Below are 57,671 nucleotides of genomic sequence, written 5' to 3'. Positions count from 1 at the left end.
CCCCCGGAGATCTCGTAGTTGATCCCGTAGTGGTTGAACACCCGGCGGAAGGACGGGTTGTCCAGCGGCTGCGAGGTCCAGGGCGGAACGACGCCCGCGAGGTCCACGCCGCGCAGGCCGTTGAGCGCGGCGGTGAGGGAGGCGGGCGTGACCTCGCCGGTGGTGCTGCGCAGCGCGGATCCGACGAGCCGCGCGGCGATCCAGGCGACGACGGCCTGCTCGGTGAGCTTGGTCTTCGAGTCGACGGCCCGCGCGTCCGCCTGCACCTGCCCGATCCCGCCGGCGGCGGTGTCATGGGAGTTGAGCTGGCTGTCGACGACGATGAGGCCGTCGGCGAGGCTGCCCAGCGAACTGAGGAGATCCTCGTTGAAGATCGCCGAGATTCCACCGATCGTGAGGGTGCGGCCACTCTGCCTCAGGGCGGTGAGCGCCTGCGCCGCTCCGCTCGGGACCAGGCTGACCGCCACGCACGTGGCGCCGGCGCCGGTCAGCTTGGCGACCGCGGGCGACAGGTCCGCGGCGTTGGCCGCGACCGGGGCTCGCGCGACCTCCTTGCCGCCCCGGGACTCGAACCCCCGCTTGATGTAGTCGATGAGGAAGTCCGAGCCGTCGAGGTAGACGATGCCGAGCTTGGTGCAGCCCGTCTTGGCCAGGCCCACCCCCAGGGAGACGTAGAGCGCGAACGAGGAGCTGACCGGGAAGGAGTTGGGGCTCGTGTCGTCACTGACCCCGACCACCGGAATGCCGGCCTTGGTCAGCGCCGTCTGGTCCTGGGCGGTGACGAAGCCCTGGATCACCCCGGCGACCTTCTCGTTGATCGCCTGCCGGGCGCAGATCTGATAGCCGCCGGACGTTCCCTTCGCGTCACAGGTCTCGATCCGCACGTTGGGAAAACCGCGGAGCACCCCGCGCGCCACCGGCACGACCTCCGGCACCTTGAAAGGAATGGTGCTGGTCAGGTCGCCGATCACCATGATCTTGGCGCTGACGTTCGACGTAATAGCCGCCGGCGCGCTCGGCGAGCCACCCCTGCCGTCACTCGACGACGATCCTCCGCATGCCGCCAGTACTAGCGCGAGACATAATCCGACGACAATCGTCGCCGTGCGTAAATTCCTGCTCCCGACCATGTGCTCCCCACGGGTCCCGAACCTTACCAGAAGAGGTGTGAGCTGTTTCATACCGGGGCTACCGATTGCTTTCTACCAGCTCGCATCCCGGTCCGCAAGTATTGGCGAAGCGTCTCGTAATCATTCCTGAATGCAGGCAGCAGAAGGCGTAACAGGGTCGGCGTCCCGATCCGCNCCGGATATTCCACGGATCGATTTCTCGGCGGCATTCGGCGCCGTCGGGTGAAGGCCGGCACGGGGGCGCGGGGGCACGGATGGCGGCCGGCGGTGAAGGCGGGGCAGGGCGGGGGCAGGCAGGGCGGGGGCAGGCAGGGCGGGGGCAGGCAGGGTGGGGGCAGGCAGGGTGGGGGCAGGCGGGGCAGGGGCTGGGGCGACTGAAAGCGGCTGAAGCGGCTGGAGACGGCTGGGGGCGGTCGGGGCGGCTGAAGCGGCTGGGGGTGGTCAGTCGCCGTGAGCGAGGGCGACGAGGTCGTCGTCCCAGGCGTGGTCCACGGCGGCCAGGTCGACGTCCTCGGCCGGGCGGGCGTACCCGGAGCGCTTGTGGAAGTGCGCGAGCAGACGCGGGTCGACCTCGTGCTCGCCGAGCACCTCCTCGGGCCGCGGGCCGATGCGGGCGGCCGCGCGGGCCAGCGCCGCCCGGTCGAGACCGAAGACGTCGACGGCGTTCTCGCCGAGGATCGCCCGGGCCTCCCCCTCGGGCACGCCGGCGAAGGCGGCGCGGATCCAGTCGCGGGTGTTGGGCCAGGTCCCCTCCGGATGCGGGAAGTCCACGCCGAACAGCAGCCGCCCCACGCCGATCTCGTGCCGCATCTCGATCTCGGCGCGGTGGGGCGAGGAGGGAATCGCCACGCAGTGCAGCCGGAAGTACTCGCTCGGCGTCCGCTTCAGGGCGCCGCCCAGGCGGGCGGCGCGTTCGTCGAGGCGCCGCAGGGTCGCCGGCAGCCAGTCGGCCCGCACCTCGGTCAGGGCCAGGCGCAGGTCCGGGAAGCGGTCGAACACCCCACCCAGCATGAGCTGCCACATGGCCCGCCGCGGCCCCAGGTCGAGCTGCAGGGGCGAGTCGGCGCGGGCGTCCATCTGCTCCCGCAGCCGCTGCTGCAGGTTCAGGTCGATCTCGCCGGTCCCGCCCATCGCCTCGTGCACCTGCCGCAGGAACGCCTGGAACTGGCCCTGGACCCCGCCCCAGCCGGCGTGCACGGTCACCACCAGCCCGAGGCGGGCGCAGGCCGCCCAGAACGGGTCGTAGTACGGGTCGTGCAGCGGCGGCAGCGCGGGGTCGGCGACCATGCCGGGCAACAGGACACCGACGAATCCGTGCTCGGCCACCCAGGCCAGCTCGGCGACGGTCGCCGCCAGGTCCAGGCACGGCCCCGCCTCCGCGATGCCGTAGAACCGGCCGGGCGCGGTGGTCATCGCGTCCGCCAGCCAGCGGTGGTAGGCCCGGGTGCCGGCCGCGCGCAGCCGCGGCGGGTAGGGGTTGTTCACGACGCCGAAGAACGGCAGCGTGCACATCTGGTGGCCCGACAGCAGCAGCTCGCCGGCGATGCCCTCGGCGTCGAGCTCACGTACCCGCCGGTCCAGGTCGAACGCGCCGAGCTCGCCGCCGGTGCGGATCGCCTGCCGGCCGTCGATCACCTCGAGGGTCTCGTCGGACGAGCCGCCGGCGGTGATCACGACGGCCAGCCACTCGTCGTTCTCCGCCGTCAGGCGGTCGAGATCGCCGAGGAACTCCGGCTCGATGTAGTCGCGGTAGGCCTGCGGGGGAGCTCCGGTGTGACCGTCGGCGGAGACGAGGACCAATCGCTGTCCCATGTGACTCACCTCATAGATCGAGTCCGCTCACCCTGCCCTCACCCCGCCGCGCTGTCAACAGTGTTCACCTCACCAAAGTGCCAGGCCCGCCGCCGGACGAGGGCTCAGTCGGTCGCCAGCTCGGCGCTCGACAGGTAGGTCCGCTCGATCTCGCCGATGCGGCCGCGCAGCTCACGGGCCTCGCCCTCCAGCACCACCCGCCCATGGCTGAGCACGTACGCGCGGTCCGCGACCTCGAGGGCGTCCCGGACATGCTGCTCGACCAGGAGCACCGCGCCGCCCCGGTCCGCCGCCGCGCGCACGGCCAGCAGCAGGCGCTCGAGGACCAGCGGCGCGAGCCCGAGCGAAAGCTCGTCGGCGAGCAGCACCCGGGGGTCGGCCGCGAGCGCGCGCGCCAGGGTGAGCATCTGCTGCTCGCCGCCGGAGAGCAGGGCCGCCCGGCGGGGCAGCAGCGGCGCCAGCTCCGGGAACAGCTCCAGGCACCGATCGCGCTCGCCCCCGCCCAGGCGCAGGTTGTCGGCCGCGGACAGCTCCATGAACACCGACCGTTCCTCGGTGATGTAGCGCAACCCGCCGCGGGCGCGCCGGTGCAGCGGCGCGGTCGTGCGGCGCCCGTCGAGCAGCACCTCCCCGCGCAGCGGCCGCAGCTCCCCCGCCAGCGCCCGGACCGTGGTCGTCTTGCCCGCGCCGTTGACCCCGAGCAGCGCCACGACCTCCCCGGGCCGCAGGACCAGATTCAGGTCGTGCACCACCGGGGTGGACCCGTAGCCGACCGACAGGTCGCGGGTTTCCAACCGCGGCGGCGAGGGGCGTTCGGACGATAAGCCGACGTTGCCGTTGGGCTGGGGAGCCGGGATACCCGAAGTGGTCGTCATGCGAGGACGGTACCGCCCGGATGGCTGATGTCCATGGCCCTTCCGGAGGTCGCACCGCGCTTTCCTGAGGCACTCGTCGGTGCCCGTCCGACCCGCCTACCCGAGCAGGTGAACGTCGTTGACTTGGCGGTCGCCGCGGACGTACGCTGCGCCCGCACCGGTCGCCCGGCGACGGCTGCGGCCGGCATTCCCAGTGCCCCACCAAACGCGTGGAGGATGACTGCTGTCATGGACGTGGACGGAAAGATCGAGGTAGCCTCCTACATTCCCGCAGACTCATTCTTCGGCTCGCCCTACATCGACTCGGACGTCTGGCGCGAGAGCCCCTTACCCCATCGCCACGTGCACGGTGGTTTTCAGGACACCGACACCCGCTTCACCTTCTACTTCCCCACCGAGGACTCCTACGACGGNCGCCTGTTCCACCCGCTCGAGGGGGCCCACGCGGGCCACGAGGACGCCTTCGGCGGCCCGATGGGCGACGTGATCGGCGGGCTGGTCCTCATCTCCCGGCTCGGCGGCTACATGGTCGAGTCGAACTCCGGCCACATCGGCGACGACATCGACCCCCGCGGCGGCGACGACCCCACCCTCTACGGCCACCGCGCCAGCGTCGAGACCGCCCGGTTCTCCAAGCACGTCGCCGCCCAGATCTACGGCGCCCCGCCCCACCACGCCTACGTCTGGGGCGGCAGCGGCGGCGGGCGGCGCTCGCCGCTGTGCCTGGAGTACGGCACCGGCGTCTACGACGGCGCGCTGCCGTTCATGGGCGGCGGCGAGATCGCCGCGCACGGCGTCACCACGCTCATGAAGGGCGCGCAGGTGATGGCCTTCGCGTCCATGTTCAACGTGCAGCGCCTGCTGCGCCGCCAGGCCGCCGGGGTCGTCGACGCGATGCGGCCGGGCGGCAGCGGCGACCCCTACGCCGGGCTGACCACGCACCAGCGCGAGGAGCTCGCCAACCTCTACCAGCTCGGCTACCCCCGCGGCGACGAGTTCATGATCTTCTCGCCGATGGGGCAGATCTGGCTGTGGTCGTCCATCGCCGACCGGCTCGCCAGCGAGGACGCCGACTACTTCACGTCCTTCTGGACGAAGCCCGGCTACGTCGGCCACGACGCGCCGGACGCCGTCGCCGACGACCTCCTCGACGTGACCACGACGGTGAGCCGGGTCGTCACCGGAGGCGAGCTGCTGACCGACCCCGCCTACGCCGGACCGGAATACGGCGGTCTGCGGGTGATGGCGTCGCTGATGAGCGCGGGGCCCGATCTGCCCATGGCGATCGAGGTCGAGGGTCTCGGCGACGGCTACCGCCTCGGCGCGGGCCTGCAACTGCTCAGCGGAAAGGCCAAGGGGCGCCAGCTCTACTGCATGGGCCACGCCGGCGACCTGCTCAGCGCCGACGGCGTCGCCGAGGCCAACCTGCTACGCTTCCGCGACGTCGAGGTCGGCGACGAGATCCACGTGGACAACCGCCGGTTCCTGGCGTTCTGCTACTACTACCGCCACCACCTGATGGACGAGCCGGCGTTCGACTTCCTGCGCCCCGACGGCCGCCCGATCTACCCGCAGAACCGGGTGCCCACGATGTCGCCGCTGATGGGCGTGGCCTACTCGGGCCAGTACGAGGGGAAGCTGCTGTGGGTGCACCACACCCACGACGCCTCGCTGTGGCCGCCGCAGGGGCTGGTCTACGAGGCGGCGGTGCGCGCCGTGCGGGGCCCCGAGGCGGCCGGCGAGCGGTTCCGCCTGCGCTGGACCGAGAACGCCGAGCACATCCCGCCGGCGTACCTGCCCTCGGCGCCCGACCGGGCCACCTCGACCTGGCTCATCGACTACCTGCCCGTCATCGAGCAGAGCCTGCTCGACCTGGTCGCCTGGGTGGAGCAGGGGGTCGAGCCGGCCGGATCGCACTACGAGTTCCGCGACGGGCGGGTCGTGCTGCCGGCGAGGGCGGCCGAGCGCGGCGGCATCCAGCCGGTGGTCTCGGCGACGGTGGACGGCGGCGAGCGGGCCGAGGTGCCGGCCGGCACGGCGGTGACCCTGCGGGTGGACGCCGAGGTGCCGCCGGGGGCCGGCACGATCGTCGCGGTCGAGTGGGACCTCGACGGCTCGGGTTCGTTCGCCGACCCGGCCGACGTCGTCGNCACCCCCACGGCCGTGAGTCTGACCAGGACGCACACCTACCCGACGCCGGGCACCCGGTTCGCGACCGCCCGGGTGTGGTCGCACCGCGACGGCGACCGCGACGCCGTGCACCGCCGCATTCCGAACGTCGCCTCCGTGCGGATCGTCGTGACCTGACCCGCATCACCCCAGCCCGCCGCGGGGCCGGCTGCGCACCGGCGCGCAGCCGGCCCCGTGACGCGCCCGTGAGGGCTGCCTCAGCGGCCGCCGAAGTCCGCCCGGACGGCGGTGGTGATCTCGGAGTAGCGCCCCAGGCTCACCGCGTCGGCGCCGCCGTCGACCGGCAGGATCACCCCGTTGACGAACCGGGACAGGTCGCTGGCCAGGAACACCACGGCTGCGGCGATGTCCTCGGGCTGCCCGACCCGGCCGGCCGGCTNCTCGTCGCGCAGCGCCTCGGCGAGGTGTTCCATGAAGGCTGGCCGGCGGTCCCGGGCGATGCCCATGCCCATCACGGGCGTCATCGTGATGCCGGGGCAGATCGCGTTGGAGCGGATGCCGTGCCGGCCGAGCTCGGCTGCGGCATGGCGCACCACGCCGATGACGGCATGCTTGCCGATCGTGTAGCTCGGCTGGCCCAGGCCCCCACGCAGCCCCGAACCGCTGCTCGTGGTGATGATCGAGCCGCCACGGCCCTGCTCGATGAACACGCGGGCGGCGTGGCGGTGCCCGGAGACGGCCGAGCCGACGATGAGGCGCAGCGACCGGTCGAGCCCGTCCGGCTCGAGGTCGACGAACCCGGCCTGATCGCCGGCGCCGCTGGCGTTGTTGAACATGATGTCCAGGCCGCCGAAGTGCCGCACCGCGGTGTCGACCAGGTTGGCGACCTGATCGTCGTCGGAGACGTCCGCGTGGACGTAGAGCGCGGCGTCGCCGAGCCGCTCGGCGGCGGCCCGGCCGCGCTCGTCCTGGATGTCGCCGATGACCACGTGCGCGCCCTCGGCGACGAACGCCTCGACGCTGGCCAGGCCGATGCCACTGCTACCGCCGGTCACGATCGCCGTCTTGCCCACCAGGTTGTCCGGCATCGCCGTCTCCTTCCGGTCCGTACTGGCCAGGGGCGTCGCAATCCTTCTCGCGCGCCGCGACCGGCCGTTACCGCGGAATGTTCGTGGTCGGTTCAGCGCAGCAGGACCTGGCNACCGTCGAGCATGAGCGTCGCCCCGGTCAGGTACTGCATGTCGTCGCTGACCAGGCCGACGATCGCTCGGCCGATGTCGGCGTAGGGGTCGCCGAGCCGACGCAGCGGAGTCTGGCGGCGCTGCAGCTCCCAGCGCTCGGGGCTCTGCTTCATGTACTCCTCAGCCGCCGGCGACCAGGCGGCCGGGCAGACCTGGTTCACCCGGATCCCGTAGCGGCCCCACTCGATGGCGGTGACCTTCGTCAGGCCGCCGATGGCCTCCTTCGCCATCGNGTATCCGAGCAGGCCGGGCGCGCCGCGCACCCCGATCCCGGACCCGAAGTTGACGACGGCGCCGTGGCCGGAGTCCCGCAACGCCGCGAAGCAGGCCTGCATCATGTGCACGCTGCCCAGCGGGCCGGTCTCGAAGGATTCGAGGAGCTGGGCATCGGTGGCGTCGACCGTGGGGATGCGGACGGTGTTGTTCCCGCCCTGGGCGTTGTTGATGAGGATGTCGACCCCGCCGAACGCGGCCAGCGTCGCCGCGACCGCGGCCTGCGCGTCGGCCCGGTCGGCCACGTCGCAGCGCACCGCCAGCACCCGGGCACCCTTGCCCGACAGCTCCTCGGCCGCCGCGACCACCTTCGACTCGGTGCGGCCGAGCAGGGCCACCGCGGCGCCCTCGTCGGCCAGCGCCTCGGCGATCCCCCGGCCCAAGCCCTGGCCCGCACCGGTGACGACGGCGACCCGCCCGGCAAGCCGGCCGGCCTGGCCCAGACCAGGGGCCGCCGTGGACCACTCGGATGCCGTGGATGGAACGGATGCCGTGGATGGAACGGATGCAGCGATGGGCTCGGCCATCCCCGTCAGGCCCCCGCCGCCGCGCAGCGGGCTAACGGTGCGGAATCGACGTTCCCGGACAGCTCGCTCGCGCCCATCAGACAGCTCCGTCCTCTGTTGCCCTCGGGCCAGCCCAGCCCAGCCCCGCGCCGACGCCCACGGCCCCGCCCGGTACCCGCGGCCCGCGTGCGGGTACCGGGCAGCGTTTCAGAGTGGCCTCGACCACGTCAACCGGTCGCTACCGGACTCGGTGAACAGTGTTGACACGCCTTCGGTCGGCGCCTAATTTCCGGTGCATCGAGCTACCTCACTCGCGCCCGGGAACGGGCCCACGCGAGAAAGGACCGATCATGCCGGATATCGTCATCGAAACGTCGAGCGGCCGGATTCGCGGCACGACGACACCAGCGGGCGTGCACGTTTTCAAGGGAATTCCGTACGGCGGATCCGTCGCCGGCGCGAACCGGTTCCAACCGGCCCGCCCGCCCGAGCCGTGGACGGGCGTTCGCGACGCTTTATCCTACGGTCCGACCGCGCCGCAGGCACGCCCGGCCGAGGCGGGCGGCGGCGGCGCGGCCGATCCCGCCGCGACCGCACGGATGGCGCCGTTCCTGACGTTCCTGCACGGCCTGGCCGGGGACGAACCGGCCCAGGACGAGGACTGCCTGGTGCTCAACGTCTGGACCGGCGGCGTCGACCAGCAGCGCGCCCGCGCCGTGCTCGTGTGGCTGCACGGCGGCGCCTTCAGCACGGGCTCGGGCTCCTGGCCGCTCTACNACGGCACCGCCCTGGCCGCCCGGGGCGACGCCGTGGTCGTCACGATCAACCACCGGCTGGGGCCGCTCGGCTTCCTGCACCTCGGCGAGCTGGCCGGGGACCGCTACCGCGACGCGGGCAACNCCGGCATGCTCGACATCGTGCTCGCCCTGCGGTGGGTGCGCGAGAACATCGCCGGCTTCGGTGGCGACCCGAACCGGGTACTGGTGTTCGGCGACTCGGGCGGCGCGTCGAAGACCTCCATCCTGCTGGGCATGCCGGCGGCGAAGGGTCTGTTCCACCGGGCGGCGGTGATGAGCGGCCCGCTGATCCGCTCCTGCCCGGCGGACGTGGCGACCGCGAACGCCGAGGAGCTGCTCGGCCGGCTCGGGATCGCCCCCGCCGACGTGGCGAAGCTGCACGACGTGCCGGCCGAGCTGCTGATCAAGGAGGCGGAGTCGATCGGGGTACCGATCGACTCCGGGCTCGCCGGGGCCGCCGGCAGCGAGCAGTTCATGCCCTTCCAGGCGGTTGTCGACGGCCACGTCCTGCCCGCCCACCCGATGGATCCGCAGGCCTCGCCGCTGGGCGCCGACGTCCCCGTCCTCGTCGGGTCGACCCGGGACGACATGAAGATGATCATGTTGGGGATGCCGTGGTTCGGCTCCCTCGACGACGCCGGCCTGGCCACGCTGGCCGGCGGCATGTTCGGCGCCGCGGGGCCGGAGTTCGTGCGCGCCTACCGGGCGGAGCGGCCGGACGCGACGCCGAGCGAGCTGGCGTGTGCCTTCGTGACCGACCGGGTGATGTGGTGGGGCGGGATCGACTGGGCCCAACGGAAGATCGCCGCGGCCGGCGCCCCCGTTTACGTCTACCGTTTCGATTTCGCCACACCCGCCCTCGGCGGGATTCTCGGGGCCACCCACGGCGGTGAAATCCCGTTCGTGTTCGACAACTACCCGCTCACCCCGATGGCCGGTGAGCGGCCCGAGAACGCGAATGTGGCCCGCGCGATCAGCGAGGCGTTCGTGCGTTTCGCCCAGGAGGGCGTTCCGGACCACCCCGGGCTGCCCACCTGGTCGCCATACACGCTCGACGGGCGCGCCACCATGATCTTCGACGCCGTGTCCCGGGTGGACGACGATCCCCGCCGGGCGATCCGCGAGCTCCACGCCCGGGTGTCCGCGGGCTAGCTCGCCCGAGCGNCGGCGCATCCGCCCGGATACGGTCCGGAAATGGACGACGCGGTCGAGGTGGATGACACGGTGGGGTCGGACCAGACGGGCAGGGCGGACTACGCGGCGGGGGCGCACGGCGCGGCGGGGGCGGGCGACCCTGGGCCGATCGTCGCGACCTCGGCGGGACGCCTGCGCGGCCGGCGTGTCGACGCGGGTGTGCTGGCCTTTCTCGGCATCCCGTACGGCGCGCCGACCGGCGGCGAGCGCCGGTTCCGGCCGCCGGCGCCCATGCGGCCGTGGACCGGCGTCCGCGACGCGCTGGCCGTCGGCCCCTCCAGCCCCCAGCCCACGGTGCCCGCGGCGGCGGCCGGGGCGTTGGCGGTCTTCGGCGGCATCCCCGAGCCCTCGATGTCCGAGGACTGCCTGGTGCTGAACGTGTGGACCCCGGCGGCCGACGGCGCCCGCCGGCCGGTGATCGTCTACTTCCACGGCGGGGGGCACGCGACCGGTTCGGCGTCCTGGCCCGTCTATGACGGCGCGGCCCTCGCCCGCCGGGACGCCGTCGTGGTCACGGTCAACCACCGGCTCGGCATCCTGGGCTACCTGTACCTGGCCGACCTGCTGGGCGAACAGTTCGCGGCATCGGGTGCCGCCGGAGCACTCGACCTGGTGCAGGCGCTGGAGTGGGTCCGGAACAACATCGCGGCTTTCGGTGGGGATCCCGGCAACGTCACGATCTCCGGCGAGTCCGGGGGCGGCTCCAAGGTCGCGACCCTGCTGGCGATGCCGTCCGCCCACGGCCTGTTCCACCGTGCCGTGATCATGAGTGGGTGGTTCGGCCTGCGGGGCACCGACCCCGCCCACGCCCGGTCCGTCACCGCGCGGGCGCTCGACCTGCTGGGCCTGCGTCCCGACCAGGCCGCGCAGGTGCTGACGCTGCCGGCGCAGCGGCTGGTGGACGCCGCCGCCNCGATGGGCGGCATCGACAACGGCCTCTACCCCGTCCCCGACGGGAAGATCATCACTGCTCAGCCGCTCGCGGCGGTCCGTGCGGGCCTGGCCCCCGACGTCCCGCTGCTCATCGGGACGACCCGCGACGAGTACAGCATGTTCCTGCCGTTGGCCACGATGGGCCGCCCCGGTCCCCGGGCGGAGGCGGAGCTCGCCCACCTGGTCAACGCCTTCGGATCCGACATCGTCAGGGTGGTCGAGGCCTACCAGTCCGCCCGGCCGGAGCTGAGCGCGGACCGAGTGCGGGTGGCGGTGGCGACGGACGGTCACGTGCGGCTGCCCGCCATCCGGCTGGCGCAGGCCCGTCTGGCCGCGGGTCGGGCGGCGGTGTACATGTACCGGTTCGACTGGGAGACCCCGCTCGACCCGTCGCTGCGGGCGTCGCACGGTCTCGACGTCCCGTTCTTCTTCGACACGGTGGACACCGCCACGGCCGCCGCCCTCGGCGCGGACGCCGAGGACTCCGACGGCCGCCGCGCGCTCGCGGCGCGGATGGGCGACGCCTGGGTCGCCTTCGCCCGCGACGGCCGGCCCGCCGCCGGGCCGGACCTCCCCTGGCCGCCGTACTCCCTGCCCGAACGCGCCACCATGTTGTTCGACGTCCCCACGCGCATCGAGGACGACCCCGCCGGCGCCGAACGCGCCGCGTGGGACCGCCTCGGCTGAGAGCGAGACCCCATCCTCGGATGGCCGAACCGCCCATCCCCACTGGCGCTGGGGGATGGGCGGTTCGGCGGTCGGCGGTGCTCAGGTGCGGCGGGCGCCCATCAACGCGACGGGTTCACCGGGAACACCTCGCACTGGGGAGCGCAGGCACAACGGGATCGCCTCGCGTGCTCCTTCGGTGCGGCGGGCATGGCACCTCGGGACGATCAGGATGGCAGAGAAACCTTCATGATCGCCTGGGGGTCGTACCCGTCTTGTTTCGGGGTCCAATCCGCAACCCACCACGACCCAGTCTCACCAGAAACCCCCGGCACGGCCCATGAGCCGCTACCCAGCAAGCTTGCCGGGACCCTGAACAAACCCTGGACGGGGTCATCCGCGCCGACGGCTCAGGGCCTACGGGATGGATCCAGACGAGCCAGGCTGCGTCCGCGTTCCAGCCCTCACAATTTCTCATCAATTCGTTGCCTTCGTTGGCATACAGGCTGTTATGCTCAGCGACTCCGGACGGTACTCATCCGACTACACCCCTCCATGGTCGGGCAACCCCCGTAGGGTCGCCCGAACTTTACCGGCGGTTCATCCGGACATGTCCATGTGCGGTCTGCCTGACAGTAGATGTTGTTCGTGTCCTGCTGCCTGTCCGATGGGTCGGAGGGTCATGCTCGCTGAAAAGGATTTCGCAGCCTTCGTCGCCCGCCATGCGGGAGTCGACGCCGAACAGGCTGATTCCGGCGCNCGCCTCGGCGCGGACCTGGGACTCGACTCGTTCGCGCTGCTCGAGCTGCACGCCGCGATATCCGGGCTGGGCGTCGACCTGTCGGAACGGGCCTGGTTGCGCATCGGTACGGTCGGCGAGCTCTATGACCAGTGCCTAGCCGGATCGCACCGGCCCGAGCCGGTGACACCCGAGACGCAACCCCCGTTCCCCGATATGTTGGCGCCGTCGACCGCATCGCGGATACGCTTCCCGAACGGGCCGTTCACCGTGCAGTCACCGGACACGGGTTCCGGAGCCCCAAATGGTGGAGAGGTCACGGACCCGGCCGGTTTGCGCATTGATCAGCGCGTTCCGCCGCCGACCGCCGCGATGCAGGGCGGCCGGGGCCTCGCGGACCCGACGCCGCCTCGGCCGCCGCAGCGTAGCGGACGGTACTTCAGGCTCGCGCCGCTTCTCCCAGCGTCAACCCCGTTCCTCTACGAACTCGCGATCTCGCCGGAGACCGGGTTCCGGTGGCGGTATCGAGGTTCGGTCCCCAGCTACGCACAGTTCGAGCAGGAACTTTGGCAAGGAATGCTCTCCCAGTTCCTGGTGGAGTCAGTTGAGACTGGCGAACCTGTCGGCAATGTAATTTGCTACAACCCGGACTTTGCACTTGGACACGCCTACGTGGGCGCCGCGGTCAGCGGCCGCTACACAGGATCAGGAATAGCGATCGAGCCGGTCCGTTTGTTCATCCGATACGTCTTCGATGTCTGGCCTTTTCGTAAACTTTACTTTGAGCTCCCGGAATTTAACCTGCCACAGTTCGCAAGCGCTCTGGGAAACGGGCTGCGGACGGAGGGCAGATTGGTCGATCATGAGTACTACCAAGGCCGTTACTGGGATCGGCTGATCCTCGCCGTGTACCGGGACCGGGCCGGCTCACGGTAGGCCGGCCGGCAAAGAACCCTCGCAAACGACCCCCGGCCGGATCTCCGGCTGGCCCGGCGGATCGGGACGATAGTTGACATATCTAATCGAGGCGATCGAACGAGCCGCCAACCAGTCCGGCTCGGTGACGTTTCTCGACGGCACGGATGTGCAGCGGGTCGAATGGTCGAAGTTGTACGACGACGCCCTACGACTGTCCGCAGCGCTGCAGGAGATCGGCGCCGGCTCAGGCCATCCCCTGGGCATTCTGGCGCCGACGTCGCGGCCCGCGGTCGTGGCTGCCCTCGCAGGCTGGCTTGCCGGCACCAGTGTCACCTTTCTGCCGTCGCCGGCCCGTGCCACGACCCCGGCCGGCTACCTTGCGGCTACCCGCGCCCGGCTGGACTACCTCGGCGAGCCAGTTGTCCTCGTCGGCGACCCGTGGACCGGCGCAATCGATGGGCTGACCCGCCCCGGACGCGTTGTTACCGACCTGCCCGGGGTGCTGTCCACAGCGCTGGCCGGACCCGAACCCATCACCATGGTCCCCGCCGGCTCCGACGACGACCCGGCTATCCTCCAACTGACGAGCGGGACGACCGGCGCCGCGAAGATTGTGCAGATCAGCTATGCAAATCTTGCCGCCAACATCGACGCGATCAAGCGGGCCACCGGGCACGAGTCCATCCATGGCCGAATGCTGTCCTGGCTGCCGCTATCCCACGACATGGGGCTGGTTGGGAGCCTTCTGATGCCTCTGACCTGCGGACGATGTGACGTCATTCTGTCCAGCCCGNCCGACTTCCTGGCCAGACCCGCCGAGTGGATGCGACGGGTGGACCGCCATCGGGCCACCGCGACCGTCGGTCCAAACGCCGCATACGCTCTCGCAGCCCGCTTGCTCGCCACCGGCCCCACACTCGACCTGTCGTCACTGCGCTGCGCGCTGTCCGGTGGGGAACTCATAGACCCCGACGTTGTGGACGCCTTCACCGCGGCAGGGAGCAGACACGGACTCGACCCCGCGACGTTCGTACCCGCCTATGGGATGGCCGAGGCGACGGTCGCCGTGGCAATCTCTCCTGTTGGCCACGGACTGCGCTGCGACGTGGTGGGCGCGGAGGATCTCGAACGGCACGGAATAGCGGTACCGATGCCTGATGGCGCCGCACCGGGAGCCCCCGCCAGGCCGGGGATCAGCGTCAGCAACGAGGGCAGGACGCCGCCGCCGGCCGGCCGCGTCCGACGCATACCTCTGCTCGGCAGTCCGGTCCAAGGGCTCGAAGCAAGGATTGTCGATCAAACGACCGGTCGCCCGATACCCGAACGCCAGGTCGGCGAAATTCAAGTCCGTGGGACTTCGGTGACGGCCGGCTACCGTGGTGACGCCGAGACGACCTCGGCGCGATTCCTCCCCGAGGGTTGGCTCCGCACCGGAGATCTGGGTTACCAGGCCGGCGGCGAACTCGCGGTCACGGGCCGCATGAAGGACGTTGTCATCCTCGCTGGACGCAACATCTACCCGGACGAAGTCGAGCGAGCGGCAGCCCGGGTGCCGGGAGTGCGGCCGGGCAACGCGGTCGCCTTCGGCTTCGCGCGCCGGGGGCCGTTGGGAGACGGCGAAGGTCTCGCCATTGCAGTCGAAAGCCGAACGGACGATCCCGAACGCGTTCGCACCTTGGTTCTCGATGAGGTCCAGGCCGCGCTGGGAATTATGCCACACGCGGTGGTCGTCCTCTCGCCAGGATCCATCCCGAAAACCCCGTCTGGCAAACTGCAACGGGCCGAGGCCGCGCGGAGGTTCACGCCTCGATGATCCCTCCCGTACCCGCCCACGATGGGGACCGTCCAGGCGACCTCCCCGACCTGACCAGGACTCCCCGGTCCGGGGTCGATCTCGTCGGCACCCTACTTTCGGCCTGGACTGAAACAAATCCGCTACGCCGGGAAGCGGCGCTGACGGCCAGCTGCACCCCGGACGTACGCTATACCAACCCGATCGGACAGGCGCAGGGCAGACCTGCGGTCGCCGAGCTCCTCGGCCGGATCGCCCGCAGTTACCCGACCCTGCGGCCAGTTCGGATCAGTGCGATCGATCTCCATCACGGTTACGGACGTTTCGAGTGGGCCATGTGTCTTCCCAACGGCCATCGCGTGCTTGAGGGACTCGACGTGATCACCCTCTCGGCAGATGAAAGCCGCATTGCCGAGGTCGTGGCGTTCTTCGGCCCGACCGACCGCACCACCACCTATACCTACGGNGCGTCAGCTCACGGCGAACCATGACGCGCCGACGCGCATCACATTGCGCTTCCTTTCACTTCACACTTCACGTATTCACAAACATTCCGAAGGAGAAAGATGCGTAGCTTCCCGAGCCCCTCGCGCCGCGCGGTGGGGACAGTCGGCGCGCTCGGTGTGAGGATCGGCACCGCGCTGGGCGCCGCGCCCGTCCAGGCCGCCCAGCCCGCCCCTCCTCCCGTCGGCTTCGATCTGCGGGCTGCCGGTACCCACTCCTACCGGGCGGGAGGTCCGGTCGCGGGCACAACCGCATCGGGCACAACCGCATCGGGCACAACCGCATCAGGCGCAACCGCATCAGGCGCATCCACCCAGGCGATCGAATGGACCTGCACCATCTACCCCAGCGATCCGACCTATGCCGGTGGNACGATCTACGGATACGGCGAACAGAAGTGCTCCGGCCCGATCGCGGCCCAGGGCATCACCGTCTATGTCAAGCACTGGAACGATTCCAGCAATGTCTGGGAACGAGTGGGCCTGGTCGGCACCGCACGTGGCGGTGTCGGAGTGATCAGCGCCGAGGCGAGCCGGCTGTGCATCGGGTCAAGCAGCCCCCAGCAGTGGCGCACCGAGGTCGCAGGCTTCGGTTCCGGTGATTCTGGAAGCTCCTCGGCCACGGACTACTCGAACACCGTCAGCATCTACTGCCGTTGACCGACAAAGCGCAAACAGGCGCCGGCCGGGCTCCGGCGTTCCCCGACCCCCAGGTCATTCCCGGTGGCATCCACGTCTATGAGCGGCTGATCNAGACGCTGGATCTTGTGGTCGTGCTGCATGGGGTGCAGGCGCAGGCAGCCGGGTTCATGGCCGGGTTCTTCGCGGTGGGTCCGGCAATCACCCGGTTCCTGAGCGCCGACGAGGAGCCCGCAGCGCGAGCGGGGCGGGAAGACGCCACGCCGGGTGCTCCGGTCTGGTCCACCCGCGGACCGGCGGCCGTTCTGGTGCAATGCGCGCTTCGGCCAACAGAGCCGGATCTCACTCTCGATCTGTCGCCCTTCAGTGGCATCTACACCACAGACCGGCGAAGATCGCACGGTTGGGTCTGGGCCGCGCCAATTCCGCGCTCCGGCGATGTACTCTGCACCGTTCGCGCCGCCGGGCAGACCGGCCGGACCGTCCTCGACGGTTCGGCGCTGCGCACTGCGGCTCGGGCGGCACGCCGGATTCGGGGAACCGGCGAAGCCGATGGAGAGGGTCGGCGATGAGCGAGTCACCGGGCAAGCTGCCAGCGGTGCCGGTCCCGATCGGCGTCGACTGCTACGCGGTTCTTCTGGAGACCGCACGGCTCGCGGTCGTGGTCGACGGGGTACTCGCCGACCACGACGGCGTCGAAATTCACCTGACCGCGGTGGGAGCGGACCTGCTGTTCGCCACGACCTCGGAGCACACGCGGCCAGAGGGCGACGCGTTGCTGAAGCTGTCCCGATGGATGCGGCAGGAGACAAGCAGCGGGCCCCCCGAGCCGGAGGTGACCCTCGACATCACCAGCCCGGCCATGCCCGGACCACCCTCGGCGACAGTCACCCGGTCCGGGTCCTGGCTCGGGCGCGCATATGCGGTACTGCGGGTGGAACCGATACCCGCCCGTGGGGACCTCCACTGCGCCGCGCCGCGGATGCGGCGCAGTCCTTCACCCGGCGTGGCCGGGACCCCGCCGGCGGCAGCTGACTGCCACCCGGCTTCCGTCCGGCGGGATCACAGGTCGCCCGCGCCGACCGCCCATCCCCACGCGCCGGGGATGGGCGGTCGGCGGTCTGCGGCGGTCAGGTGCAGTCGGCAACCGTCACGCGGGAACGACCGTCACTCGGGCACGGTGGATGACGCCGCCGCCGCCACGAGCGGCTTCGCGTCGGCCGGCAGGATGAAGCCGGCGTTCACGGCGCTGGTCGTAGCCTTCGTCCAGGCGGCGACGAAGGCGCCGTGCGACGGGTACAGGGCGTGCAGCTGCGCCGGGGTGAACGGGACGGTGGTGCCGAACAGGGCGCAGAACGGGGAGGAACCGGTGTCCTGACCGAGCCCGGAGAGCTTCGCCACCGGAGCGTCGACCGCGGGGGTGCGGATGCCGCCCTTCACGTTACCGTTGGCGTCGANAACGTAGGCGTTGTTCGCGATCTGCAGCCGCGGTGCCTTCGACGGCGCCTGCCCGGTGGTGACCCAGCGGTTGAGCTGCGAGAACGCGGCCTGCAGGACGTACTGCTGCTCGCCGGCGTTGATCGGCTTGGCGCAGGAGAAGCCGGCGGCCCCGGTCGGCGGGTTGCGCAGCGCGTTGAACGCGGCGACGCTGCCCTGTCCGTCGCCGACGTCCGTGGCCCCGATGCCGATGGTGTACGCGTCGGCGTGGGCGGTCCCCGCGACCTCCNACAGGCGGAACCGGTTGGTGTCGTCCTGGCGGGCGTCGACGTAGCCGAGCAGGCCGGTCGGCAGGTCCGTCTCGGTCTGGAAGGTCAGGACCGGGACGGCGAGGTCAGGTCGGATCCGGACGACCGCCGGCGCGGCGATGTCGGGGCGCTCCGGGGCCTGGGACAGCGCACTCGCGGTGCCGGCGCGGCTGTGCAGCAGATACCCGTCATAAACGTTTACGAGCGGGTGGATGGCGTTGACGTAGGTCGTCAGCCGGAAGGCCGACTGCGACTCGCCGTCGCCGAGCACCTTCTTCGGCGCCAGCCCGCCGAGGACCGTGCCGGCCGACTTCCGCACCGCCTGGCCGACCTGGGAGAAGATGTCGTACGAATAGCTGTCACCGGGGTGGGACAGCGCCTGGTAGCGGTCCGGGTCGGCGTTCTTCGTCGCGTTGAGCCCGACCGCCTGCGCGGACACCCCGACCCAGGCGTAGCCGTCCCGGATGAGCTGGTTGTGGGCGGCGGTCCAGTCCGGGGCTCCGTCGTAGCCGGCGGAGACGTTGAGCCATTCGACGACGACGGTGCCGTTGAACTTCTTCGCGTCGACCGGGCGGTTGACCACGATCCGGGTCGTGTAGGGCGCCGTGGCGGCCGGGGTCACGGTCCACTTGCCGTCCGATCCCAGCGTGCCCGACGCCTGGTAGGCCGTCGCGGAGCCGGCGAGGAAGTACTCGGACTGCCGGTACCCGACCTTCCCTAAGTCGAAGGCGGTGGCGCCCAGCACGGGAACGCCCTTACCGCCGGTGACGGGCCCGGTCACTGTGGGACTGGCGGCCGAGGGGGTGGCGGCCTCGGCGGCCGAGCTGGTCGCGATCTGGGCCACCCCGGCGGCGGTCACGGTCAGCAGCGCGGCCACCGTTGTCGTCGCGATCCGTCGGCGGCGGGTCCGCCACCTGGCCATCACTGTCATGGTCACGTCCTTTACGGCGAGGGACGCCGCGACCCGACCTGCCTCCACCGAGCCGCGACACGTCAGCATCGGTGGCTTCGCGAGCGATCGCCACGCGCGGCCCCGGTCGGGGAAACGACCTGGGCTGCCGCCGGAACGCCCCCGGAAAGGCTGGGTATTTCGCCGGAACCCGTTTCGGGGCTTTCCTGGAATCACTCATTCACGATGCTGTGTGCCCGACATTACGGGACTTCGACCGTGGACGGCACCCCACCATGGGGTAACGCTCTTCTTGACAGGCACGCTCCTTTTGGTCGGAGTCGGGATGGCGTGCGTTGTCACCCTCCCAACCCCGACGATTATCCGCCGGATGTCGGAAATCCGTATCCACATTACCGACGATCGCGCGGAACCCGGCGCACCCCGGACCGAACGCTTCGCCGCCGGCGCGGCCCCACCTCACCCTCAGCCGCCGCCCCACCGTCAGCCGCCGCCCCACCCGCAATCGCCGTCCCGGCCCGCGATCTGCACCGGCCCCTCGCCGCCCGGCGCCACTGTTCACTGGCAGTCGCAGCGGCCGTACCCGGCGACGAGTGCGCTGGGGATCTTCTCGTCGCCCGCCCCACTCTCCGCAGGCAGTCGCAGCCTTGGGGACATGGACGGGCCGGCGGCATGCGGCGGGCCGCTTCCCCACATCGCTCACGGATACGAACATACGTTCGACTTTCAAGCGTCCGGGATCTACCGTTGACTCATGAACACGCACGGCCCCAGCCCCGGCCGCGAAGCTCCCAGCCCGGTTCCCGACCCCTACGCCGACTCCCACCCCGACCCCGACCCCATCGCCGACCCCGACCCCATCGCCGACGCAGACTCCACCCCCGGTCCCGATTCCGACCTCGCCGCCACCCCCGACCCCGGCCCCGACGCCGTCCCGGCTTCCGCCTTCGGCACTGACCGGACGGGTTGTCCACGGCTGCTTGCCGCGCTGTCCGGGCTCGACGAGCTGGCCGGGCAGGCGGTGGACATGCCCGGCTGGTCCCTGTCTGATGGCGACCTGGACAGCGCGGTGCTGGACTGCTCGGCTTTGTTGGCCCGGCTCGCCGCGCTGCGTCTGGGGTTGATCCGTGAGCTGCACGGCCGCGGCAGCGCTCAACGCGAGGGTGCCACCAGCACCGCTGCGCTCCTGCGCGCCCGGCTGCGGATCCGCCCCGCCGAGGCCCAGCGGCTACTCGGTCTCGCCCTGGCAGTCGACGGCGACCTCACCGCTACCGGCCCTGCCCTGACCGCCGGCACCATCAGCGTCGACCAGGCCTTCGCGATCCACGCGGCGCTGCGCGCCCTACCCCGCGGAGTGGACGTCGGCACACGACGTGAAGCCGAAGCGCTCCTGCTCCGGTGCGCGGACACCTTCAACCCCGCCGATCTCGCCCTCCTCGGCCGCCACATCCGCGAACGGCTTACCGACGTCGACACCAGCCCTGGCGGCGACAGCCCCGACCCCGCCGACAACAACAGCGGTAGTAGTGGCGACGGCGACGGCGACGGCGGAAATGATCATAATCCCGACGGCGGNAACGTCGGCGGTGGTGCCGATGGAGACGATCCGGCGTCGCGCCGCCACCTGTCGATCACCGACCTGTCCGACGGGATGACCCGGATCAGCGGTGAACTTGATGCCGAGGGCGCCGCTCTCCTGCGCACCGCCCTCGACAGNCTGGCCGCCCCCAGCCCCGCCGTCGATGNCACGCCCGACCCTCGCAGCCCCGCCCGCCGCCGAGCCGACGCGCTCGTCGAGCTTCTGCACCGCGCCCTCGACGCCTCATCGGTACCCGTCTCCGGCGGTGTGCGCCCCCACCTGACCGTCACCGTCCCCTGGGCGACACTGGTCGGCCGCGGCGGGCCGGCCGCGTCCACGAGCTGGGGCCAGCCGCTACCCCGCTCCGTGCTACGCCGCCTGGCCTGCGACGCCGAGGTCAGCCGCATCGTCCTCAACCCGGACAGCGTCCCCCTCGACGTCGGCCGCACACAACGCACCGTCCCGGCCGACCTGCGCCGCGCCCTGGTCGCCCGCGACCGCTGCTGCGCGTTCCCCGGTTGCACCAGGCCGCCGAGCTGGTGCCAGGCGCACCACATTCGGCATTGGACCGACAACGGCGCCACCTGCCTGGACAACCTCGTGCTCGTCTGCGGCTGGCACCACCGCTTCCTCCACCACCACGGCTGGACCGTCCGACTCGGCGCCGACCGCCGACCCGAGTTCCTCGCACCTCTCTGGGTCGACCCGACCCAAAGACCCCGCCGAAACCCCTACACCCAGCCCCTCGAAACCCTCCTCGGCCCCCCGGCAGACCAGTGAGCGGCCCCGGAGTCGAACGTTGGAACCTCGTGGGAGGCGGTGCTCGNCGAGCACTTCGACGCGGCCCGAGCACTGCCTTCCACGAGGCTCGGCGAAGATCAGCCTGTGGGACCGTTCGGGAACTTGAGCAGGGAGCCGGCATCGACCCGGATCTGCTGGCCGGTGATGTACCGGGACTCGTCCGAGGCGAGGAACAGCACCAGGTTGGAGATGTCAACCGGCTCGACGTAGGGGATCGGCATCGCCTGGAACGCGACGAACGCGGGCTCGANGTCCTCCCGGGTCGGGTTCTCCAGGNCCGGCCGGAACTGCGCGTACAGCCCATCGTTGTGGAGCAGGTGGGTGTTGACGTTGGTCGGGTGGATGGCGTTGACCCGGATGAACTTCGAGGCCAGGTGGAGCGCCATCTCCTCGACGTAGCCGATGAGGATCTTCTTCGACCAGCCGTAGCCGGCGCTGCCTGGGCCCATCGCGGGGTTGTCGGTGGTGTTGGGCAACATGGCCGCGGTCGAGCCGGTGACGATGATGGAGCTGCGGTCCGGCAGGTGCGGGACGCTGACCGCGACGGCGTTCAGCACGCCGATGAGGTCGACGTCGACGGCGTCGATGAAGTCGGTGGCCTGGGGGTCGCCCATCGCCATCGGCAGGATGCCGGCGTTCGCGACGACGATGTCGAGGCGGCCGAGCTCGGCGACGCCCTTGTTGACCGCCTCGCGGAGCTGGTCGCGCTCACGGACGTCGGCCTTGGTGGCGATGATGCGCCGACCGAGCTTCTCGACCAGGGTGACGGTTTCGGCGAGGTCCTCCGGGGTGGACAGCGGGTAGGGGTTCGACTCGATCTGCTCGACGATGTCGATGGCGATGATGTCGGCGCCCTCCTGCGCCAGGCGAACCGCGTGGCTGCGGCCCTGCCCGCGCGCCGCACCCGTGATGAAGGCGACCTTGCCCTCGAGGCGACCTGGCATTGTCCTGCTCCTCTGTTCGTGCGTGCGATCAGGTGGTGGACTGTCCGGATAACGGNGGTCCGGGCATGAGCGGTCCGGGCATGAGCGGTCCGGGCAATCGCCGGACCGGCGAACAGCGGCCCGGGTGTGGGCGGCCCAGACGAACTGCGGCCCGTACAGCCGGCGGCCCGGAGGATCAGCAGCCCGGATGTGGGCAGCTCAGCCGGCGTAGCCGACGGACTTGCTCTCCAGGTGCTGCTCGAAGCCCTCGATGCCGCCCTGGCGGCCGTTGCCCGACAGCTTGTAGCCGCCGTAGGGGCCGTTCGAGCCGTAGAAGTTGCCCCCGTTGACGTTGATGCTTCCCGTGCGGATCCGGCGGGCGACGGCCAGGCCGCGGTCAAGCGAGGCGGAGAACACTCCGCCGGACAGGCCGTACGGGCTGTCGTTGGCGATCCGCACGGCGTCCACCTCGTCGTCGAAGGGGATCACGGCGGCCACCGGGCCGAAGATCTCCTCGCGAGCCACCCGCATGCCGTTGTCCACGTCCGCGAGCAGCGTCGGCTCGACGTAGTAGCCGGTCGGCAGGTGCGCCGGACGGCCGCCGCCGGCGACGACCCGCGCGCCCTCGGCCTTGCCGATCTNGATGTAGTCCAGCACCCGGTCGCGCTGGCNGGCGTTGATCTGCGGGCCGGAGAGGTTCGCCGGGTCGTTGGGGTCGCCGTAGGGAAGCTGGCGGAACACCTCGGTGAGGATCTCGAGGCCCTGGTCGTAGACGGAGCGGGGCAGCAGGATCCGCGTCGTCATCGCGCAGCCCTGCCCGGCGTGCAGGCACGCCCCGAGCCCGGCCCCGGGCAGCACCGAGGGGAGGTCGGCGTCGTCGAGCACGATCATCGCGGACTTGCCGCCGAGCTCCAACAGCGTCCGCTTCATCGTCCCGGCGGACAGTTCGACGATGCGCCGGCCGACCCCGGTCGACCCGGTGAACGACACCATGTCCACCCGGGGATCGGTCACCAGCAGCTCGGCCACCGCGTTGTCCGAGGTCGGGACCACGTTCACGACGCCCGCCGGGATGTCCGTCCGNTCCGCGACGAGGCGGCCGATCCGGGTGGCGTTCCAGGGCGTGTCCGGCGCGGGCTTGAGCACCACCGTGTTGCCGGTCGCCAGGATCGGGCCGAGCTTGTTGATCGTCACCTCGAACGGGTAGTTCCACGGCACGATCGCCGCGACCACCCCCACCGGCTCCTTCCAGACCGCGCGGTGGCTGGGTCCGAACAGGTTCGTGTCGGGCAGCGTGCGCTCCCACGGGAAGGTGTCGATCAGCTCCAGCGGCCCGCGCAGGCCGTCCGCCAGCGGCCAGTCGAGCTGCGCGAAGTGCGTCACCGCGACCGGGGCGCCCGCCTCGGCGATGAGCTCCGCGCGCAGCGCCTCCTTCTCGTCCTCCAGCGCGGCCTGCAACTGGGCCAGGCACCGCTTGCGCAGCTCCCGGTCCGTCGACCACGACGACTCGTCGAACGCGCGGCGCGCNGCCGCGATGGCCCGGTCCATGTCCGCCGCCGTGGCGTCGGTCGTCTGACCGAGGACCTCCTCGGTGGCCGGGTTGATGTTGTCGTAGCGGCCGCCCGCCACCGACTCGCCGAGTTTCCCGTCGATCAGAAAGCGAAGCTCGCCCTGCACGGACACCNCCTCAGACACCGTCGTCATCGCCGATCAGACTCCCTCGCCATCGAAGACCCGTCCTGACGGGGCGGGTGCGTCGAGGAAAGTTACAGCGCATCTGACACTATGTCTACGTGTAGGCCCGGATTCGCACACGAGGACGATCGGCCTCTTTGTACGAAAGTCCGTCGCGCGCCGGAGCGATCGATCGCCCCCGGCGGATATTTCGGGCATGCCGAACCGCAATCCCGCTTTGGTCACCGCGGGATCGGCGGGACGGCTATTTGAACAGTCGCCACTTCCGGCCAAGGCGGGACGTCGTCTGCTGGCCGGGTCCACCGGCCGGGCCCGGGAGTTGGAAGGCAGGCACGCAGGAACTGCCGAACCCCGGCGGTGAAGGATTTCGGTGCTCGCAGCCTCGTCCGACCGAGACTGCGCCCTGGAGTATCCGTCTGGTGACATCACCCCTCTCCGAGCCGCCGAGACATTCCCTGGATGGAGAACCTCCGAGTCAGGTCAGGCGTCGTCTTCCGGGCCGGGATCGCCGACCTTCGCGGGCGCGGCGACAGAAGCCCACAGGGTCACGACCGCGTCGGTCATCTCGTCGGGGTTGGGGGACGGGATCAGATACAGCGAGCTCGTGGCTCGCAGCAGAAGCTCCGCCAGGACCTCCCGTCTCACCGTGCCTTCCTGGACGATGCCAAGATCGTCGAACACGGGCTCGAGGAGTTCCGTCACCTGGGCCACGAAGGTCGGGAAGATGCCGCGGATGAACTCCAGCGCGAAGGCGGGCTCCGCTTCGATGACTCGGGAAACCTCGGGATGGTCGTCTCCGTAGTGCATGATGGCGTCGGCGATCGCGCGGAGGCGACCGGAGGCGACCGGCTGCCCGGCGACCGCTTCGTCGAGCGCGGCGCCGNCCCCCCGCCGGACGTGGTCGCTGATGGCGGTGAGCAGCTCACCCTTGGTCTTGAAGTACCGGTAGAGCGTGCCACGGGAGACCTCCGCAGCCGCGGAAACATCGCGCAGGGACATCTTGGCCGGGCCGCGAGCCGCTATGCACCCCAACGCTGCATCGAGGATCTTCGCGGGCGTCTCGAACCTGTTCCCCACTGCGTGCCTCCAGTCCGACTGCGTTCGTCCAGTCTGACGGCGTGCCTCCAGTCCGACGGCGTGCCTCCAGCCTGACGGCGTGCCTCCAGTCCGACTGCGTTCGTCCAGTCTGACGGCGTGCCTCCAGTCCGACGGCGTGTCTCCAGCCTGACGGCGTGCCTCCAGTCCGACTGCGTTCGTCCAGTCCGACAGCGCGCCTCCAGCGTGACGGCGGGACGACCCGCTCCCGGCCTCGTCCACACGAGCGTGCCCCTGGTGGCCCCTAATGGCCGATGGTGGGAGGACTCCCAGGATCAAGATGTTGTGCGCCGGGGCCGTCGAGGAGCCGCCGATGCCTACAGGGTTCCCGAAGTCACTCAATGCGATCGATCGGATACTCAATCCTTTCAAGGAAGATCGAATAGAACTTTATTGACTCTATTGACTCAATAAGGCTAGCCTACCAGCGTGTCGCAGACCACAGTCTCGCATCGTCGAGCACAGCCACCACCGAGTCGTCGGGCCGCCGTGCGGATGCGGGCGCGGCATGCCGGGCAGTGGTCGGCGTGCCCCAGTCCAGGAGAAAGGGTGGAGCCCCCCGTCGTCTGACCAGATCAGGGCCGCGCGTCGCCCCGATCCAGGCCTCCCCGGCGGCCAGGCCGCGGTCGCGCTGGGTAACCAGTGACACACAGGCACGGTGGCGTTGCATCACGACGGAGAACGCCCACCCTGACGATCGTCCGCCTTGCCCCAGAGGGCACCGTCCGGTCGCGTCGAGAACAGGCGCCCGCAGCCGATACCCGACGGCTCCCGAGCCGGCCCGCCGGCCGCGCCGCCAGCCGGTCCGCTCCCGACGATGATCTGGTCNCGGCCGTCAGCGCGAACCGTTCTGTAGACATGGTCGCCGCACATCGCCTTTGTCGCGCGCGACGAGGTGCCCGACCAGAAGTGTTTCACCGACCTCGCCATCCCCCCAAGAAACCCGGCAGCCGTTTCCCGAGCCGGGTCGAGAGCCGGCGCGGCGGGACGCAACGTTCTCGTGTACGCACTCTAGGGATAAGTCGGTGCCACTGAACATCGGACGGCGCTCGGTGACTGCGGCGGCAGCTATCCGGAACGCCGGCGACTTTCCCGTCATTCCCACTGCGCTCATCACGCTTGACTGCGTCCCACCGCAGGCTGGCGGAACAGGCCGACAGGCTTGCCGTTGCTACCGATCACCGACACGCTGAAACAGCGCCGGAAATGCGGTAGATCGGCCCGGCCGTCATATCATAATCACGAAACGAGAGGCCGACCCGTGACCACCGTAGACGAAGCAGGATTTAGCGACACCGACCTGGACCATCACAGCGCAAGATTCCGGGAACACAACTACGAGATTATGACGGATCTCCAGAACCGTTGCCCCGTGGCCAAGTCATCGGCCTGGGGCGGCTACTGGCTCGTCACCTCGTATGCGGCCGTGTTCGACGCCTGTCGAGACTCGGATCTCTTCAGCAACCATATGAGCAAAGCTATTCCGGCCCTGCCGATCGAGACGTCTTTCATTCCGATCGACATCGACCCGCCAATGCTGCAGAAGTACCGGAAGTTACTGCTTCCCTACCTCTCGCCCAAGGAGGCGGAACAACGGGAGCCGGCCCTGCGGCGCACGGCCACCGAGTTGATCGACGCCTTCATCGAGAGCGGCGAAGCCGACCTCGCCNAGCAGCTCTTCACCCCGCTTCCGGCCCGGTGGACGCTGCAGCTCCTCGACTTCGACGAGAGCCGCTGGCCGGACTGGATCGACTGGCTGCACTCTCTCATCCATGACCGTGCCTATGCCCCGGAGCGGTCCGCCCAGTCCGCGGCCAACATCTACGGCACGATCGCCCAGGAGATCGCCCAGCGCCGGCTCCACCGGGGCAAGGGCGTGCTCAGCGATCTCATGGAGGCGGAGATCGACGGAGCGAAGCTTTCCGACGAGGAGCTTGCCGGCATCGTCGTGNTGCTCCTGCTCGGCGGCATGGACACCACGGCAGGCCTCACCGGCAATGCCTTCCTGCGCATCGACGCCGATCCTGCACTGCGCCGCCGGCTCCTCGAGGACCCGGCCGTCCTGGAGAGCGCGACGGAGGAGTTCCTGCGCCATGACACCCCGGTGCAGGGCCTCACCCGAGTCGTCACCCGGGACGCGGAGTTCCACGGCCGCCAGCTCAAGAAGGGCGACCGGGTCATGTTGATGTTCGCGGCGGCCAACCGCGATCCCAGCGCCTTCGAATGCCCGCACGAAATCGATCTTGATCGCGGCACGAATCGGCACATGGCCTTCGCGCTGGGTGTCCACCGCTGCCTGGGATCGAACTTCGCGCGGGCCATGTTCCGCGTGATGATTACCGAACTGTTGCGTCGGCTGCCGGACGTGCATGTCGCGGCTCCCATCGAGCGCCTTGCGGACGCGGGCGACGTCTACGCGGTAAAGCACCTTCCGGTTCGCTTCACTCCCGGGCCGCGCGAAGGCGTGGGTATGCCTGCCTACCGTGACTGAGCCAGCGGCCGCGGTCCCGTGGCGCCTTACGCGACGCCTGGAACGCCGCAGGATCTCGAACCCGTTCCGGATCTGGTAGGCGGTCGCACCGGGATGAGCTGCGCGGTCGGATACAGCTTCCCAGCACCACGTCCGGCTTTCTCATCACGCACTGCGTGATGACCATCGAGCTGAGAGGGACTCAGATGAAGGTGTCGGTCAGCAACGAGTTCTGCCATGGCCACGCGCAATGTCATGCGAAGGCCCCGGAGGTCTATGCGCTCGACGACGAGGGTTTCATCGGCGCGGTGGCACAGCTGGACGTGCCACCTGGCCTGGAGGAGGCTGCCCGGCTCGGTGCCGCGGCCTGCCCGGAGCGAGTGCTCTCGCCGGTCGAGTAGGTGTAGTCCGCGCGAGCGGGGACCTGTAAGCCGAAGGGGGTCCGGTCGGGCCCAGTCCAGTCCGGTCGGGCCCCGTCCGGTCGGGCCCGGTCCGGTCGGGCCCGGTCCGGTCGGGCCCGGTCCGGTCGGCTCAGGTCGGAAGGTCGTCGAGATCGGCGCAGAGGGCCCGGATGATCAGTGCGGCCGTCAGCCGGGTCCGGCCCGCCGGGGTGTCGATGGAGAAACCCAGGACGCGCTCGGCCTTGGTCAGGCGCGCGATCAGGGTGCTGTGGTGCACGTACAGCACGGCCGCGGCCTGCCGCAGCGAGGCGGTGGCGCCGACGGCGACGAGCATGGCCAGCGTCTGCGGGCCCTGCGGCTCGGCGCCGAGCCGCCGCAGCGCCGCCACGTCCGGCGAGGCGGCGAGCCGTTCCCCGGGCACCTGCTCGGCGATGGCCCGCCAGACGCCGAGGCTCTCCTCGGTGACCAGCGCCGACCCCCCGGCGAGCGTGGTCAGCCCGGCCGGCAGCCCCGAGCCGGTGAACCGCAACGCCGTGCGGGCGCCGCGCCACGCCCGCTGCGCCGCCGAAGCCGGCACCGGCGCGGACCGGCCCACCTGCACGCCGGTCGGGATCGTCGGCTCGTCGGCGGGTGCCTCCCGACCGACCACCGCGCGCACGTCGCCGATCCGCACGGCGCGCACCCATGGATGCAGCCCGGCCAGGAACTCGGCGCCGGCCGCGGGATCGGGCGAGCGGACGGCGTAGACCGTGACCGGGCAGGTCGGCTCGATGCCGAGCAGCCGCAGGGCACGCGCCCGGCCGGCATCATCAGCGCCCGCGCCGAGCACCAGTTCCAGCAGCGCCGGATCTCCGGTCCCGGGATGGTCGAGCCGCGGCCGAGGGGACAGCGCCCGAACCGCGTGCGCCAGCCGGTCCAGGAGCATCCGATCCTGCGCGAGCGGCTGTCCCGGCCGCGCGAGCCACACCCACCGGTCATCGCCAACCGGCGCCCGGGCCACACCGTCGGGCGGGTCGCCGGCGGACGGGACTCCCCCACCAGCCCGCACCGCCAACGGCGGCACCGAACCACCGGCGAGGCCGACCTCGCACCCGGCGAACTGGGCGGTGGCCGACAGCACGGCCTCCAGGCTGGCCCGGTGCTCGACGAAGCCGTCGAAGAAGGCGATGATCCGCACCGCGCCCAGCGCGCCCTCATCCAGGTCCGCCAGCCGCAGGATCAGCCCCTCCATGCCAGGAGACTACGACCGTGGGCAGGCGCGCGGGCGCCGGCAAGGCGCGCGGGCGAGCGATCGCCGCTGGACACGAAACAAGCCCGCGCTCAACGATGACCCGAGGCCCCAGCCCCCGGGTGCCAGCTCACGGACGGGAGGATCGCCGGTGCGCTACGCCATCGACCCGGAAATCGCGCCGTGGATTGCGCTTCTGGTCGACGTGCCGATCGCCGACGTCGCACAGGCCCGCGCGCTGATACGGGAGCTCACCGCGGCAGCGCCGCAGCCCGATTCCGGCGGTATGGTCTCGATCAGCGAGCGGACGATCCCGGGACCGGCGGGGGCGCCGGACGTCCGGGTGCGGATCTACCGTCCCGTCGCGGCGCCGGCCGACTGTCCGGCGGTGCTCTTCCTGCACGGCGGCGGTTTCATTCTCGGCGATCTCGACATGGCGCACTCCGAGGCACTCCGGTTCGCGGAGCTGGGTTGTGTGGTGGTCAGCGTCGACTACCGGCTCGCGCCCGAGCATCCCTACCCGGCCGCGGTCGACGACTGTTACGCCGCGCTCACCTGGCTGGCCCGCGAGGCCCGGCCGAGCCTGGGCGTGGATCCGGCGCGCATCGCCGTCGCCGGCGGCAGCGCGGGTGCGTGCCTCGCCGCCGCGCTGACCCTGCTCAGCCGCGATCGCGGGGGCCCCGCCCTCTGCTTCCAGTTTCTCACCGCTCCCAAACTCGACGACCGTCTCGACACCGTGTCGATGCGCACGCTCACGGACACCCCGATGTGGGACAGCGGAAAGGTCGCGCTCACCTGGCGCTACTACCTCGCCGACCGCGCCGGCGCCCCCGACGCGGTCGTGCCGCCCTACGCGGCGCCGGCGCGCGCGGCGGACCTGTCGGGCCTGCCGCCCGCGTTCGTCTCGGTCTGCGAGTTCGACCCGCTGCGCGACGAGGGCCTCGCCTACGCGCAACGGCTCGTCCAGGCCGGGGTGCCCACCGAGCTGCACCTCTACCCGGGCACCTTCCACGGCTCGCGGCTCATCCACAACGCCAAGATCACCCGGCAGATGATCGCCGACGAGGATCGCGCGATCGTCCACCGCCTCGGCCTCGAGCCTCGTCTCCTCCCGAGCCGAGAATCCTAGGACCGCTCCCGAGCTGGGAATCCTGGGACCGTAGTGCTGGGACCGCGAGTGCTGGGACCGCGAGTGCTAGGACCGCGAGTGCTAGGACCGCGGGCGGGCGGAAACCTGCCGGCGCGGGTCCCCCGGCTGCTCGAAGCCGCTCAGGACGTGGGCGAATCCGCCGTCGACACGGGAGTCGCGGCGCGCGCTGGTGGTGACCCGCACCGCGGTCGTATGCAGGACGCGCAGGTCGAGATGGCGGTGCAGGTTCGCGGCCAGGGCGTTGTCCTCGCCGACNGAAAGCGGGGGGATGCCGCCGACCCGGTTGTAGGCATCCAGGCGGATGCCCAGGTTGGCGCCGTGCGCATGCCGGTGCCGACTCGAGTCTNCAGGTTCCATCCCACGGTAATGCCGCAGGAAACGTCGCTGAGCGGGGGCGGGAAAGCCGTCCCAGTCGTCGATGTCGACCACGCCGAACACCGCATCCGCGCCGTCGCGCGCGAACTCCACCTGAGTCGTGATCCAGTCGGGGGAGACCTGGCTGTCCGCGTCGGTGGTCGCGAGCCACACCGCGCGTGGATGGATTGCCGGCATGCCCGCCGCCACCCGGGAGATCAGGTGCGCGAACCCGCGCGACCGGGCCCTGCCCACGTTCCGCTCGCGCACGGCGAGGGTCGGCACGGCGCGCGTCCGGCAGTGCCGGGCGGACTCGTCGCCGCAGTCGTCGAGCACGACCAGCACCGCGACGTCGACGCCACGCAGACCCGGATGGTGGACCGCCTCGCCCAACGCGTCCAGGCAGGCCCCGATCAGATCCTGCTCGTCATGGGCCGGGACCACGACGCCAACCCTGCTGATTCGGTTCACAGCAGGCTGACCCGCTTCACCGCAGGCCCGTCCGCGCGGCGACCGAGCGGGCGTCGCGCGCCCAGACGTCCGCCACCAGATCGTCTTCGAGATGGTGCACGAGGCGCGTCAGTCCCGCACCGGCGGCGGCCTCCCCGAGCAGCGCATGCACCTCGTCGCCCCCGCACAGGTAGTCCTCGACGGGATGCCGCCAGTGGACGGCGACGAGCGTGCCCGCCGAGGCGGTGGCACGGGCGGCAACGAGGCGGGCGTCGGCCCGGTCGAAGTAGTAACCCACCTCGGAGAGCACCACGAGCTCGAAGGTCCGCGTGGGCCAGTCCCCCGGCAGCCGCGCCACCTCGACGCGCACGTTCGGCAGGTCGGCGGTCTGGCGGGTGGCGGCCGACACCGCGGCGGGCGCCACATCGGTCGCCAGCAGCCGCCCGCAGCGGCCGGCGAGATCGCGGGTCAGCAGGCCGATCGAGCAGCCCGGCTCATAGCCGGTCGCATAGCGGTCGTCGGGGAGCAGGGCGACGGTGAGCGCCCGCTTCCGCCGCTCGTACCAGCGGTCGGCGAAGCCCCACGGGTCGCCGTCGCCCGCGTACATCTCGTCGAAGTACTGCGGCGGCAGCGTCATCGAACCCTCCGTGAACCCTCGCGGCCCGGCTTCCCGCTGTGTACCCGGGTTCCGGTCGGCAACGACAGCAAGGACGACAGCAGGGACGGCAGCGGGGACGGCAGCGGGGACGGCAGCGGGGACGCCGCTCGCGAGTCACAGCGACCAGCCGGGCTCGGCCGCGGCAACGACGGCGGCGCCGAGATCGGCCAGGTCCCGTTCGGCGTGCTCCTGAAGGAGGTAGACCTCCAGGTCGGCGACGCGAGCGGCATGCCGGCGGTCGCGGGCGCGCGGCCCCGGCCCGAGCGCCCGATCGACCCGGCGGATCACCTCGGCCGCCGCCCCCGCCACCGTCGCCCGTGCCCGCCGGGCGAGACGCGCGTGATCCGCGTCGGGACGGCCGTCGACCGCGACCGCCGCCGCCCGCAGCACATCGCGGGCGCCACCGAGCGCGACGTCGACGGCGCCGAGATGGGCCGCCGCGTGCGGGTCGTCCCCGCGGCCGCCGACCCGCTCCCGCAACGGCGCGGCCACGGCGGCAGCACCCCCGTACCAGCAGGCCGCGACGCCGATCCCGCCGATCCAGAACCCGGGACGGCGCAGGTATTCGTCCGGCCCGCCGACGGCGCGGGCGGGAACCCGGTCGAAGCGGACCCGCCGGGTGTCGGCCGCCTTCATGCCGGGGGCGGCCCAGTCGTCGGCGGCGACGGTGATCCCCGGGGCGTTCAGCGCGACCGCGAGGAGCTGGCGAGACTGTCCGTGGCGGGCAGTGACCAGGGCGTGGGTCAGCAGGGTCGCGCCCGAACACCAGACCTTGGCCCCGTCGAGCAGCCAGCCCGTCCCCTGCTCCTCGAGCGGGACGGCGGTCAGTACACCGGTGGGATCCTCCGCCGCCCAGACCCCCCAGCGGGACCCCGGCGGCAGCGGTTCTCCCGCGAGCTCGGCGACGATGGCCACCGCGTCGGCGTGCGCCTCGGCGAGCCGCGCGAGCACCAGATCGTCCGCCGCGAGCGCCGCCAGCGCCGTCCAGCGTTCGAGCGTCCGGCCGCCCCCCGGCAGCGGCAGGTCCCCCGCGGCCACGCACGCCTCGGCCAACGCGTCAGCCCGTACCCGACTAGGTGCTCGCATGGTCCCCTCGCAACCGGCATCCGGTTCACGGCGGGCGGCCACCCGAGGGTCCGCCGGGCCGCTCGTCGGAGTATGGGGTACCCCCTCCGCGGCAGTACGATCGCCCGACTATGCCCGAAGGTCACACTGTGCACAGGTTGGCCGCGGTTCACCAGCGGATGTTCGCCGGCCGGCCGGTGGCCGTGGCAAGCCCCCAGGGCCGTTTCGCCGAGGGAGCGCGCCGGCTGGACGGCCGGCTGCTCACCGACGCCGAGGCACACGGCAAGCATCTGCTCCTGCGGTTCGACCACGACCAGATCCTGCATGTGCACCTCGGCATCTACGGCACCTACGCCTTCGGCCCCCTGCCCGCTCCCGTGCCGACCGGTGCCGTCCGGCTGCGGCTCACCGCGGACGCCGGATACGCCGACCTGCGCGGTCCCAACGCCTGCGAGCTGCTGGAACCCGGCGGGGTGAAGACGCTGCGCGACCGGCTCGGCCCCGATCCGCTGCGCGGCGACGCCGACCCGGACCTGGCCTGGCGACGGATCGAACGCAGCCGCACCCCGATCGCCATCCTCCTGCTCGACCAGACGGTCGTGGCCGGCCCGGGCAACATCTACCGGGCCGAGGTGCTGTTCCGGGCCGGCCTCGACCCACTGCTGCCCGGACGGGACCTGGCCCGGCGGCAGTGGACGGCCATCTGGGCCGACCTGGTCACGCTGATGGCCGACGGGGTGCGGACGGGCCGGATCGACACCGTGCGCCCCGAGCACACCCCCGAGGCGATGGGCCGCCCCCCTCGGGTCGACGACCACGGCGGCGAGGTCTACGTCTACCGCCGCGCCGGCCAGCCCTGCCTGATCTGCGCCACCACGGTGCTGACCACCCGCCTGGCCGGCCGCAACCTGTTCTGGTGCCCCGGCTGCCAGCCACCTCACATAGGCTGAACTGTACCGATGCGACGAGGGCGAGACCGGTCATGGGATTCACCGAAGAGTGGGAACGCTGGCATGCCCGGCGAGTGGAGGCACTCACCGCCCCGTTTGGCCCGCTTTCCAGCCTGTGTCGCGGTCGGGCGTACCGTTCGGCCACCTCGTCCGATGTCGCCGGTCTTTCGTGGGTCAACCCGCTCGATGCGTGGGCCAACCCGCTCGGCGCGCTGACCGGGACCGGCAGCCGGTCGGCGCCGGGCGCGCTGCGTCGGGTGGTTCTCGACACCCCGCTGCGCGGCCTGGGTTCCTATGCCGGTCTCACCGACCAGCAGAAGACGCTGCTCGGCCAGGAGGGCACGTACGGCCTGGGCCTCAGCCAGGTCGAGGAGGGCGCGATCCGGGTCTCGCACGGTGCGATGGAGGTCTTCGAGCCGCATCCGGACTGGGTGGTTCCCGCCGTCTTCCAGCCCTGGCCCGATGGTTCCAGCGTCCCGGTCGAGGTGCCCAGCACCAAGTCCGGCACGATGACGCTCACCCTGGTCGGCCGGGTCGAGTTCAGCCTGCCGGACGGCGGCACGACGGGGCTCGCGGTGAGTCCGCTGCTGCAGGGCGAGCTACACGCCGTGTTCGTCGACCTGTCGCGACGGAACCGTTTCCCGTTCCGCTTTCTGCGGATTCCCGCGCCCGACGACGACAACACGACGGTGCTCGACTTCAACCGCGCCGTGCTGCCGCTGGCCGCGTTCAACGACCGCATCCCGGCTCCCGCCCCGCCGCCGGGAAACGTCCTGGAAGTCCACGTGACCGCCGGCGAAAGCCATCCGCAGCCCGACGTCTCCGACATTCTCGAATATCTCGACAGCTAGGCCCGGGGACGGCCTCGGCTTCGGCTTCGGCCTCGGCTTCGGGGCGCTACCGCCAGGCCGACCGGCTCGCGGCGGTGTCGATCACCTCGGCGGGAAGCTGGTCCCGGGCAACGTCAGCGACCGTCACCGACTCCAGCAGTCTGGTGAGGCCGGCGCGCATGGCGATCCAGACCTTCTGCAGGGGCACCGCCGTCCCCTCGTAGGCGAGATCCTGCGGAAGCTCGCCGCGCACGGTGGTCACCGGCCCGTCCGCCGCCTGGATGACATCGGCCAGGGTGATCTCATCCCCGGGCCGGCACAGCCAGAACCCGCCCCCGACCCCGCGCTGGCTCGCCACGAGGCCGGCTCGGCGCAGGTCGCCGAGCACGCTGTCGAGGAACTGGCGGGGGATCTGCTGTTGCTCGGCGATCTCCGGCGCCGAGCGACGTTGTGGGTGGGCGGCCGCGAGCTCGATGACCGCTCGCAGCGCGTAGTCGGTTCGCGCCGAAATCTTCATGCCGCCTGCATCGGGTCGGGATCATGCGACGCACCTGCGGCCCGTCGTCGACATTCTAGGAGTTCGACGCCACTTCGGCGATAATCGCTAAAACCGATCGGCATAGTAGGATTTACGCTGGGCAGACGGGAGACATGCGATGAGTCCTGGTCCAGCAGCACCGACCGCGGCGGCGCCGGCCGCCGGGGCGCCGCTTGCGGGTCTCGAGAACCTGCTGGCCGAGATTGCCACCGGGGCGGCCGAGCGGGAGACCCATGACCGGCCGCCCTTCGCGGAGATGGACCTGCTGCGCCGGTGGGGAGTTGGCACGCTGCGGGTGCCGGTCGCCGCCGGTGGGCGGGGGCTCGGNCTGGCCGCCTTCTTCGATGTCGTGCGCCGGCTCGGCACGGCCGACCCCAACCTGGCCCAGGCACTGCGTAACCACTTCGGCTTTGTGGAGTCACTCCTGCGCCAGCCGCCCGGTAAGACGCGCGACAGCTGGCTCGACCGGGTCGTCGCCGGTGAGCTGTTCGGGTCGGCGGCAAGCGAGTTGTCCACCCCTCGGGCGGGCGTCATCGGCACCTCGACGAAGCTGGTCCGGGACGGGGACGGCTACCTGCTCGCGGGAAGCAAGTACTACAGCACCGGCAACATCTACGCGGACCGGATCGTGGTGATCGCCGTAGCCGAGGACGACGCGCTGGTCAGCGCGATCGTTCCCGCCCACCGCGAGGGTGTCGTGCACCTCGACGACTGGGATGGCATGGGCCAGCGTTTCACCGGTTCGGGCACCACGGNGTTCCACGATGTCCGCGTCCACGCGACCGAGCTCCTCTCGTTCGGCGACGCGACCGACCCGGGACGGGCGTTGAGCCCGACCTTCTCCCAGCTCTACCTGACGACCATCATCGCCGGCATCGTCGAGAACGTGCGGCTCGACGTCCTCGAGCTCGTCTCGCGGCGCTCCCGCAACTTCCGCCACGGCCTGGTCGAGGAACCCCGGCACGAGCCGACGGTGCAGGAGACAGTCGGGGAGATCGCGGCGAACAGCTTCGCCGCGACATCGATCGTGGCCACCGCCGCCGTCGCACTCGCGGCCGCGCACGAGGCGCTCGGCCACGGCGACGGTCACGCCGACGACGCCCGGACACGGGCGATGTTCGCCGCGGCGAAGGCGAAGACGATCGTCGACCGGATCGGCACCGACACCGCGTCGCTGCTGTTCGACGCCGGCAGCGCCACCAGCGTGCGCCGCGGACCGCAGCTCGACCGGCACTGGCGCAACATCCGCACCCTCGCCTCGCACAATCCTCGTTCCTACAAACTGCGCCTGATCGGCGACCATGAACTGAACGGAACACTGCCGCCCCCGGGCGCCTTCTTCTAGACCGGGCCTTCCGCCAGGCCGGCCTTCCACTAAGCCGGGCCTTCCACTAAGCCGGGCCCGGCGCGCCGACACCGAGGATGTCGCGCAGGGTCCGGCCGGGATACTCGTGGCGGAAGATCCCGCGCCGACGCAGGATCGGCACAACGTGGTCGACGAACAGTTCCAGGCCCTCGGGCGCGGTGTCGACGAAGATGTTGAAGCCGTCGGCGCCCCGTTCGACGAACCACGTCTGAAGGTGGTCGGCGATCTGCTCCGGGCTGCCCACGATCGACAGGTGGCCGCCGGGGTTGTCCGCGATCAGTTCCCGCACCGTCAGGTTCCGCACGCGGGCGTGCGCGAGGACCTGGTCGCGAAACGGCCTGGCCCGCGACGGCGGGGTGAACGACTCGACCTGCTCGTACGGCAGCGGGGCATCCGGCTTCAGCAGGTCCGGCGGGACGAACAACNGCTCGGCGAGCTTTTCCACCAGGTGCTCCATGCCGTACAACTCGTTGAGCCCGTCCCGGCGGGCACGGGCCTCCTGTTCGGTGGAGCCCACAGTGACCTCGAGCCCGGGCAGCACCAGCACGTCCTCGGGACGCCGGCCGTGGCCGGCGGCGAGCGCCTTCACGTCGGCGTAGAAGCTGCGCGCGCCGACGAGCGTGCGCTGGACCGTGAACAGCCCGTCCGCCCAGCGCGCGGCGTACTGCCGGTGCCGCGGGGACGCGCCGGCCTGGAACAGCACGGGCCTGCCCTGGGGCGTGCGGGGCGAGCCGAGGGTGGCCCGCACGGGGAAGTACCGGCCGCGGACGTCGACCTCGTGGACCTTCGCCTCGTCGAGGAACCGTCCGGTCGCCAGGTCGGCGACCACCGCGTCCGGCTCGAGGCTCTCCCACAGGCGCAGGACCGCCTCGACGAACTCGCCCGCCCACCGGTAGCGCTCCTCCTCGGCGGGCTCCGCGCCCACCCCGAAGGCCGTGGCGGTCTCGGGCGCCCAGCTCGTGACGATGTTCCAGCCCGCCCGGCCGGCGGTGATGTGGTCGAGGGAGGCGAACTGGCGGGCGACCTCGAACGGCGTGCCGAAGATCGCCGAACGGGTACCGATCAGCCCGATGCGCTCGGTGCGCTGGCTGATCGCGGCGAGCAGCGAGACCGGTTCGAGCGCGTGCCAGTTGCGCCGGCCGTGCTCGCTGTGGATGGCGCCGTGGTTGTCGCCGCGGAACAGCGCGTCGAACGTGCCGCGCTCGGCGATCCGCGCCAGCTCGACGAAGTGGTCGATGTCGGTGAACGAGTCGGGGCTGTTGTTGTACCGCCAGCCGGCGACATGCGCGCCGTCCGCGAGCAGCACGAGATTGAGGTGAAGCTGGCGCGGTGCGTCGGTCATCGCGCCACCTCCTTTCCGAGAGCGCGGGCCCCGGCGTCGACCGCCGCGACGCCGACCGGGAACGACACGATGCCGTCGCGACGCAGTTGCTCCTCCAGGGCGGCGCACCAGACGATGTAGTCCTCGTGCAGGCGGGCGCGCTGCTGGCGGGTGGGGGGCGGCGGGAGCACGAGCGGCTTGCCTGGATCAGCGGGCTGCTGGGCCGAGTCGGTGGCGGTCGGCAGGCCCGCCTCGCGCCACGCCCGGGTGCCGCCGTCGAGCGCCGCGGCGCTCCCTCGGCCCGCGGCGCGCAGATCGGCGGTCGCCCAGCGGGCCAGCGTGCCGTCGCCGGAGGTGACCACGAGGAATGGTTCGCCCGCGGGGAGGCCAGGCCACGCCGCCAGCGCCGAGCGCGTCGTCACCCACGATCCCGGGATGTAGGGCCGCGCGAGCAGCCACCCGGCCGCCGACGGCGGCTCGACGTCGACGACGACCGCGGCGCCGCCGTCGAGCAGCTCCCGCAACGCCGGGGCGCTCACCGTCGGGACCTCGGGCAGGGGGACGGTCTCGGGACCGCACACGAGTACGTCGGATCCGACGACATCCTGGCGCAGAAGGTCGAAGTACCGGACATCGGGACGCGGCAGGTCGGGACGCCGGACGTCGGGACGCGGCAGGTCCGGGGACCGGCGATCGAGGTCGAGGAGATGCACCGCAACGTCGGGCAGGCCCATCCTGGCCAGCCACACGCCGGTCGTGAATCCCCGCGTGCCGTAGCCGTCATCGACGAGGACCACTCGGGCACCGCGGCTGGCCACGTACTCGTCCGTCGCCTGGATGAGCTGGCCGCCCGGCGCCCACCGGCTTCCCCGCAGGTGACCGGCGACGAACTCGGCCTGCGTACGGACGTCAAGCAGATACAGCGTCCGATCGGCCGCCGCCGCGACGAACCCGCTCAGCTCGGCGGCGGAGATCTCCAACACCCCGGTGCGGGCGGCGAGCGCCCGCGCCGACTCCCCCGCCCGGGCCTCCTGCGCCGGCTCGGGCACGGGCAGCGGGGCGGTCGAACCGGCCACCGACGGGTAGCCGGCGAGGCTCCACGCGGCCAGGCCGCCGTCCAGGACGGCGACCGGGTTGGGGAACCCGGCGTCGATCAGGGTCTGCGCGCCGATGATCCCACGGGTCCGGCCGGCGCAGGTCACCACGACCCGGGTGTGTGGCGACCGGACCGCCGCGTACGCCCGGCGTACCAGCTCGACCCCCGGCGTGTTGCGGGCGGTCGGGATGGCCGTGTACTCGAACTCCTCGGCCGTGCGGGTGTCGAGAAGGACCACGTCCTCCCCCGCGCTGTCCTCCCCCGCGTCGAGGCCGGCGCGCAGTTCGGTCGCGGAGACCCTCGGCGTGCCGAGCCGGCGCAACGCGACCTCGCCCAGGGCCCGGCTGACCGTGTTGTATCCGGTGAACAGCTCGCCGCCCGCCGCCCGCCAGCCGGCGAGGCCGCCGTCGAGCACGCTGACATCGGTGTATCCCAGCGCGGCCATCCGGGGTACGGCCCGCATGACCGTCTCCTCGCGCGTTCCGACGACCACCACGGGCACCGTCGGCCGGGGCGCCAGCAGGGGCAGCCGAGGTTCGAGGTGGTCGAGGGGAACGTGCGTGGCGACCGAGAGATGACCCGCGGCGAACTCGTCGCGGGTACCCACGTCCACCACCACGAGGTCCTGGCGGGCCCGCAGCCGGGCATGGAGCTCGCGCGGGGCGACGACCCCGGCCGACGAGCCCGTCACCGGGCCACGGCGGCGGGGCGGTGGGGTCGCCAACCCAGCGCGGGCGCCACCTGCGTCGCGATCAGCCGCAGCGCCTCCAGGGCGGCGTCCAGCGACGGCCGNCCGGGTTCGAACTGCACCAGCAGATCCGTCNCCACGCCCAGCACCGGCTCGGCCGCCAGCCCTTCGATCACCTCGTCCGGATGCCCGCAGAAGATGTGCAGGGTCGACAGGACGTTGTCGATCGTGTCCTCGCCGACGTCCGGGAACGCGCCGGAGGCCTTGATGTTGGCGAAGGCCGGGAACAGCCCGTCCGACAGGTGCGCCAGCGCGGTGGCCCGGTCCGCGGCGGGGAAGACCGCCCGGCACACGGCCACCCGCCGCCCGACACCCGCAGACCCGACACCCGCGGACCCGACACCCGCGGACCCGACACCCGCGGGCAGGGCGGCGCGGTACCGGTCCGCCCAGCCCCGGTGCACCGTGCCGGGACGGTCCGGGAAACCGATGGCGGTCTGGTCGAGCAGGAGGTTCAGGCCCTCCCGGCCCACCTGCTCGGCGGTCTCGCCACTGTGCGCCCCCTGCCAGATCCGGGCCTCGGCCACCTCGGGCGCGCACGGCGTCAGCACCGCGCCGTCCTCGGTCAACGGCCGGCCGCTCAACGCCCGGCGCAGGAGCTCGCGATGCTGCGCGTGGATCTCCCGCTTGCGGCCGAAGTCGCGCCCGAGGGCCCGGTAGGCACGCTGGTCCGAGCCGCTGCCCAGGCCGAGCTCGACCCGCCCGCCGGACAGGATGTCCACGACGGCGACGTCCTCGGCCAGTCGCACCGGGTCCTCCAGCGGCAGCACGTTGACCGCCGTCCCGAGCCGGATGTGCCGGGTCGAGGCCGCCACGTTCGCGAGGAACGTCCACGGCGAGGGCAGCCCGCCGAGGGGATGGGTCGACGTCGGCAGGTGGTGCTGCGCGACCCAGCCCGAGTCGAAACCCAGCTCGTCGGCGGCGACGAACAGTTCGTGGGCATCCGCGTAGGCCTGGCGCGCGTCGGAGCGGATCGCCGCCCGGGTGAAGAAGCCCAGCCTGAAGGCGCTCGTGTCGGTCATCGGCCCTTCTCGTTCGTCATCCGGGACACGGGAATGCACCCGGGGATGGGTTCCAGGCGGTCGGCCGGGGGTGGTCGCGGCGGGCGCCGCGCGGTCAGGGACGGGCCGCCGCGACGGCCGCGTCGACCTTCGCCGTGACGTCCAGTTCCTTGAGCTTCTGCGCGACCGTGTCGTTGAAGCCGGTGTAGTAGTGGTCGCGGATGTTGACCGCCCGCTTGATCAGGCCGCCGGAGTAGGCGACGTCGGCGGTGTTGTGCTGGATGCGGTCGAGCAGCGCGGCGTCGAGGACGTGCGGAACCTGCCGGTTGGCGATGGCGGTGGACCTGGCCTTGGCCGGGGTGAGCTTCGCCGCGTCGACCCAGACCTGCGCCGACTGGTCCGGCTGGGTGATGTTCCACAGCTCGTAGGCCACGGAGCGGCCCACGAAGTCCCGGATCGCCGCGTTCTTCCGCTGGTCCTTCAGCGCGCCCCGCGACGCGACGAGCACGCCCAGCCCGAGGGCGCCGGTCTGCTTGGTGGTGGTCAGGACCTGNGCGCCCGCGTCCAGCGCGGCGCCGGCGCGGGCCGGCGACCCGGCCCACGCGTCGACGTCACCCTGGGCCAGCGCGGTGGCGCCCACCGTCGAGTCGAGCTGGACGGGCTTGACGTCCGCGGGCGTGAGCCCGGCCTGCTTCAGGGTCAGCAGGTACTGCAGCTCGGAGGTCGCGCCCGGGGAGTAGGCGAACTTCTTCCCGCGGAGGTCGGCGAGGCGCTCGATTCCCGAGTTCTTGCCGCGCAGGGTCACGATCGGCGGGTAGTTGGTGTCGTCGGCGGGCTGGGTCGCCAGGACCCCCTGGATCGGGGGGTCGTTCGCCGGCCACGCGGGCTGGGCGTTGGCCTGGGCCAGGATGAGGGCGAAGTCGCTGAGCTGACCGATGTCGACCTTCCCGGTCGTCAGCGCGGTCGTGACCGTCGCGGCGTTGAACTGCGCGAACTGGACCTTGTACGGGGCGCCCTGGAGCACGCCGGACTTCGCGAAAGCCGCCTTCACGTACGGCGACTGGGTCGCGAAGGTCAGGGTCACGCCGCTGAGGTCGTTCTGCGCTGCCGCTTTGCTGCCGCTGCTGCTACCGCTGCCGCTGCTGCCGCCGTCCGATCCGCAGGCGGCGGCGGCCACGGCCAGCGCGAGCAGCGGGGCGGCCAGGCGGAGCCGACCGAATCTTCCGATCTTCATGGATGCGTTCCCGAGGTGTTGGTGGGGTGGCCGAGCCGGTGGGCTTCAGGCCGGGGATGACGGGCGTGCGACGCCCAGCTCGGCAAGTAGCTGTGAGCGCAGGTCACCGAAGCGCGACCCGGTGCCCTCGCGCGGTCGAGGCAGGTCGACGCGCAGGTCCAGACCGACCTTGCCGTCGGTGAGGACGACGACGCGGTCGGCCAGCCGCAACGCCTCGTCNACGTCGTGGGTGACCAGCAGGACGGCCGGCCGGTGCCGGTGCCACAGCTCGTGCACCAGGGCCTGCGTGCGCAGGCGGGTCAGCGCGTCGAGCGCGGCGAACGGCTCGTCGAGCAGGAGCAGGTCCGGACGGTGCACCAGGGCGCGCGCCAGGGCGACCCGCTGCGCCTCGCCCCCCGACAGCGTGTGCGGCCAGGCCCTGGCATGGTCGGCGAGGTTCACCTCGGCGAGGGCCTCCTGCGCCCTGGCGAGGGTCGATTCCCGGCGGGGAAGCCCGAGCAGCACGTTGCGCCAGACCCGCTCCGACGGGATCAGCCNGGGCTCCTGGAAGACCACCGAGCGGTTGCGGGGCGCCAGGACCGTTCCCTCGTCGACGGTGTCGAGCTCGGCGAGGATCCGCAGCAGGGTCGTCTTACCACTGCCGGAGCGGCCGAGCAGCGCGACGAACTCGCCCCTGGCGATCGTGAGGGCGAAGTCGTCCAGGATCCGCCGGGCCGCGAACGCCTTGCCGACGTCGCGCATGACGACGGCCGGCTGCGCCGGTGCGGGGGTCGTGCCGGCGGGGGNCGTCATGGTCAGGACTTCACGATCGTCGGTCGCCAGGGCAGGAGCAGCCGCTCGAGGAGCCGGACGACGAGGTCGACGAGCAGACCGAGNAGCGCGTACACGACGACCCCGACGATCACGATGTCCGTCCGGATCTGGTTGGACGCGTTCATCACCAGTGCGCCCAGCCCGGAGGAGGCGTTGATCTGCTCCGCCGCCACCAGCGCGAGCAGCGAGATCCCCATGGCGTACCTGATGCCGACCAGCACCGACGGGAGCGCGTTCGGTAGGACGAGGCGGGTGATCATCCTCGTTCTGCTCAGCCCGAAGACCCGGCCGACCTCGATCAGCCGGCGGTCCACCCCGCGCACTCCGGCGAAGGTGTTGAGGTAGACGGGGAAGACGCAGGCAACCGCGATCAGCACGATCTTCGGGGTGTCGCCGATGNCGAACCAGACGACGAACAGCGGAATCAGCGCGATGAACGGGACCGTCCGCAGCATCTGCAGCGTCGAGTCCACGAGCTCCTCGCCCAGCTTCCACAGCCCGGCGACGAGGCCCGCCGCGACCCCGATGCCGGCGCCGATGACCAGCCCGGCCAGGGCCCGCCCGGTCGACACCCGCAGGGCCGTCTGCAGCTCACCGTCGGCGATGAGGTCGCGGGCGGCCTCGAACACGCTCTTCGGGCTCGCCAGCGTCGTCGGCGGGACGAGCCCGGCGGAGGTGCTCCACTGCCAGGCGATCAGGAGGGCGGCCGGCACCAGGCCGCGCAACAGCCAACGAACCCGGCGCAGTCCGGCGCGCCGTCCGGGGGCGTTGCGCCGACGACTCAGATCGGTGAGCTCGAACGGCGTGGCGAGAGCCGCCCGGTCCGCGACCGCCGGGTCACCACTCACCGCCAGGTTCTCGTTCGCCGCCGGGTCACGCCCGAGCTCGCCCGGCGCGCACCGGGAGTCCTGAACCGTCACGATGCGCGGGTCCCCACGGCCTCGGCTGAGACTCGACACGTGCCAGTGCGCTGCATGACGAACTCCTGGTTCGGGACGGGCGGGCGTAGCCCGGTGGGACCGGGTGGCNGCATATATGGGCAAAGCCGATCGGTTTAGTAGTATTTACCGCTCGAGTGATGCGGATCGCACGATCGCCCGGGCCGCACTCGCTCGCGCCACCGGCGGCGGGCCCCGGTGGACGCCTGCGTGGCAAGGGAACGTCCAGGGAACGCCGTGTCCGTAGAGTCCTTCACGACGCACTACCTCGGCATCCCTCGCCGAGCTTCCTCTGTGAACGGAGTGAGTAATGTCCCTGACGATCGGTGACACCGCACCCGACTTCGTGGCGGCGACCACGGAGGGCCCGATCAAGTTCCACGAGTGGATCGGCGACTCGTGGGCGGTGCTGTTCTCGCACCCGAAGAACTTCACCCCGATCTGCACCACCGAGCTTGGCTATGTCGCGTCGATCAAGCCCGAGTTCGACCGCCGCAACGTCAAGATCATCGGCCTCTCGGTGGACCCGATCGAGCTGCACGACGCCTGGGCCAAGGACATCGAGGAGACCCAGGGCACCGCGCCCAACTACCCGCTGATCGGCGACNCCGACTTCGCGATCTCCAAGGCGTACGGCATGCTCGGCGCCGACGTCAGCGGTGACCCGTCGGACCGCACGGCCGCGGACAACCAGACCGTGCGCAACGTCTTCGTCATCGGCCCGGACAAGAAGATCAAGCTGATCCTGGTCTACCCGATGACGACCGGGCGCAACTTCGACGAGGTCCTGCGGGTCATCGACTCCCTGCAGCTCACCGCGAAGCACAAGGTCGCCACCCCGGTGAACTGGAAGCAGGGCGACGACGTCGTCATCGCCGNCTCGGTCTCCAACGACCAGGCCAAGGAGATCTTCGGCACCTGGAACGAGCCGAAGCCCTACATCCGCATCGTCCCGCAGCCGACCGCCTGAGTCACAGCAGCGGCCTGGAGCTGACGACCCGACTGTCCGAGGAGCTCGGCGACGCCGGGCCTGGTCGAGGCCGGGCCCGAGTTCTACCCGGTGGCCGGGGCGTTCGCGACGCGCGCCGCGCTGGACCGGTTCGACGGCGGGCGGGTCGTCGTCGGGGTCACCTCGACCCCGTTCAGGTGCCCGCCCGCCACGATCCCTCCGCGCTGTACGCGGCGGACAGGTCCGAGTTCGGTTCGACCCGGATCCGCCGCTGGTTCGGCCGCGGGTGGACAGGCCACTGAGCCGGTCACCGCGGACCAGGTTCGCCGGCCGTCTCCGGGGCGGTCCTCAGACGGCGGCGGCCTGGCGGCGTGAGCGGGCGGCCCAGAACGGCTGCCCGGCCTTCTCGTACAGCGCGGCGGCCGTCTCGAACCCCGCGCGGGCCTCGACCGGGTCGCCCGCGGCCGCCGCGGCACTACCGGCCGCCGACTCGGCCATGGCCGTCCAGGCCATGCTGTCGTGGAACGACGCCGCCCGCCGGGCCGCCTCGGCGAAGGCCCGCGCTCCCGCGGCGTCGCCGGCCCGCGCCAGCGTCTCCGCGCCGACCGGGTTGAGCAACAGGCCGCAGCTGGCGCAGTCGCCGTAGCGGGCCGCGGTGCGCGACGCCGCCCGCACCGACTCGACGGCGCCGTCAAGATCGTCCCGCTCGAGCGCCGCCAGCGCCGCCGTGGCGTGCAACCGCCCCCAGGCGTGCCGGGCCAGCGGGGTGACCGCCGCGATGGCGGACGCCCGCTTGAGGTAGGGCACGACCTCGTCGAGGGCACCCGTACAGATCGCGAGTTCGGCCCGGCGCAGCCAGGGCAGCGCGACGGACCGGCTGCCCATCGGCGCGTACAGCTCGCAGCTTCGGTCCAGGCAGGCGGCCGCGGCGTCCCAGTGGCCGCGCAACAGCAGCGACTCGCCGAGCAGACACCAGGCGAACGCCTGCACCGCCACCGCGTCCGCCCGCTCGGCCAGCGCCAGCGTCTCGCGCGCGTACTGCTCGACATCGTCGGCGAGGGCGTCCTCGTAGAGCTGGTACTGCCCGATGCAGTGGTTGATCTCGAAGAACCGGCTGACCCGGCCGCCCAGGTCCACGGCCGCGAGCCGCGGCATCTGGACCTGCAGCGCCGTGCGCCAGGTGCCCTGGATGTGCGCCAGGATCGCCTGTTCCTCGAGCGCCTCGGCGACGGCGTCGGCGTCGCCGTGCGCCACGGCCACCTGGTGCGCCCGGTCGGCCAGCCGGCGGGCGGCGGCGAAGTCGCCGCGTTCCCGCATCACACCCGCCCGCACGCCGGCCAGCCGGCCCTGGTCGACGGCGTCCGGCCCGAGCCGGTCGGCCGCGTCCAGGTGCGTCTCGGCCGCGTCGAGCTGCTGCTGCATCACCAGCGCGGCCGCACCCTTGCGGTGCAGGCGGATGGCCGTCGCCGCGTCGGGTCCGGCCCGCAGCGCCCGCTCGTACGCCGTGATCGTCGCCGCGGCGTCGCCCGACTGGGCACGCAGGTCCCCGACCCGCTCCCAGACCTCGATCGCCTGCTCCGGCTCGGCCGCGAGGTTGCTGCGGATCTCCTCGTACAACCGCTGCGTCGACGGGCTCGGTTCGATCCCCAGCTCGGCGTCGAGCACGTCGCACAGCCGCTGGTACTGCCGCCGGGCCTCGCCACGGCGCCCGGCGGCGGAATACAGCCGCATCAGCCAGGCGTGGTTGTCCTCACTCAACGGATCCGCGGCGACGAGGCGCTGCACGGTCCGGGCGGCGTCGTTGAGGTCCCCGCGCGTCTCGAGCAGCTCGGNGAACTCCGCCATCAGCGCCAGCCAGTCGTCGCGCAGGGCATCGCGCGGCGCGACCGCCCAGTCCTCGTAGACGTCCTCCGGCAGCAGCCCGTCCCGGTAGAGCTCGATCGCGCCGGCGTGAGCGTCGACGGCCCGGGTGCGCCGCGCGGTCGCGGCGGCCGACCGGTACTCGTCCACATCGACCGACAGGCGGTCCGACGGCAGGCACAAAAGGTCACCGACCGACGCGATGAGGTCCGCACCCTGTTCGCCGTCGAGCGCGCGGCGGGCCGCATGCAGAGCCTTGCGCAGGTTGCGGCCGGCTGCGGCCGGGTCCAGCTCCGGCCACAGGACGTCCATCACCTGATCCCGGCGCAGGCGATGCCCGGGTGCCAGCGCGAGCAGCTTGACGAGCGCCGCCGGCCTGCGCTGCGACCAGGCCCCATCCGGGACCGCCCGATCACCCACCGTGACTCGAAAATGGCCGAACAGCTCGATCCGCAGAGTCTCCACCCGTCCCCCTCAGATCGCCCTACGGACGAACCCCGCCATCCACCCCGATGGTGCCACGCGGCTGTCGACCCAGGGCCGGAGCGGCGGTGCCCGCGACCCATCCACCGGGGCCCGCTCCGCGCCGCAGTTCACAGTTCACAGTTCATGCGATAACAGGATTATCACCGCGCATCGACAAAATACAGTCAAAGGTTCATCTTGCCTATCAGCGCCGACGGTCGAGCTTGACGGCGCGCAGCGGCCCGGAAATCGTGGTCGAGAGGACGGCGTCGACGAGGTGCTCGCTCAGCGCGGGGCCGACGCGCTGTCCACGACGTCGGTCACGTTGGTCACGTTGGTCACGTCGCCGATTCTCTCTTGCCACGACCCGTTCGCTCAGTGCCCTTCGGACCCCGGGAGCGCAGTAGTGACAGTCTCGATCGAACGCAACGTCGACCCGTTCGACACCATCGACTCGGGGTCAGATCCAGCTTTCGAGGAGAGCATTCTTCTCGAACGGATCGCCGGGAATTATTATCCCGCCGTTCTCGACTGGTTCTTCGATCTGCTGCCGCGGGAGGCGAAAACGGTCCTCGAGGTCGGCTGCGGTACCGGGCAGGTTCTCGACCGGCTTGTCGGCCACCTGGGCGCTGACCGCGTCGAGCGGGCCGTCGGCATCGACCGCAGTGCCTATCTCGCCAAGCGGGCGGCCGAACGTTTCGACCAATTCGAGATATTCGCCGCCGACGGAACGCAGGTACCGCTGCCCGACGAGCAGTTCGATCTCGCGACGACCGCGACCGTGCTGGTGCATGCCGCCGACCCCGCCGGCATCCTCCGGGAGATGCACCGGCTCACCCGTCGCGGCGGGACGGCGGCGGTGCTCGACCAGGATTTCGGCAGCGCCGTGATCCACCCGGGCGACCGGGACCTCAGCCGCCGGATCCTCGACGCGGCGACCGACTTCTGGCAGGACGGCTGGATCGGCCGAAAGCTGCCCTCGCTGCTGCGGGACGCCGGTTTCACCGTCACCGGCTTCCACTCGACGGTCCGTATTGATCGGACCTTCGACCGGGCATTTTTCACCCGGATCCGGGACTGGGTCGTCACCGCCGGTTTCGCCGCTGCGGAGGCCGACCGGTGGCTCGCCGAACTGGCCGCGGGGGCCGAGCGCGACGAGTTCGTCTTCACCCGCAACTTCTATGCCTGCACCGCGCGCCGGGATGACTGAGGGCTCGCTCCTCGTCTACAGCCCCCTCAACGAGCCGCGCCGGCCGGCGCTTACCCGTCTCGCCGAACTCCACCCGCGCGTCGTCCTGCTCGCCGAGGACGACACCGATGTCCCATCCTGGGCCGACGAACTCCTGGCCGACGTGGTGCGGATCGACCGGCTCGACGCGCCGGCCGCGATCCGCACCACGCGGGACCTGCTCGCCCGCCGCGGGGGTGCCGCGGACGGCATCGTCTCGCTGTCGGAGACGGGTCTGGCGTTCTGCTCGGCCGTGGCCGCGGAGCTGGGCCTGCCGTTCACGCCGTTGGACGTGTTGGAGAGGGCCCGGGACAAGTCCCGGATGCGGGCGGCCTTCGCCGAGCACGGTCTGCCGACGGTACGGTTCGGGACCGCCGAGCGGCTCGACGAGGCGCTGGCGATCGCCGCGGACATCGGCTATCCGGTGGTGCTCAAGCCGCTGCTCGCCGGCGGCAGCCTGTTCGTCTGGACGGTGCACGACCCGGCCGAGCTGGCCGCCGCGTTCGACGACGTGCTCCGCGGCGGCGCCCGGGTCGTCGCCGGCGACCCGCTGGTGCACGCCACCTTCCGCGGCGGCGCGGCGCCTCGCCTGCTCGTCGAGCAGCTCATCCGCGGGCGGCGGCGGTTCGCCAGCTCCCTCGACCTGCCGGTCGGCGAGGTGAGCGTCGAGGGCAGCGTCGTCGGTGGTGAGGTGCGGGTGCTGGCCCGCCACGACAAGCCGCTGCCGGCGGACGGCCCCTTCTTCGAGGAGGTGCTGTGGTCGTCGCCCTCCCGGCTTCCGGCGGACCTGCTGGCCCGGGTGGACGACGTGGCGGCGGGCGCCGTGCGCGCGCTCGGCCTGCGGGACTGCGTGTTCCACGCCGAGATGCGCACGACGGACACCGGACCGGTGCTGCTCGAGGTCGCGGCGCGGATGGGCGGCGGCCCGATCTTCCGGTCGGCCCGGCTCGCCCACGGCGTCGACCTCGTCGAGACGATGGTCCGGATCGCCACCGGCGCGCCGGCGCCAAGCGGGCGCCCGGCGCCGGACCCGGACCCGGGTCCGCGGGACCCGGACCGGCCGCGCCATGCGGTGATGACGTTCGGCTTGTTCGCCGACGAAGGGATGTTGCGGGCGATCGAGGGGCTCGACGAGGTGCGGTCGCACCCGGACGTCGTGGAGGTCTGCGTCTACGAGCACCCGGGCACCTACATCCGCCGCGCGCCGCGCTCGGACCACTGCACGGTCCACGTCATGGTCGCGGCGGCCGACTTCGCCACCGCCGAGGACCTCGGCCGCTGGGCGCAGAAACGCATCCGGTTCGTCACGGGCGCTCAGTAGCCGGACAGCACGCCGGCGGGCAGGAGGTCGTGGAGGAGTTCGGCGGTTTCGCCGCGCGGCAGCGCNTCGAGCGAGTCGACGTCGAGGAACTGCCTGAGCACGAACGAGTAGTCGACGCTGTGAAAGGTGTGCTTCTCCTGCGGGGTCATGTTCCGCGCGGTATCGGTGAGGACCTTCCGCACCCGTGCCGGCGTCAGGTAGAAGCGGCTGTACGCCTCCCGGCGCAACTCCTCCAGGCGGTCCCAGGGGACCTCCGCCGTCGGCGAACTCTCGGGCGCGCTGAAATAGCCCTGGCCGGCACCACCGCGGGGCGGCTCATAGCCCTGGTCGATCNCCATGTCCCAGACCTCGGTGCCCTCGTGCGGGGACAGCACGAAGAAGTTCGCCTTGCTCAGCCCTGTGGTCGACGCGTTGAACTCGATCGTCCGCTCGATGTCCGCCTCGGTCTCGGACGGGAAGCCGAAGATGTTGAACGAGCCGAGAATCACGCCCGCGTTGCCCATGTACTCGATCATCCGGCGGGTGCGGTCGAGGTTCAGCCGCTTCTTGATCACCTGTTGCACCCGCTGGTCACCTGATTCCACCGCGACCATCGCGTAGAACGTGCCGCCCTCGAGCAGCAGGTCGACGATGTCCTCGGTCAACAGGTCCGCGCGCAGGCCGTTGGGGAAGGCGAACCGCAGCCCNGGCCGCCTGGCGAACTCGGCGAAGATCTCCCGCACCCGACCGCGGTGGATGTTGAAGATGTCGTCGTAGACGAGAAACGTGTCGACGCCGGCGGCCTCATGCCAGTAGTCGACCTCCGCCACCACCNCCGCCGCCGACCGGTACCGCACGGACTTCCCCATGATGTCGTGGCAGTACACGCACTGGTACGGGCAGCCCCGCGTGGTGACGATCGGCATGTACCGCACCTTGAGGTTGAGCAGCGAGGTGTAACCGGCGAAGGGGGTCGGGTCCAGCTGCGCGAGCGTCGGGGTCGCGAGCGCGTCGAGGTCCGGCACCACACCGCGCGGATTCGCCCGGACGGTCCCGTCCGGCTCGCGGTAGACGAGGCCACCGATGTCCGTGCGCGGCGCGCCACCGTCCCTACCGCGGATCAGGTCCCCGCCGCGGATCAGGTCGAGCAGGTCACCGAACCCGGCTTCGCCCTCCCCCACCAGGGCGTAGTCGATGTTGCCGTCGTCGAGCACGCCCCGGCCGATCGCCGTCGCGTGCGGGCCGCCGACAACCACGACACTGCCGAGCTCCGCCTTGGCCCAGCCGGCCACGAAGGCCAGCTCCGGCGCATAGTAGGTCAACGCGCTGAGCGCCACGACGTCGGGCGCGAACCGGCCGAGCGCCGAACGCCAGTCCTCGCCCCGGCTGAGCAGATGCAGCAGGTTCACCTGGAGCGTGCGGTCTTCCGGCCGCCACGCGACGTTGGCCTCCAGGTAGAGGGTGCCCAGCTCGATGCTGCACTTGTTCTCGTAGAACGTCAGCTCCCGGCCAAGGATCGCGTCCTGCTTGGCGTTGACGTTCACGAAGGCGACTCTCATGTCGGTCTCCCTGGCGCGGGTGNCACGGGCGGCACGGGCGTGGCGGCCCACGGTCCGGCCGTCGCGTCCACCGTGTCGTTGCGGCCGGTGCGATCCACGCCGCGGACCCGGTAGAGCACCCGCCCGGAGATGTCCGGGACGCCGAGCTCGCGGTGCTGGCGGCGGGCCAGGTCGCGGTCGTAGTACGAGGTCGTAGGCATGTACCGGAAGGTGATCCCGGCGCGGCGCGCTCCGGACACGTTGGCGGACGATCCGTGCACGAGATGGACGTCGTGCAGCGAGAAGTGACCCGGTTCCAGCTCGGCGACGCGCACGGCGGCACGCTGCGGCTCGTCGAGCTCCAGCCGCTGGTTCAGGGTGGCGTCCCGCCCGTCGGAGCGCTGGTGCCCGAGCAGCGCCCGCGCCCGGTGCGAACCGGCGACGTAGCGCAGTCCGCCGTTGTGCGGGCCGGACCGGTCCAGCGCCAGCCACACCGTGCACGTGGCCAGCGGCCGGATGGGCCAGTAGTGACCGTCCTGGTGCCACGGCGTCGGCTTGCCGATCCGCGCCGGCTTGCCGAACATCCCGCAGGCCCAGAGCAGGACGTCGTCGCCGAGCACGGCCGACACCGCGTCCAGCAGCACCGGATGGCTGCCGTAACGCAGGCCGAACCCGCTCGCCATCAGATCAGGCACGAAGTCGGGGACGTCGCTCGGGTCATCGCACAGATAGTCGCCGAGGTCCGACCGCACCTGGTCGAGGACGTCGGCCGGCATCGGCTCGGGGGCGATGACGAGCCCCTCGGCACGGTAGCGCTCGACGTCGAGCCCGGCCGTGGCGATCCGGTCGCTCATGGGCGCGCCGCCTCGAGCGGGGCGGGCGGGGCAGGCGGGGCGGACGGGGCGGGCGCCGGCAGGCGCAGCCCGAACAGCCGGGACACCGTGTCGTGCGTGAGCATCGTCGTGGTGTCGGGCCCGACCGCCGCGCGCAGCTCGGCGACCTTGCCCACCGAGTGCGGCCAGGTGGAGTCCGCGTGCGGGTAGTCCGAGGCCCACATCAGCCGCTCCNCCGACCAGTTCGGCAGGATCCGGGGGACCTCGTCGGTCTCATGCTGGAACGTGACCCAGACGCCGTCGGTCACCTGGTCGAGGGCCGGCCGGGACAGGTCGACGCCGAAGGAGCGTCCGAACCGGTGGTCGGCGTGCTCCAGCCGCTGCAGGAAATGCGGGATCCACAGCAGGTCGAACTCGCAGAGGATCAGTCGCAGCCCCGGATACCGCTCCCAGACACCGCCGAAGACGAGCGCGGTGAGCGCGCGCTGGGCCTGGGCCGGGATCATGACGTAATCGAGCAGCGCGCCGTGGACGTCGATCGTGATGTCCCGCCGGACGGCGCCCCGGTGAATCACCACCGGGAGGTCGAGGCCGACGGCGGTCTCCCACACCGGGTCGAAGGAGGCGTCTGCGTAGGACCGATCCGGGTCCGCGCGTAACACGACGCCGCGCAGGCCCAGACCCGCCGCCCGGGTGACCTCCTCCGCCGCGAGCCCGGGGTCGGCGTCGTCCACCAGGGCGGTGCCGACGAGTCGGTTCGGGTCGACGGCGCAGTACTCGGCGACGAAGTCGTTGTAGGCGTGCAGGCAGGCGCGGCGGAACTCGGCGTCCTGGCAGCCGAAGAGCAGGTCCGCGAAGGTCGGGAACAGGACCTCTGCGGCGACGCCGTCGACGTCCTGCTCGGCGAGCCGCGCCCGCGGATCCCACACCGACGGTGGTGCGGCGGCGAAGCCCAGGGCCGCCCGGCGGGGGAGCTCCTCGGACGGCACGCCGGCGGCGCTGGCCGCGTACACGCTGCGCGGTTGGATGTCCTCGCAGACGAAGTACTCTCCCGGCCGCCCGTCGAGGTTCACCACCCGGGGCGCCCGCTCCTGGTACCGCCGCGGTAGCCGGGATGTCCACAGCTCGGGCGGCTCGCAGAGGTGCGAGTCGGCGGAGATCAGCGGCCGGCTCACGGCGCCACCTCGCCGGCCGTGCTCGTCTCGACCAGATCGGGCCTCCGCAGCCGTGCGATCTCCTCCGTGGTCAGCGAGCGGTCGAGGACGTCCTGCGCGAGCGTGCCGTCGTCGAGCACCCGTTGCACCCGCCAACAGGACGGATCGGACGCGGTCCAGCGTTCGTACTCGCCGCGCCCCGAGTTCGCCATCGCCTGATAGGCGGTGCCCCGGCAGCCGCCGTAACACTGCCGGGTGGCGAGCAGGTCGCAGTCCCGGCAGTCCCCCTGGATATGGTCGTCGAGGTTGCGGATGACGGCGAGCGCGGGACTGCCGAGCACCTCGGCCAGCGGCTGCCGGTTGAGGTCCCCGATCGTCGTCTCGATCCCCGGGCACGGCCTGACCGCACCGTCCGCATGCAGGTCGAGGCGGTACAGGTTCTCGTAGCAGGCGCCTGCCAGGCAGGGCGGCTTGGCCTGGTACGGCTCGTAGCCCATCGCCTCGTCCTGGCGGCGGACGGTCTCGAACAGCTCGGAGATCTCGGCCCGGCGGATCACCAGGTGGGGGTTGGTCCGGGCGAAGCCCTGCAGCTTGCTGAGCTCGATGTGCGAGTAGATGTTCCGCTCGCGCAACTGGGCCACCAGCTCCGGGAGGAACTCCAGGTTGTCGCGGGCGATGACCGACTCGACGCCGAGCCTGGTCCGGCCGGGCTCGTCCGTCGTCGTCAGGCCGGCGGCCACGAGACACTCGATCAGCGCGACCTGCTCGGCGTAGACGGTCTCGGCGTCCCGCGGCAGACCGGACAGGTACTTCTGCACCTCGGCGAGTCGCGCGCGGCGGGGATCGTCGGGCGCCACCACCGGCACGTTCAGCTTCGTCAGCAGGTTGACGCCGCTGGCGACGATCCAGTCGATCGACTCCGGCGTCAGCAGCCCCCCGTTGGTGACGAGCGTGACCGCGATGCCCCGCCGTTGCAGAAAGGAGATCGTGTCCTGCCAGGACGGCGCGGCAAGCGGTTCGAACGTGCCGTTCACCGTCACCGCCTGCAGGCCGAGCGCGATCGCCTGCTCGAGCCAGCCCTCCATCCGCCCTTCCCAGGTCGGGTCGCGGTGCAGGGGCACTGACCCCGACTCGCTCGCCGTCATGACCGTGGGTTGACGGGGGCGTCCGTGCAGTTCCGGATCACCCGCATAACAATAGGGGCATTTCCAGTTGCAGGTCGGCGGGGTGTTCATCTTCAGGCCCACTCGTAGGACCTTTCCGTCCGCGAAGGCGGAGTACCGGCCGTCGAGCGTGGTGAATGGGCCGGCAAAGAGAGGAAGCGGGCGGAGTTCAGCCATGAGCCCTCCAAGCATAGGCTGTGCAAAAGCAGCCGCCCAACGAGGGTAAATCACGGAGTCGCCCCGGACAAGGGCTTCTGACCTGAACGTGTAGTCTTCGCATCTGGCCGGATGTTCCGCCGGATCATCGCCGCCTCGGACGGCAACCCGGCGCATCTACGACGCCCGGCAAAGGTTTACGCAGCGCAGCGACACAGCCATGCCGGCAACTAAAGGAAAGCGTTGACCTGCGCCGCGACAAAGATTAGAGGTCGCCATCCGTAGCACTTCGTGACCGCGGACCAATGCGAACACATTCGCTGCCGAGGCGCCCGGCGCGTCGGCGGGTGGGCGACGGCAGGCGGATGCCATGGTCAGCGGCCGCCCGTCGCCCGACCCCGGCGCGGACTGGTATCGGCGCCTGGACGGGTACGGCCCGCCGAGCCCCCGCGCCGATCCAGGGGCCGTGCCGATCCAGGGGCCGTGCCGAGCCAGGGGCCGTGCGACCTCGTCGGCGTTTCACGGCGGTGGGCCGCCAGCCTCGGAGGCCTGCCTGCACCAGGTCCCGGTGCGCCCCGCGCGGCGAAGGCGCCCCGGCGAGCCGCATTCCCGGGCCGGCGTCACGGCCGGGTGGACGATGCGTGCGGGATTGCGACGGCTTAGATCTTCAGTCCACGGCTGATTCCGCGATCAATATCCGGGTTCTCCCGAGAGGATTTCCGGCGACTCCGCCCCGAAGCGGGAATATCAGTTTTCGGAATCACGCTCTGCCACCCGGGAGCGCGCTACCGGGTTCGGACCGCAGGGCGGGCAATTCGGTGAAGAGCGCCCCGGATGAGGCCCCCCGAAGGAACGTCCGGCGCCCGGGCGGGTGCGTCGGCGCGTCTGGCGCGGGCGACTACGATCAATCGGAGGAAGGCAGAGCATTGAGGATCTTGAGAGGCGGCCATGTCGGCACGTATGCCCGCGGTGCCCGAGGAGCGAGTGTCCGCTCCAGCCGGTAGCAGCTTTGCGGAGGCGGTGAAGGCCGCCGGCCTGACGATGTCAGGCCCGAACGCGATCGTGGTCGTCCGCGACGCTGGCGGCACGCTGCGCGACCTCACCGCGGTGCCGGAGGTGGACACCGAGGTGACGGCGGTGCCGATGTCGAGCCCGGACGGTCTCGCGGTGCTGCGGCACTCGACGGCGCACGTGATGGCCCAGGCGGTGCAGGACCTCTTCGACGAGGCCCGGCTCGGCATCGGGCCGCCGATCGAGAACGGCTTCTACTACGACTTCGACGTGCCCAAGCCGTTCCAGGCCGAGGACCTCGAACGCATCCAGGCCCGGATGAAGGAGATCGTCAAGCAGGNCCAGCGGTTCCGCCGCCGCGTGCTGACCTCGCGGGAGGCGGCGCGCGACGAGCTGTCCGCCGAGCCCTTCAAGCTGGAGCTCGTCGACATCAAGGGGGAGGCGTCGGGCGCGGCGGCCACCGAGGTCGGCAGCGGCGAGCTGACGATGTACGACAACGTCGACCCGCGCAGCGGGGAGGTCGTCTGGACCGATCTGTGCCGCGGCCCGCACCTGCCGTCCACCCATCTGATCTCCGCGTTCGCACTGCTGCGCAACTCGGCCGCCTACTGGCGCGGTGACGAGAAGAACCCCCAGCTCCAGNGGATCTACGGGACCGCGTGGCCGACCCGGCCGGCGCTCAAGGAGTACCTGGCCGCGCTGGCGGAGGCCGCCAAGCGGGACCACCGCAGGATCGGCGAGGATCTCGACCTGTTCGCGTTCAGCCCGGAGATCGGCAAGGGGCTGCCCCTGTGGCTGCCCAACGGGACGATCATCCGCGACGAGCTGGAGAGCTGGGCCCGCCAGACCGAGCGGCGCCTCGGCTACCGCCGGGTCGTCACGCCGCACATCACCCAGGAGGACCTCTACTTCCTGTCCGGGCATCTGCCGTACTACAGCGAGGACCTCTACGCCCCGATCCAGATCGAGGGCGAGAACTACTACCTCAAGCCGATGAACTGCCCGCACCACCACATGGTGTACAAGGCCCGACCGAAGAGCTACCGCGAGCTCCCCTACAAGATCGCCGAGTACGGGACGGTGTACCGGTTCGAGCGCAGCGGCCAGTTGCACGGCCTGATGCGGGCCCGCGGCTTCACCCAGAACGACGCCCACATCTACTGCACCCGCGACCAGGCCAAGGAGCAGTTCCTCGAGGTCATGCGGATGCATGACGAGTACTACCGGGCGCTCGGGATCACCGACTTCTACATGGTCCTCGCGCTGCGGGACCCGGCGAACACGACGAAGTACCACGACGACGCGCAGATGTGGGAGGACGCCGAGCGGATCACCCGTGAGGCGATGGACGAGTCCGGCATCCCGTACGTCGAGGAACTCGGCGGCGCGGCGCACTACGGCCCGAAGGTCGACTTCATCATCCGCTCGGTGACCGGCAAGGAGTTCGCCGCCTCGACGAACCAGGTCGACCTCTACACGCCGCAGCGCTTCGACCTGAAGTACCACGACGCCGACGGGACCGACAAGCAGGTCGTCGTCATCCACCGGGCGCCGCTGGNCTCGCACGAGCGATTCGTCGCGTTCCTCACCGAACACTTCGGCGGCGCCTTCCCGGTCTGGCTGGCCCCGGAGCAGGTCCGAGTGATCCCGATCATGCCGGAGCTCGACGAGTATGCCGAGACGGTGAGTCAGGCGCTGCTCGACGCGGACGTGCGCGTCGACGTCGATGCCAGCGACGGCCGGCTCCCGGCCCGGGTGCGCACCGCGGTCACCCGCAAGATCCCGCTGATCGTCGTCGTCGGTCGGCGCGAGGTCGAGGAGGGCAGCGTCTCGGTGCGGGACCGGTCCGGCCAGGAGACGTCCATGCCGCTGGCCGACTTCGTCCGCCGGGTCCGCGACCTGATCGACACCAGAAGCCTCGACGGCGCCGGCCATCTCCGCGCAGGATCAGACGCGACACCCACCGAGGTCGACGCGACCGACTGACCCAGTCGACGCGACCGATCACCGCCACCTGGCTCCGGCTGGTTCCCGGTCCCCCCGCGAACATTCGCCTTCTGGCTGGGGGCCCGGGTCGGTGCCGGTTCCGCGGAACATCAAGATCGTCTTTTGGGTTGCCCGGGTGGCTTCCACGCGCGGTTTCCGGGTCTGCTGCCGGCCGGTTCAGGTTCCGCCGCATTCCATGAGTGGAGNAGGTGATCTGCCGGTGGGCGGGGCGGATCGCGGCGGCGACGTGTGCCTGGCTGCTGGCGGTGGCGGCGTTCGATCGGCGGGAGGGCTGGTCGGGGATGGGGATGGNCTCGTGCGCGCACTGGCTGTCGTGGCGGTGCGGGATCGGCCTGCGGACCGCGCGGGAGCATGTGGCGACCGGGCATGCGTTGGAGCGTCTGCCCGCGATCCGCGCCGCGTTCGCCGCGGGCACCCTGTCGTATGCGAAGGTCCGGGCGGTGACGCGCATCGCGGAGGAGGAATCCGAGCGGGTGTGGTTGACCCATGCCCGGTACTGC

At 71.3% G+C, this 57,671-nt stretch carries 37 protein-coding genes and 39 pseudogenes (1 of these 76 running past the window's edge); 31 read left to right on the top strand and 45 right to left on the bottom strand.

Annotated elements, in window-relative coordinates:
* From FF86_RS20610 to FF86_RS53630, 7 genes and pseudogenes are all read right to left on the bottom strand, one after another.
* Nucleotides 1–974: the 5' portion of an ABC transporter substrate-binding protein gene (locus FF86_RS20610; RefSeq protein WP_044888358.1), read on the bottom strand. It extends 58 nt beyond the left edge of the window; 974 of the gene's 1,032 nt are visible here — the first part of the coding sequence; the start codon lies at nt 972–974; its stop codon lies off the left edge, out of view.
* Between the two features lie 597 nt (nt 975–1,571).
* Nucleotides 1,572–2,942: an amidohydrolase family protein gene (locus FF86_RS20605; protein ID WP_055409402.1), complete on the bottom strand. Its 1,371-nt coding sequence runs from the start codon at nt 2,940–2,942 to the stop codon at nt 1,572–1,574.
* A gap of 104 nt (nt 2,943–3,046) precedes the next feature.
* Complete coding sequence (locus FF86_RS20600; protein WP_082122149.1) at nt 3,047–3,817, bottom strand: ABC transporter ATP-binding protein; 771 nt, start codon at nt 3,815–3,817, stop codon at nt 3,047–3,049.
* 2,387 nt (nt 3,818–6,204) lie between these two features.
* Nucleotides 6,205–6,386, bottom strand: a pseudogene (locus FF86_RS53640) (SDR family oxidoreductase); the annotation flags it as partial.
* Between the two features lies 1 nt (nt 6,387).
* A partial coding sequence (locus tag FF86_RS20590) for an SDR family NAD(P)-dependent oxidoreductase (RefSeq protein WP_242419173.1) occupies nt 6,388–7,035 on the bottom strand: 648 nt, incomplete at its 3' end.
* A gap of 113 nt (nt 7,036–7,148) precedes the next feature.
* Nucleotides 7,149–7,420 (bottom strand): annotated as a pseudogene (locus tag FF86_RS53635) (SDR family NAD(P)-dependent oxidoreductase); the annotation flags it as partial.
* Between the two features lies 1 nt (nt 7,421).
* Nucleotides 7,422–7,988: SDR family NAD(P)-dependent oxidoreductase (locus FF86_RS53630; protein WP_242419172.1), on the bottom strand; the 567-nt coding region annotated here is incomplete at its 3' end.
* Nucleotides 7,989–8,317: 329 nt separating this feature from the next.
* On the opposite strand from FF86_RS53630, the pseudogene FF86_RS53625 reads away from it, so the two are divergent.
* The 9 genes and pseudogenes from FF86_RS53625 to FF86_RS36170 all read left to right on the top strand — a co-directional run.
* Nucleotides 8,318–8,743 (top strand): annotated as a pseudogene (locus FF86_RS53625) (carboxylesterase family protein); the annotation flags it as partial.
* A gap of 1 nt (nt 8,744) precedes the next feature.
* Nucleotides 8,745–8,866 (top strand): annotated as a pseudogene (locus FF86_RS53620) (carboxylesterase family protein); the annotation flags it as partial.
* A 1-nt stretch (nt 8,867) separates the two neighbouring features.
* The coding region (locus tag FF86_RS20580) for a carboxylesterase family protein (protein WP_242419171.1) at nt 8,868–9,916 on the top strand (1,049 nt) is incomplete at its 5' end.
* Nucleotides 9,917–9,958: 42 nt separating this feature from the next.
* A pseudogene (locus FF86_RS67265) lies at nt 9,959–10,870 on the top strand (carboxylesterase family protein); the annotation flags it as partial.
* Nucleotide 10,871: 1 nt separating this feature from the next.
* On the top strand, nt 10,872–11,578 hold a 707-nt coding region (locus tag FF86_RS67260), incomplete at its 5' end, for a carboxylesterase family protein (protein WP_396229967.1).
* A gap of 739 nt (nt 11,579–12,317) precedes the next feature.
* Nucleotides 12,318–13,232 (top strand): GNAT family protein (locus FF86_RS20570; RefSeq protein WP_242419170.1); only part of this gene is annotated, 915 nt, incomplete at its 5' end.
* 73 nt (nt 13,233–13,305) lie between these two features.
* A pseudogene (locus tag FF86_RS53615) lies at nt 13,306–14,007 on the top strand (AMP-binding protein); the annotation flags it as partial.
* Between the two features lies 1 nt (nt 14,008).
* On the top strand, nt 14,009–15,027 hold a 1,019-nt coding region (locus tag FF86_RS53610), incomplete at its 5' end, for an AMP-binding protein (protein ID WP_396229966.1).
* An 854-nt stretch (nt 15,028–15,881) separates the two neighbouring features.
* Nucleotides 15,882–16,169 (top strand): hypothetical protein (locus tag FF86_RS36170; protein ID WP_206778984.1); only part of this gene is annotated, 288 nt, incomplete at its 5' end.
* A 556-nt stretch (nt 16,170–16,725) separates the two neighbouring features.
* Here FF86_RS36170 and FF86_RS62885 read toward each other — a convergent pair.
* From FF86_RS62885 to FF86_RS53595, 4 genes and pseudogenes are all read right to left on the bottom strand, one after another.
* The gene (locus FF86_RS62885) at nt 16,726–16,854 is read right to left on the bottom strand and encodes a hypothetical protein (protein ID WP_255355862.1); all 129 of its coding nucleotides are present in this window, start codon (nt 16,852–16,854) and stop codon (nt 16,726–16,728) included.
* A 461-nt stretch (nt 16,855–17,315) separates the two neighbouring features.
* Nucleotides 17,316–17,605, bottom strand: a pseudogene (locus FF86_RS53605) (alpha/beta hydrolase domain-containing protein); the annotation flags it as partial.
* Between the two features lies 1 nt (nt 17,606).
* Nucleotides 17,607–17,874: pseudogene (locus tag FF86_RS53600) on the bottom strand (alpha/beta hydrolase domain-containing protein); the annotation flags it as partial.
* 1 nt (nt 17,875) lies between these two features.
* Nucleotides 17,876–18,815 (bottom strand): alpha/beta hydrolase domain-containing protein (locus tag FF86_RS53595; protein WP_255355864.1); only part of this gene is annotated, 940 nt, incomplete at its 3' end.
* 742 nt (nt 18,816–19,557) lie between these two features.
* On the opposite strand from FF86_RS53595, the pseudogene FF86_RS53590 reads away from it, so the two are divergent.
* From FF86_RS53590 to FF86_RS53575, 3 genes and pseudogenes are all read left to right on the top strand, one after another.
* Nucleotides 19,558–20,378: pseudogene (locus FF86_RS53590) on the top strand (DUF222 domain-containing protein); the annotation flags it as partial.
* Between the two features lies 1 nt (nt 20,379).
* A pseudogene (locus FF86_RS53585) lies at nt 20,380–20,519 on the top strand (DUF222 domain-containing protein); the annotation flags it as partial.
* 30 nt (nt 20,520–20,549) lie between these two features.
* On the top strand, nt 20,550–21,162 hold a 613-nt coding region (locus FF86_RS53575; RefSeq protein WP_242419169.1), incomplete at its 5' end, for an HNH endonuclease signature motif containing protein.
* A gap of 98 nt (nt 21,163–21,260) precedes the next feature.
* On the opposite strand, the pseudogene FF86_RS53570 reads toward FF86_RS53575, so the two are convergent.
* From FF86_RS53570 to FF86_RS62880, 7 genes and pseudogenes are all read right to left on the bottom strand, one after another.
* Nucleotides 21,261–21,433 (bottom strand): annotated as a pseudogene (locus FF86_RS53570) (SDR family oxidoreductase); the annotation flags it as partial.
* A gap of 27 nt (nt 21,434–21,460) precedes the next feature.
* A partial coding sequence (locus tag FF86_RS20545; RefSeq protein ID WP_242419168.1) for an SDR family NAD(P)-dependent oxidoreductase occupies nt 21,461–22,127 on the bottom strand: 667 nt, incomplete at its 3' end.
* A 198-nt stretch (nt 22,128–22,325) separates the two neighbouring features.
* A pseudogene (locus tag FF86_RS53560) lies at nt 22,326–22,747 on the bottom strand (aldehyde dehydrogenase family protein); the annotation flags it as partial.
* Nucleotides 22,748–22,778: 31 nt separating this feature from the next.
* Nucleotides 22,779–23,189 (bottom strand): annotated as a pseudogene (locus FF86_RS53550) (aldehyde dehydrogenase family protein); the annotation flags it as partial.
* Nucleotide 23,190: 1 nt separating this feature from the next.
* Nucleotides 23,191–23,633: pseudogene (locus tag FF86_RS53545) on the bottom strand (aldehyde dehydrogenase family protein); the annotation flags it as partial.
* Nucleotide 23,634: 1 nt separating this feature from the next.
* A pseudogene (locus FF86_RS53540) lies at nt 23,635–23,783 on the bottom strand (aldehyde dehydrogenase); the annotation flags it as partial.
* 902 nt (nt 23,784–24,685) lie between these two features.
* On the bottom strand, nt 24,686–24,878 hold a 193-nt coding region (locus FF86_RS62880), incomplete at its 3' end, for a TetR/AcrR family transcriptional regulator (protein WP_255355861.1).
* Nucleotides 24,879–26,601: 1,723 nt separating this feature from the next.
* On the opposite strand from FF86_RS62880, the pseudogene FF86_RS64260 reads away from it, so the two are divergent.
* The 3 genes and pseudogenes from FF86_RS64260 to FF86_RS20525 all read left to right on the top strand — a co-directional run.
* Nucleotides 26,602–26,847: pseudogene (locus FF86_RS64260) on the top strand (cytochrome P450); the annotation flags it as partial.
* A gap of 1 nt (nt 26,848) precedes the next feature.
* Nucleotides 26,849–27,387: cytochrome P450 (locus FF86_RS53525; protein ID WP_242419167.1), on the top strand; the 539-nt coding region annotated here is incomplete at its 5' end.
* Between the two features lie 158 nt (nt 27,388–27,545).
* Entirely contained in the window at nt 27,546–27,767 is a 222-nt protein-coding gene (locus tag FF86_RS20525) for a ferredoxin (RefSeq protein ID WP_242419166.1), read from the top strand.
* A gap of 130 nt (nt 27,768–27,897) precedes the next feature.
* On the opposite strand, the gene FF86_RS20520 is transcribed toward FF86_RS20525, so the two are convergent.
* Nucleotides 27,898–28,998: a helix-turn-helix domain-containing protein gene (locus FF86_RS20520; protein WP_044887202.1), complete on the bottom strand. Its 1,101-nt coding sequence runs from the start codon at nt 28,996–28,998 to the stop codon at nt 27,898–27,900.
* A gap of 148 nt (nt 28,999–29,146) precedes the next feature.
* Between FF86_RS20520 and FF86_RS20515 the strand changes: the two genes are divergently transcribed.
* Nucleotides 29,147–30,124 (top strand): alpha/beta hydrolase, encoded by a 978-nt coding sequence (locus FF86_RS20515; RefSeq protein WP_044887203.1) that lies wholly within the window; start codon nt 29,147–29,149, stop codon nt 30,122–30,124.
* Between the two features lie 81 nt (nt 30,125–30,205).
* Here the strand turns inward: FF86_RS20515 and FF86_RS53520 are convergent.
* The 5 genes and pseudogenes from FF86_RS53520 to FF86_RS20500 all read right to left on the bottom strand — a co-directional run.
* Nucleotides 30,206–30,400, bottom strand: a pseudogene (locus tag FF86_RS53520) (hypothetical protein); the annotation flags it as partial.
* A 1-nt stretch (nt 30,401) separates the two neighbouring features.
* Nucleotides 30,402–30,491 (bottom strand): annotated as a pseudogene (locus tag FF86_RS53515) (glycosyl transferase); the annotation flags it as partial.
* A gap of 1 nt (nt 30,492) precedes the next feature.
* The coding region (locus tag FF86_RS53510) for a glycosyltransferase (protein ID WP_242419165.1) at nt 30,493–30,943 on the bottom strand (451 nt) is incomplete at its 3' end.
* Between the two features lie 43 nt (nt 30,944–30,986).
* Nucleotides 30,987–31,586, bottom strand: a complete 600-nt coding sequence (locus FF86_RS20505; RefSeq protein ID WP_044887204.1) for a class I SAM-dependent methyltransferase — start codon at nt 31,584–31,586, stop codon at nt 30,987–30,989.
* A 135-nt stretch (nt 31,587–31,721) separates the two neighbouring features.
* The gene (locus tag FF86_RS20500; protein ID WP_044887227.1) at nt 31,722–32,693 is read right to left on the bottom strand and encodes an acyl-CoA dehydrogenase family protein; all 972 of its coding nucleotides are present in this window, start codon (nt 32,691–32,693) and stop codon (nt 31,722–31,724) included.
* A gap of 110 nt (nt 32,694–32,803) precedes the next feature.
* Here FF86_RS20500 and FF86_RS20495 point away from each other — a divergent pair, with 110 nt between their 5' ends.
* Together FF86_RS20495 and FF86_RS20490 are read left to right on the top strand one after the other, a co-directional pair.
* Nucleotides 32,804–33,622, top strand: coding sequence for an Fpg/Nei family DNA glycosylase (locus FF86_RS20495; RefSeq protein ID WP_044887205.1), 819 nt, complete (start codon nt 32,804–32,806; stop codon nt 33,620–33,622).
* 32 nt (nt 33,623–33,654) lie between these two features.
* Complete coding sequence (locus FF86_RS20490) at nt 33,655–34,473, top strand: DUF1684 domain-containing protein (RefSeq protein WP_044887206.1); 819 nt, start codon at nt 33,655–33,657, stop codon at nt 34,471–34,473.
* A gap of 46 nt (nt 34,474–34,519) precedes the next feature.
* Here FF86_RS20490 and FF86_RS20485 read toward each other — a convergent pair whose 3' ends face one another.
* Nucleotides 34,520–34,969 (bottom strand): Rrf2 family transcriptional regulator, encoded by a 450-nt coding sequence (locus FF86_RS20485; RefSeq protein WP_044887207.1) that lies wholly within the window; start codon nt 34,967–34,969, stop codon nt 34,520–34,522.
* Between the two features lie 370 nt (nt 34,970–35,339).
* On the opposite strand from FF86_RS20485, the pseudogene FF86_RS67255 reads away from it, so the two are divergent.
* Nucleotides 35,340–35,745 (top strand): annotated as a pseudogene (locus tag FF86_RS67255) (acyl-CoA dehydrogenase); the annotation flags it as partial.
* Between the two features lie 131 nt (nt 35,746–35,876).
* Nucleotides 35,877–36,335, top strand: a complete 459-nt coding sequence (locus FF86_RS67250) for a hypothetical protein (protein WP_396229968.1) — start codon at nt 35,877–35,879, stop codon at nt 36,333–36,335.
* A gap of 46 nt (nt 36,336–36,381) precedes the next feature.
* Here FF86_RS67250 and FF86_RS67245 read toward each other — a convergent pair.
* The 11 genes and pseudogenes from FF86_RS67245 to FF86_RS67220 all read right to left on the bottom strand — a co-directional run.
* A pseudogene (locus FF86_RS67245) lies at nt 36,382–36,781 on the bottom strand (LLM class flavin-dependent oxidoreductase); the annotation flags it as partial.
* Between the two features lies 1 nt (nt 36,782).
* A partial coding sequence (locus FF86_RS67240; RefSeq protein ID WP_396229965.1) for an NtaA/DmoA family FMN-dependent monooxygenase occupies nt 36,783–37,698 on the bottom strand: 916 nt, incomplete at its 3' end.
* A complete protein-coding gene (locus tag FF86_RS20470) occupies nt 37,695–39,464 on the bottom strand; it encodes a rhodanese-like domain-containing protein (RefSeq protein WP_161849162.1) in 1,770 nt (589 codons plus the stop codon). The genes FF86_RS20470 and FF86_RS67240, both read right to left, overlap by 4 nt.
* A 133-nt stretch (nt 39,465–39,597) precedes the next feature.
* Nucleotides 39,598–40,543 (bottom strand): LLM class flavin-dependent oxidoreductase (locus FF86_RS20465; RefSeq protein ID WP_242419164.1); only part of this gene is annotated, 946 nt, incomplete at its 3' end.
* Nucleotides 40,544–40,637: 94 nt separating this feature from the next.
* Nucleotides 40,638–41,075: pseudogene (locus tag FF86_RS67235) on the bottom strand (hypothetical protein); the annotation flags it as partial.
* A gap of 1 nt (nt 41,076) precedes the next feature.
* Nucleotides 41,077–41,756, bottom strand: a 680-nt coding sequence (locus FF86_RS67230) for an ABC transporter substrate-binding protein (RefSeq protein ID WP_396229964.1), incomplete at its 3' end; no start/stop codon positions are given.
* A gap of 45 nt (nt 41,757–41,801) precedes the next feature.
* A pseudogene (locus FF86_RS67225) lies at nt 41,802–41,975 on the bottom strand (sulfonate ABC transporter ATP-binding protein); the annotation flags it as partial.
* A gap of 1 nt (nt 41,976) precedes the next feature.
* Nucleotides 41,977–42,292 (bottom strand): annotated as a pseudogene (locus FF86_RS53500) (ATP-binding cassette domain-containing protein); the annotation flags it as partial.
* Nucleotide 42,293: 1 nt separating this feature from the next.
* Nucleotides 42,294–42,541, bottom strand: a pseudogene (locus FF86_RS53495) (ATP-binding cassette domain-containing protein); the annotation flags it as partial.
* Nucleotides 42,542–42,632: 91 nt separating this feature from the next.
* Nucleotides 42,633–42,968 (bottom strand): annotated as a pseudogene (locus FF86_RS53490) (ABC transporter permease); the annotation flags it as partial.
* A 1-nt stretch (nt 42,969) separates the two neighbouring features.
* Nucleotides 42,970–43,042 (bottom strand): annotated as a pseudogene (locus FF86_RS67220) (ABC transporter permease); the annotation flags it as partial.
* Between the two features lie 775 nt (nt 43,043–43,817).
* Here FF86_RS67220 and FF86_RS53480 point away from each other — a divergent pair.
* The 3 pseudogenes from FF86_RS53480 to FF86_RS53470 all read left to right on the top strand — a co-directional run.
* Nucleotides 43,818–44,114, top strand: a pseudogene (locus tag FF86_RS53480) (redoxin domain-containing protein); the annotation flags it as partial.
* A gap of 1 nt (nt 44,115) precedes the next feature.
* Nucleotides 44,116–44,385, top strand: a pseudogene (locus tag FF86_RS53475) (peroxiredoxin); the annotation flags it as partial.
* 1 nt (nt 44,386) lies between these two features.
* A pseudogene (locus tag FF86_RS53470) lies at nt 44,387–44,477 on the top strand (peroxiredoxin); the annotation flags it as partial.
* A gap of 327 nt (nt 44,478–44,804) precedes the next feature.
* Here FF86_RS53470 and FF86_RS20440 read toward each other — a convergent pair.
* Nucleotides 44,805–46,288: pseudogene (locus FF86_RS20440) on the bottom strand (BTAD domain-containing putative transcriptional regulator); the annotation flags it as partial.
* A gap of 1 nt (nt 46,289) precedes the next feature.
* Nucleotides 46,290–46,736: pseudogene (locus FF86_RS53465) on the bottom strand (transcriptional regulator); the annotation flags it as partial.
* Nucleotide 46,737: 1 nt separating this feature from the next.
* Here FF86_RS53465 and FF86_RS53460 point away from each other — a divergent pair.
* The gene (locus tag FF86_RS53460; protein ID WP_242419163.1) at nt 46,738–47,991 is read left to right on the top strand and encodes a methyltransferase domain-containing protein; all 1,254 of its coding nucleotides are present in this window, start codon (nt 46,738–46,740) and stop codon (nt 47,989–47,991) included.
* Nucleotides 47,984–49,330, top strand: coding sequence for an ATP-grasp domain-containing protein (locus tag FF86_RS20430; RefSeq protein WP_044887217.1), 1,347 nt, complete (start codon nt 47,984–47,986; stop codon nt 49,328–49,330). The genes FF86_RS53460 and FF86_RS20430 overlap by 8 nt, the downstream gene beginning before the upstream one ends.
* Nucleotides 49,331–49,664: 334 nt before the next feature.
* On the opposite strand, the pseudogene FF86_RS53455 reads toward FF86_RS20430, so the two are convergent.
* The 7 genes and pseudogenes from FF86_RS53455 to FF86_RS20410 all read right to left on the bottom strand — a co-directional run.
* Nucleotides 49,665–50,016: pseudogene (locus FF86_RS53455) on the bottom strand (radical SAM protein); the annotation flags it as partial.
* A gap of 1 nt (nt 50,017) precedes the next feature.
* Nucleotides 50,018–50,143, bottom strand: a pseudogene (locus FF86_RS53450) (hypothetical protein); the annotation flags it as partial.
* Between the two features lies 1 nt (nt 50,144).
* The coding region (locus FF86_RS53445; protein WP_242419162.1) for a radical SAM protein at nt 50,145–50,868 on the bottom strand (724 nt) is incomplete at its 3' end.
* A gap of 23 nt (nt 50,869–50,891) precedes the next feature.
* Nucleotides 50,892–51,701 (bottom strand): phytanoyl-CoA dioxygenase family protein (locus FF86_RS20420; protein ID WP_128423586.1); only part of this gene is annotated, 810 nt, incomplete at its 3' end.
* Nucleotides 51,698–51,914: pseudogene (locus FF86_RS53440) on the bottom strand (amidohydrolase); the annotation flags it as partial. The pseudogene FF86_RS53440 and the gene FF86_RS20420, both read right to left, overlap by 4 nt.
* Nucleotide 51,915: 1 nt before the next feature.
* Nucleotides 51,916–52,609 (bottom strand): amidohydrolase family protein (locus FF86_RS53435; RefSeq protein WP_242419180.1); only part of this gene is annotated, 694 nt, incomplete at its 3' end.
* A 242-nt stretch (nt 52,610–52,851) separates the two neighbouring features.
* Nucleotides 52,852–54,174 (bottom strand): radical SAM/SPASM domain-containing protein, encoded by a 1,323-nt coding sequence (locus FF86_RS20410; protein ID WP_044887220.1) that lies wholly within the window; start codon nt 54,172–54,174, stop codon nt 52,852–52,854.
* A gap of 927 nt (nt 54,175–55,101) precedes the next feature.
* Here FF86_RS20410 and FF86_RS64255 point away from each other — a divergent pair.
* The 6 genes and pseudogenes from FF86_RS64255 to FF86_RS20400 form a co-directional block, all read left to right on the top strand.
* A pseudogene (locus FF86_RS64255) lies at nt 55,102–55,504 on the top strand (threonine--tRNA ligase); the annotation flags it as partial.
* A 1-nt stretch (nt 55,505) separates the two neighbouring features.
* Nucleotides 55,506–55,806, top strand: a pseudogene (locus tag FF86_RS53425) (threonine--tRNA ligase); the annotation flags it as partial.
* 1 nt (nt 55,807) lies between these two features.
* Nucleotides 55,808–56,722 (top strand): annotated as a pseudogene (locus FF86_RS53420) (aminoacyl--tRNA ligase-related protein); the annotation flags it as partial.
* Between the two features lies 1 nt (nt 56,723).
* On the top strand, nt 56,724–57,150 hold a 427-nt coding region (locus tag FF86_RS53415; protein WP_242419161.1), incomplete at its 5' end, for a His/Gly/Thr/Pro-type tRNA ligase C-terminal domain-containing protein.
* Nucleotides 57,151–57,357: 207 nt separating this feature from the next.
* A pseudogene (locus tag FF86_RS67215) lies at nt 57,358–57,462 on the top strand (hypothetical protein); the annotation flags it as partial.
* 1 nt (nt 57,463) lies between these two features.
* Nucleotides 57,464–57,671 (top strand): annotated as a pseudogene (locus FF86_RS20400) (DUF222 domain-containing protein); the annotation flags it as partial.

This window comes from Frankia sp. CpI1-P (assembly GCF_001421075.1).
Classification (GTDB): Bacteria; Actinomycetota; Actinomycetes; order Frankiales; family Frankiaceae; genus Frankia; species Frankia torreyi.
The sequence above is the reverse complement of the archived record's forward strand: the minus strand, read 5'-3'. Positions and strand labels throughout refer to the sequence as shown.

What these genes read in the sequence shown, in the direction of transcription:
- FF86_RS20605 (WP_055409402.1), bottom strand. Translation starts at nt 2,942, where the DNA reads ATGGGACAGCGATTGGTCCTCGTCTCCGCCGACGGTCACACCGGAGCT.
- FF86_RS20600 (WP_082122149.1), bottom strand. Translation starts at nt 3,817, where the DNA reads ATGACGACCACTTCGGGTATCCCGGCTCCCCAGCCCAACGGCAACGTC.
- FF86_RS20525 (WP_242419166.1), top strand. Translation starts at nt 27,546, where the DNA reads ATGACCATCGAGCTGAGAGGGACTCAGATGAAGGTGTCGGTCAGCAAC.
- FF86_RS20520 (WP_044887202.1), bottom strand. Translation starts at nt 28,998, where the DNA reads ATGGAGGGGCTGATCCTGCGGCTGGCGGACCTGGATGAGGGCGCGCTG.
- FF86_RS20505 (WP_044887204.1), bottom strand. Translation starts at nt 31,586, where the DNA reads ATGACGCTGCCGCCGCAGTACTTCGACGAGATGTACGCGGGCGACGGC.
- FF86_RS20500 (WP_044887227.1), bottom strand. Translation starts at nt 32,693, where the DNA reads ATGCGAGCACCTAGTCGGGTACGGGCTGACGCGTTGGCCGAGGCGTGC.
- FF86_RS20495 (WP_044887205.1), top strand. Translation starts at nt 32,804, where the DNA reads ATGCCCGAAGGTCACACTGTGCACAGGTTGGCCGCGGTTCACCAGCGG.
- FF86_RS20490 (WP_044887206.1), top strand. Translation starts at nt 33,655, where the DNA reads ATGGGATTCACCGAAGAGTGGGAACGCTGGCATGCCCGGCGAGTGGAG.
- FF86_RS20485 (WP_044887207.1), bottom strand. Translation starts at nt 34,969, where the DNA reads ATGAAGATTTCGGCGCGAACCGACTACGCGCTGCGAGCGGTCATCGAG.
- FF86_RS20430 (WP_044887217.1), top strand. Translation starts at nt 47,984, where the DNA reads ATGACTGAGGGCTCGCTCCTCGTCTACAGCCCCCTCAACGAGCCGCGC.
- FF86_RS20410 (WP_044887220.1), bottom strand. Translation starts at nt 54,174, where the DNA reads ATGGCTGAACTCCGCCCGCTTCCTCTCTTTGCCGGCCCATTCACCACG.